Genomic DNA, 57,671 nt, shown 5'->3' with positions numbered 1-57,671 from the left:
TGGTCCTCCATCAGCTTCACCAGCGTGTCGATGGCTTCTTTACCGAAGTCGCGTCCCGAGTCCTCCGGAGAGAGGGCGTACGCCTCGTCGATGAACAGCACTCCGCCGCGCGCCTTGTCGAAGGCCTCCTGGGTGCGGATCGCGGTGGAGCCGATGTGCTCGCCGACCAGGTCGACCCGGGACACCTCGACGAGGTGCCCCTTCTCCAGGACCCCGAGCGAGGCGAGGATCTCGCCGTAGAGCCGGGCGACCGTCGTCTTGCCGGTGCCGGGGGAGCCGGTGAAGACCAGGTGCCGTTTGACGGAGGCCGCCTTGAGGCCGGCCTGCTGGCGGCGCCGGCCCACCTCGATCATGTCGGTGAGGGCGCGCACCTCGCGCTTGACGCTGTCCAGGCCGACCAGCGCGTCGAGTTCACCGAGGACGTCCTTGGACGAGCGGGACTCCTTCTCCGGGTCCGTCGCGGGGATCAGCGGGTCCTGCTCGGCCGTGCGCTGGGGCGGGATCGCGCCCAGCACGCTGGTCGACTGGCTCGCCGTCTCCACGGCCGTCTCATGGGCGGTGGGCGGCTTCAGGCCGCTCTCGTCGCTGGTGCAGTCCTCGACGACGGGTCCCGTGCCGGGTCCCGCGTCCGGACCCGCGTCCGCGAACTCGTAACCGCCGCGCGCGCACCGCTCCGTACGGCACTTCTTGAGCGTCGTACGACAGCCGTCGATCACATGGAAGCCGTAGCCGCCGCTGCCCGTCACGCGGCAGCCCTGGAAGGTGCCCCGGCCGCCCGCGGAGACGTAGAAGCCCGCCTCGGCGGGGGAGTCGACCGTGCAGCGCTCGATGCTGGGGTCGGCGCCCTTGGTGACGATCACGCCGGTCTGGGTGGCATCCACGGTGCAGTTGTTGAGGGTGCCGCCGCTGCCGTGGTCGCGGAACCACGCGCCCGTGGCCGCGTCCCGGATCCGGCAGTCGTCGAGCTGCGCGGTCGCGCCGTCGCTCACCGACACGGCTGTGTTGCGGACCTGGGAGATGTCGCTGTCGACGACGTCCGCGCGCGAACCGCGGTCGAGCACGAACAGCGCGTCCGGTACGTCGTGCACCCGGCAGGAGTCGAGGACGACGGTCGCGCCGTCGCTGACCCACACCGCCGGATAGTCGCCCGTGCTGTCGAAGATCTCGCACTGGTTGGCGTCCACGCGGGTGCCCGGGTCCCACACCGACAGGCCGTTGCGCCCGAACTGACGCACCGTCGTCCGGGTCAGCGTCAGCACCGAACGGGAACGCAGGTCGACCGCGTTCTCCGGGATGTCGTGGATGCGGCAGTCGGCCAGGGTCAGCACCGCGTCGGTGTCGAGCGTGACGCCGTCCGCGGCCGTACGGTGCACATCGCAGTCGGTGAGGTGCGCGGTGGCCCGGCCGGTGATCTGGACGCCGCTGCCCCGCGTCTCGTAGACCTCACAACCCACCGCCTCCAGCGCGGAGTTCTCGCCCGTCGCGGACAGACCCACCCCCGACGCGTGGTGGATACGGCAGCGCTCCAGACGCGGGTGACCGCCGCCGCGGACCGCTACGCCCGCCTGACCGGCCGAGACGACCTCGCACTCCTCGAACACCCCGCCACCGCCGTCGAGTACGGCGATCCCGATGCCGGCCGGGTTGTCGACGGTGCAGCGCCGCACGGTGGGGCGGGCGCCGCCGCGGACCTCGATGCCGGACGCGGAGCGGGTGACGATCCGAAGGTCCGTCAACTCCGGTGCGCCTTCCTCGACAAGGAGGGCGGGCGCGGCCGAGTCCTGGCCTTCGACATGCAGGTCCTGGACGATCGCCGAGGCGCGGACGGTCAACGGCACGCCGTCCAGGGGCGCGATGCGCACAGAGCCGGGCGAACCCTCCGGGCCGCGCAGGGTCACCGACCGCTGCACGACGAGGTTCTCCCGGTAGGTGCCGGGAGCGACGGTGAGGACGTCTCCCTCGGCCGCGGCCTCCAGGGCGGCGGCGAGCGACGCGTACTCACCTGTGCGGCGCCGCCACCGCGATGTACCGGTGTGCGTCACCTGGACCGTGCCCTGTGCCATGGCGCTGCTGTGCCCCCACCTCGTGGTACGCGGGTTGATGCCGAAGCCTTCGCCGGTCCACCGTAGCGTGCGTGCGGGCGGTGGGTTGACCAGAGTTGGAAGGCTGTCAGCTGCCGGTGCCGGTCCGGCCCCAGTCCGGGCCCGCCCGCTCCCATGCCCGGTCCCAACGGGCGTACCTGCGACGGACCATGCGCCACAGCACGAACCGTCTGCCGCTGTCGACGAGCCCGGCGGTCAGCAGCGCCGCGCCGAGCCCGGCGAGCACGGCGTGCGTCGTCGCCGTGGCCGAGTCCAGCGGGCGGGCCACTATGTGTCCGCGCTGGTCCGTCCAGAGCCTGAAGTGGTCGCCCGCGTGCGGGGTGTTGAGGCTCGCCATCACCGTGCCGTGCTGGGCGGTGCCGTCCGGGGCGGTCCAGTCGGCCAGGACCTTGCTGCGGATGTCCCGCGCGGTGGCCGAGTCGGGGTCGGGGTCGATCTCGGCCCCCTTCAGCTTCTTGACCACCGTGGCCGTCACGACGTGCCGGTCCGCGCGCTGCTCCCGGACCGACCGCTGCAGGGTGTCCTGCGCGACCGCGCCGACGAGCGAACCGATCACGGGTGCGGCGACCAGCACCAGCAGCAGGACCACGAGGGCCAGCCAGGCCTCGACCAGATCGGTCGCGCGACGCAGCGGATTGTGCCGCCAACGCCACACACCCCTGATTGCTCCCACCGTCCCGCACCCCCTTCCCGCTCCGTGATAACCCCAGGCGTGGCCGTTCACCCAAGAGCCCCGGCAAAGAGAGAGCGAAATCACCTCTCACCGGGCCTCTCATGAACTTCTCACGGGATCTCAACGACCGGGCCCACGGGGAGGGTTCCCGCCTCACGCGCTCTTCGGCGGAACCTCGCGCGCTCTCGGGCACGACTCCGCCTACGCGAGAATCCGGACCGGATCACCGACGCGGATCGTGCCGGTCGAACGGGGCACCAGGTTCTGCCCGAAGACGAGCTTGCCGCCGATACGGCGGTGCCGGGCCAGCGTGCGCAACGGCTCCTTGCCGCGCTCGGCGGTGCCCTGGTCGGTGGTGGTCACGACGCAGCGCCCGCACTTCTTCGCGACCCGGAAGGCGACCTCGCCGATCACGACGTCCGACCAGTCGTCCTCGGCCCAGGCAGCGGTGCCCGCGACGACCACATTGGGCCGGAACCGGTTCATCGGAAGCGGCCCCTCGGCCGCGTGGTCCCCCTGCGCGATAAGGGAGTTGAGGGCATCGAGGGACGCCTCGGAGGTCAGCAGCAGCGGATAGCCGTCGGCGAAACTGACCGTCTCACCGGGAAGCGCGTAGTCCGGGTCGACCGACCTGCGCGTGGCGGGGTCGTCCATGTGGACGAGACGTACGCCGAGGCCCAGATAGTCGCTGCACCAGGTGTGCGCGGCGTCCCGCGCGGGCACCGCGTCGACCTTGGTGCCGAAGACCTCCATCGCCACGGTGGTGACCGGCTCCGGAACGGCCACGGTCAGCGGGTCACGGCCGGGCGCGGACAGACGAACACCGCCGCCGGGCAGAAGCTCGGCGGCGGCCAGTGCGAGACGCGGGTGCTCGCGTTGCGTGACGACCTTTCCCCCGTCGTCGATCAGCACCCAGCGTCGGTCACCGGCCAGCCCCCAAGGCTCCACGAGAGCCTCCCGGGGCGAGAAACCCCGGAGTGCCTTGACCGGATGAACGTGGATCGCCCGCAGCTCCGCATTCCCCATCGCTCCATCGTGCCAGTCGGCACCGACAACGCAGGGTGCGGATCAGTAACCGCCGCGGTACTGCTGCTGGTTGTTGTACGGGTCCTGCTGGTACGGCGCAGGGGCGGGTCGGGGCGCCGCCGGACGCATCGCCTCGTAGCCGGCCGGAGCCGCCATCGGACGCGGCTGCTGTTGCTGCTGCCCGGGGTAGCCGCGCGGCGGGGCCTGCTGCGGGATGTACGCGGCGGGCGCCTGCTGCAGCGGGGCGGGCTGCTGAGCCTGCGGATAGCCGTAGTTCTGCGAGGGACCCGCCGGGAGGGCGGGCAGTGCCGACGGCAGCGCCGGCAGGTTGCTCCCCGGCATGTCGTAGGCGGCGGGGACCCGGATCGGAGCGATCTGCGGGGTCCCCCGCTCGGCCACGAGGGAGTCGTAGATCGGAGTGTCCGGGAAGGAGGCGGAGTAGTAGCCGCCGCCATAAGTGGAGCGGGGGGAGGTCATGGCACATAAGTTAAGCCCACGATGTGCTGGTTGGGGAGACCGATTAGAGGGTTGTTTTCCGTGTCGGCAGTGGCATGGGATCCCCAATGCGAGCGAACTTGGCAAAAAAGGGCATCGACCCGTGTTCGGATCGGGTAAAAGCCAAGTTCCTGGCGGGTTACCAGCGGGTTGGCCGACGGTGTAACCGCGCCCCCTCATGGGCGTTCGCCGCCCCGGGGAATAGGTTGTGGGTAGACACCCGATGGGCTGCCGGGGCGTGTCCTGGCACGGTGACACGTGAGGGGGCAGACATGTCGATGCCTAAGGGATCGAATGTTCCGGTGCCGACGACGGCACTGCGCGTCGAACTGGGCTGGCGGCCCGGAGCCGGCGTCCCGGACGCGGACGCCTCGGCCCTGCTGCTGGTCGACGGGAAGGTCCGTTCCGACGGCGACTTCGTGTTCTACAACCAGCCGACGCACTCCTCCGGCGCGGTCCGCCACGAGGGCAAGGGCAACGCCGGCGGGAAGGTGACCGACAGCCTGCTCGTCGACCTCGCGCGCGTGGAGCCCACCGTCGACCGCATCGTCCTCGCCGCCTCCGCCGACGGCGGGACGTTCGGCCGGGTCCCCGACCTGTACATCGAGGTCCAGGACGCCGGACAGAACACCGCGGTCGCCCGCTTCGACAGCACGGGCGCGACGGTCGAGACCGCCTTCGTGCTCGGCGAGTTCTACCGCCGCCAGGGCGCCTGGAAGTTCCGGGCCGTCGGCCAGGGCTACGACAGCGGACTCGTAGGCCTGGCGACCGACTTCGGCATCACCGTGGACGAGCCGCAGCAGGCGGCACCGACCGCGACCATGCCAGCGCCCTCCGGGCCGCCCGTGAGCCTGCCGCCACCGGTCCAGCCGCCCGTGACCATGCCCCCTCCGGTCGCGCCCCCGGTGAGCCCGCCCCCGCCCCCCTCGGCGGCCCCCGTGCGGCTCTCCAAGGTCACGCTCACCAAGGCGGCCCCCTCGGTCTCCCTGACCAAGCAGGGCGGCACCTCGGGCGCCATGCGCGTGAACCTCAACTGGGAGGTGCGCAAGCAGTTCTCCGGCTGGGGCAGCAAGCGCGGCCGGGCGGTCGCGATGCACGCGGACCTCGACCTCGACCTGTGCGCCCTGTACGAACTCGCCGACGGCCGCAAGGGCGTCGTCCAGGCCCTCGGCAACGCGTACGGCTCACTGCAGCGGCCCCCGTACATCCACCTCGACGGCGACGACCGCACCGGCGCCTCGGCGAGCGGCGAGAACCTCACCGTCAACCTGGACCACATCAAGGACTTCCGGCGCATCCTGGTCTTCGTGACCATCTACGAGGGCGCCCGTTCCTTCGCCGACCTGCACGCCACGGTCACCCTCCAGCCGCAGCACGGCGCCGCGATCGACTTCTCGCTCGACGAGTGCACGGTGCCCTCCACGGTGTGCGCACTCGCCCTGATCACCAACACCGGGGGAGATCTCGTCGTCCAGCGCGAGGTCCGCTACCTCGTCCCCGACCGTGGGGTCAGCCCGCAGCGAACCGTGGACCGCGTCTACGGGTGGGGCATGAACTGGACCCCAGGTCGCAAGTGAGCGCTCAGCTCTCGTCGCCGACGACGGCGTCGGGACGCGCGTAGGTGCGGCCCTTCCAGGCCGCACCGCGTCCCCTGTAGTGCTGCACCGCGGAATCGACGGTCATCAAGAGGTACAGAAACGCGGTGAACGGCAGCAGGGGAGCGAGCCACAGCGGCTGTCCGTAGTAGCGGAGCATCGGGAGGTACGTCCCCGTCATCACCAGCCACGCGAGACCGCCGAGGACCGCGGTCGCCGTACTCCCCACGGCCAGACCGGTGAACAGGGCCACCGGCGGCACGAGATACACCAGCGCCAGGCCCAGGACGGTACCCAGGAGGAGCAGCGGGTTGTGCCGCAGTTGCGCGTACGCGCTGCGCGAGACCATCCGCCACAGGTCGTGCAGTCGCGGATAGGGGCGCACGCTGTCCACCCGCTCGGCGAGCCCCAGCCAGATGTGACCGCCGCCGCCCCTGACGGCCCGCGCGAGCGCCACGTCGTCGATCACCGCGTGCCGGATGGCGTCCGGGATCCGCGCCCGCTCGGCGGCGTCGGTGCGCAGCAGGACACAACCGCCCGCCGCGGCCGCGGTCCGCGCTGAGCGCTTGCCGATCCGGCGGAACGGATACAGCTGCGCGAAGAAGTAGACGAACGCCGGCACCACGAGCCGCTCCCACAGGCTCTCCACGCGCAGCCTGGCCATCAGGGACACGGCGTCGAAGCCGCCGGTGCGGGCCGCCGCCACCAACTCCCGCAGGCTGTCCGGGGCATGGGCGATGTCCGCGTCCGTCAGCAGCAGGTACTCGGGCTCACGCGCGCGTGCCAGACCGATGCCGTGCCGTACGGCCCACAACTTGCCCGTCCAGCCCGCGGGCGGTTCGCCGGGGGAGTCCACGGTCAGCGGCAGCCCGCCGTGCCGGGACGCCAGCTCGCGGGCCAGTTCCCCGGTGCCGTCCGAACTGCCATCGTCGACAAGGAAGATCTCCGCCCGCCCGGGATAGTCCTGGGCGAGGAGCGAGGGCAGACTCTCGGGGAGTACGGCGGCCTCGTCGCGGGCCGGGACGACCACGCAGACCTGCGGCCAGGCGTCGGGGTCGGTACGGGCCGGGAGTCTGATGTCCGTGCGCCAGAAGAAGCCCTGACAGAACAGCAGCCACAGCCAGGCGGCGAGTGATCCGGCGGCGATCCACACGATGGCGCTCACGGGCGCAGTCTGCCCCACGGGAGCGGGTCCACAGAGGCCATCGTCTATCGTGGCCGGGTGAAGATCGCGCTGATTGACTCCGGAATCGGCCTTCTGGCGGCCACCGCGGCGGTACGGCGGGTGCGCCCCGACGCGGATCTTGTGCTCTCCCTGGACCCCGAGGGCATGCCCTACGGACCGCGGACCCCCGAAGACGTCGCCCAGCGCGCGCTGGCCATCGCCGAGGCCGCCGCCGCGCACCGGCCCGACGCCCTGATCATCGGCTGCAACACCGCGACCGTGCACGCTCTGACGGTCCTGCGCGAGCGCCTGGAGCCCGGTATCCCGGTCATCGGCACGGTCCCGGCGATCAAGCCGGCCGCGGCCGGCGGCACCCCCTTCGCGATCTGGGCGACTCCTGCCACCACCGGCAGCCCCTACCAGCACGGCCTCATCAAGGACTTCGCTCACGGTGTCCCGGTCACCGAGATCCCGTGCTGGGGACTGGCCGAAGCCGTGGAACACGGGGACGAGCCGGCCATCGACGCCGCCGTCGCCGCTGCCGCCGAGCTGACCCCCGACGATGTAACGACCGTCGTCCTGGGCTGCACCCATTACGAGTTGGTGGCCGAACGCATCCGCGCCGCAGTGCAGCGCCCCGACCGCCCGCCGCTCGTCCTGCACGGCTCCGCCGACGCGGTGGCCGCCCAGGCACTGCGCCGGATCGGTGAAAGACCCGCCCCCGAGGCGCTGCCCGACGGCACCGTGACGGTGCTCCTGAACGGCCGTGAGGGCGCGCTGCCCGCCGCCGCGTCGGTCTACACCGAGGGCCGACTCCTGCGGGCCGTCACGCCCGCCCACTGAGCGCCGGCGACGGAGCGGACGCTGTGCGTCCACCGTGGCGCCCCACAAAACGGTCACCCTCCGCAACGCCGTACCCGCGCAGCGAAAGCTGAGTAGTCTCGTAGGCATGAGGGACCACCCCCGCGACGAAACCTTCCCGCAGACCGAGATCTGGACCGGACGCGCCACGAACCGGTTCCAGTGGCTGCTGGCGCTCGCCGGTGCCGCCTGCATGGCGCTCGGCATCGAGCTGGCCGTGGACTCCACCTGGACGTCCGGCATCGCCCCGCTCGTCATGTCCGTCGTCGGGTGCATCGCGGCCGGACTGCTCATGCTGTTCGGCACGCTCGCCTTCGTGCACGTCGGCCTGAAGGTGGACACGGAGTGCCTCGAAGTGCGCTGCGGCCACATCGGTCTGCCGCGCCGCCGCATCCCCCTCGCGAGCGTCGCGGGCGCCGAGTTCGCCCCGCACGTCACCCCGCGCCAGTGGGGCGGCTGGGGCTACCGCTGGCGGCCCGAGAAGGGCACCGCCGTCGTCGTACGGCGTGGTGAGGGCATCGTCCTGCGGCTGTGGGACGGGCACACGTTCACGATCACCGTCGACAACGCCGAGGCGGCCGTACGGATCATCACGGACCGGCTGGCGCCGCCCAAGTCCGGCGCGGTGCTCTGACCCGTTCCTTGCCCGTCACGGGGCCAGCCGGTCGCCACGCGCGTGTACGTCCGGCGCGATGCGTGAGGCGTCGTCGGCGATCGGGTGGGCCGTGGCCAGCCCGGCCAGGAAACCCGCGCCGACCGACACCGAGGTGAAGCTCAGCGCGTCGCCGACCGAGGCGACGAGCGCGAGTCCCGTCAGCGCGGCGGCCGCGGTGAGCGCGATCGGGGTGGGGCGGCTAGTGCGCCACAGCGAGTGGAGGACCCAGCCGTAGGCCGCCGCCAGCAGGAGCACGCCGACGATTCCCTGCTCGGCCGCCAGCTGAAGCGGCGCGGAGTGCGGTTTGCCGTCCGGCAGCAGGGCCTCGGCCGCCGCGCTGCTCAGCTCTCCGAAGCGTCCGGGGCCCACCCCGAGGGCGGAGTCCTGGTGTGCCATGTGCAGGGCGTCCTGCCACAGTTGGACCCGGTGCGGGGTGAGCTGGCCCTCCAGGGACTCGGTCAGCCCCTCCGGGAGGACGTTTCCGGCGACGGCCCAGGTCACGCCGGTAGCCAGCGCCGTGGCCAGCCCCAGGCCGGCGATACCGAGACCGCGGAGCCGCATCCGGCCGGCGGCGAGCGAGCTCAGCAGTACCGCCGTGCACAGGGCGAGTCCCGTGACCGAGCCCAGGACGGCCGCGGTGAGCGTGATCCCGGCCGCCAGCAGCCACAGCGCGAGCCGCAGCGCCGGAGCCGAGGCGGCCCACGCGGAACAGCACGCGGCACCCACGGCCAGGGTCAGCAGGGCCGCGGTCGCACCGGCGTGGCCGAGCGGGACGGCGAACTGGGGGCCCGGGGCGAGATGCGGTTCGGCCAGCGCCAGACCGAGCCCGGCCAGTGCCCCCACACAGGGCGCGGCGACCGGCACCAGCGCCCCGGAGATCCGCCCCGAGGCGTAACCGGCGGCGACCGCGAGGACCGCGAGCAGCACTCCCTCGGGCCGTCCGTCGTGCATGGCGGCGGTGATCAGCGCCCACGCGGCACACGATCCGAGCACCACGATGCCCGCCGCGTCCGAAACGTTTCGTCTCTCACTGTCGGCGTCCGGACCGGTCGCCGACGCCATCCCCGTGGAACCCACCCCGCCGCCCCCTGAACCGGGCCGCCCCCGACCCGTGACCGGCCCCGGCCGTCCTGGCCTGGACCGACCGCACGACAGGGGCTCCGGCACACCGTAACGGCTGATGACCGATTTGTGGACGAGTTGCGCAGGAACGATGCGGCTGCGGTCCTGCTCAGTGCCCTGTGCTGCCGTCCGGACCGTGCTGTCGGCGCCGAGGTCGACCGCCGTACACTCCCGGAGTGACCGTCACCGCAACTTCCGTGGACGAGTCGGACCAGCTGAAGCCGCAGGCCGCGCCCGCATCGCGCCTCGCCCGCCTCGTCCGTCTGGTCCCGGCCGCCGTAGCCGCGCTCTCCGGAGTGCTGCTCTACGTCAGTTTTCCGCCGCGCACCCTGTGGTGGCTGGCGCTGCCAGCGTTCGCCTGTTTCGGGTGGGTGCTGCGTGGCCGCAGCTGGAAGGCGGGCCTCGGGCTCGGCTACCTCTTCGGCCTCGGATTCCTGCTGCCGCTGCTCGTGTGGACCGGCGTGGAGGTCGGCCCGGGGCCCTGGATCGCCCTGGTCGTGGTCGAGGCGATCTTCGTCGCGCTGGTCGGCGCGGCCATCACCGCGGTGTCGAAGCTCCCTGCCTGGCCGCTGTGGGCGGCGGCGCTGTGGATCGCCGGTGAGGCGGTACGCGCGCGTGTCCCCTTCCACGGCTTCCCCTGGGGCAAGATCGCGTTCGGCCAGGCGGACGGCGTCTTCCTGCCGCTCGCCGCGGTGGGCGGCACCCCGGTCCTCGGCTTCGCGGTCGTCCTGTGCGGCTTCGGCCTCTACGAGATCGTGCGCCTGGTCCTGGAGAGCCGCAGTACCCGTGTCGTACGGCGGTCCGCCGCGGCCGTGGCGCTGCTGAGCGTGGCCGTACCGGTGGTGGGCGCGGTGGCCGCGCGGTCCCTGGTCAGCGACAAGGCCGAGGACGGCACCACGACGGTCGCGGTCATCCAGGGCAACGTCCCGCGCGCGGGACTGGAGTTCAACGCCCAGCGGCGGGCGGTACTCGACTACCACGTCAAGGAGACCTTGCGGCTGGCCGCGCGGGTCAAGGCGGGCAAGGTCGCGAAGCCCGACGTGGTCCTGTGGCCGGAGAACTCCTCCGACGTCGATCCCTTCGCCGACGCCCAGGCGTACGCCGACATCGACGCGGCGGCCAAGGCGATCGGCGCTCCCATCTCGGTCGGCGGTGTCGTCGAACGGGGCGGCAAGCTCTACAACGAGCAGATCCTCTGGGACCCGGTGAAGGGCCCCACCGACACCTACGACAAGCGGCAGATCCAGCCCTTCGGCGAGTACCTCCCGATGCGCTCGCTGCTCGGGGCGATCAACAAGAACTGGACCAGCATGGTCCGCCAGGACTTCAGCCGGGGCACCAAGCCGGGCGTGTTCACCATGAACGGCGCCAAGATCGGCCTGGTCACCTGCTACGAGGCCGCCTTCGACTGGGCCGTGCGCTCCGAGGTCACCGACGGCGCCCAACTGATCTCCGTGCCCAGCAACAACGCGACCTTCGACCGCAGCGAGATGACCTACCAGCAGCTCGCCATGTCCCGGGTCCGCGCGGTCGAACACAGCCGGACCGTCACCGTCCCGGTGACCAGCGGCGTCAGCGCGATCATCATGCCGGACGGGAAGATCACCCAGAAGACCGGCATGTTCGTGCCCGACTCCCTGGTCCAGAAGGTGCCGTTGCGCTCCTCTGAGACGCCGGCCACGAAGCTCGGCATCCTGCCCGAGATGGCCCTGGTGCTCGTCGCGGCGGCCGGCCTCGGCTGGGCGATCGGCGCGGGTGTGCGCCGACGGCGCGCGGGGTCCGTGTAGTCGTACGACCGTTGTACGCCCGCCGCGCGCACGGCAGTTCGTGGAGTAGCCATGCACCGTCCCGTTAGGGTCGGCGCATGGCTACTCCTGATTTCATCCGTACGATCCGGGCCTCCGCGGGGCATCAACTGCTCTGGCTTCCCGGGGTCAGCGCCGTTGTCTTCGACGATGCGGGGAGGGTGCTGCTGGGGCAGCGGGCGGACAACCACGAATGGGCGGTGATCGCGGGGATCCCGGAGCCCGGTGAACAACCTGCGGACTGCGCGGTGCGCGAGGTGTTCGAGGAGACGGCCGTGGAGTGCGTGCCGGAACGGGTCGTCCTGGTCAAGGCCGGGGGGCCGATCAGCTATCCCAACGGTGACGCCTGCCAGTTCATGGACATCACCTTCCGGTGTCGGGCCGTCGGAGGCGAGGCGGCCGTGAATGACGACGAGTCGTTGCAGGTCGGCTGGTTCGAGGTGGATGCGCTGCCCACGATGAGCGAACACCAGCTGTTCCGGATCAAGCAAGCCATGTCCGACGCACCCACATGGTTTGACACCACGAGTTCCGACTGAAGTATGTGCTCAACCCATATGTGGTGAGGCGGGGGCGCTGTCTAGGCTCGCCACATGACCGTGCCCAGCGCCCTCCAGGGGCCCCACGCCGCTCCTCTCCTCGACCTGGGCGGCCGTACCGCCCTCGTCACCGGTGCCGCCGGCGGTATCGGCCGTGCCTGCACATTGCGGCTGGCGGCCGCCGGGGCCAAGGTCAGAGCGGTCGACCTGGACGCCCCGGGACTGGCGGCGCTCGCCGACCGGGCGCAGGACCTCGCGGGCACCGTCGAGCCGCAGGTGCTCGACCTCACCGACCTGGACGCCGCCGAGCACGCCGCCGCCGGCACGGACATCCTGGTCAACAACGCCGGGCTGCAACTGGTGCGCCCCATCGAGGAGTTCCCGCCCGACGTCTTCCACACGGTGCTCACCGTGATGCTGGAGGCGCCCTTCCGGCTCATCCGCGGCGCCCTGCCCCACATGTACGGGCAGGGCTGGGGACGGATCGTCAATGTGTCCTCCGTCCATGGGCTGCGTGCCTCCGCCTTCAAGTCCGCCTATGTGGCCGCCAAACACGGTCTGGAGGGACTCTCCAAGACCGCCGCCCTCGAAGGCGCACCCCATGGCGTCACCTCGAACTGTGTGAACCCCGCCTATGTGCGCACCCCCTTGGTCGAGCGACAGCTCACCGACCAGGCACAGGCGCACGGCATCCCCGAGGAGCGTGTGCTGACCGAGGTGCTCCTGCAGGACAGCGCGGTCAAACGGCTCATCGAACCGGAGGAGGTCGCCGAGGCCGTGGCCTATCTGTGCGGCCCGCACGCGTCCTTCGTCACCGGCACCTCGCTGGTGCTGGACGGCGGATGGACCGCGCACTGAAGCACCTGGTGTGCGGGCGATTCGCGAGTTATCCACAGGCCTGACCGGCCGGCCCGGCGATGGGGAATCCTGTGAGCATGTCCAGCGATCAGATGCAGTCCGCCGAGCGTTCCGCCGCCGTCACCGGTGCCGCAGCGCAACAGAGCAGTGCCGAGGCACCGTTCCTCGAACTGCTGGCCCGGGGCGCCTCAGCCGACGCCTACGAGCAGCCGGTGCTGCTAGCCCGCGCCGACGGAAGACCGGCCGAGGCGATCGCAGGGCTCGAACACGCCAAGGTGCTCGCGCTGCGCGTACGTGCGGAGCTGGAGGGACGCCGACGGCGCGAGGCCGAGCTGTCCGCGCTCTTCGAGACGGCCCACGACCTCGCCGGACTGCGCGACCTGGACGCCGTACTGCAGGCGATCGTCCAGCGCGCCAGGTCGCTGCTCGGCACCGACATCGCCTACCTCAGCCTCAACGACCCGGCCAGGGGCGACACTTACATGCGGGTGACCGAGGGGTCGGTCGCGGCCCGCTTCCAGCAGTTGCGGCTGGGCATGGGGGAGGGGCTCGGCGGACTCGTGGCCCAGACGGCACGGCCGTATGTCACCGACGACTACTTCAAGGACGATCGCTTTCAGCACACCCTCACCATCGACTCCGGGGTACGGGACGAAGGGCTGGTGGCGATCCTCGGGGTGCCGTTGATGCTCGGGCACCGGGTGATCGGGGTGCTGTTCGCGGCGGACCGGCGGGCGCGGGTCTTCGAGCGGGAGCAGATCGCGCTGCTCGGCTCCTTCGCCGCGCTCGCCGCGGCCGCCATCGACACCGCGAACCTGCTCACCGAGACCCGCGCGGCCCTCGCGGGGCTGGAGCGCGCCAACGAGATCATCCAGGACCGCAGTGGAGTCATCGAGCGTGCGTCGGACATCCACGACCGGCTCGCCGAACTCGTCCTGCGCGGCGGTGGAGTACATGACGTCGCCGCCGCGGTCTCCCAAGTCCTCGACGGAGTCGTCGAGTTCACCGAGATCGACGCCGCGCCCGCGAAGGCGTTGGAAGCGTCCCGCGTCGAAGGGCACGCGGTGCGGCACCGGGACGACTGGATCGCCGGCGTGGCCGCGGGCGGCGAACTGCTCGGTGCGCTCGTGCTGCGCGGACACCCCGGCCTCGACCCCGTCGACCAGCGCACCCTGGAGCGCGCCGCCATGGTCACCTCTCTGCTGCTGCTCGCCCGACGGTCCGCCGCCGAGGCCGAACAGCGCGTGCGCGGCGAGCTGTTGGACGACCTGCTCGACGCCCGCGACCGCGACCCGCGCCTGCTGCGGGAGCGTGCGTCCAGGCTGGACGCCGACCTGGACGCCACCCATGTCGTCCTCGCCGCCCGGCTCGACGGCACCGCAGCCGACGCCGACCAGGCGGCCGCCGCCCGCCGACGCCTGTGGTCCGCCGCCTCCCACCTCGCCGGAACCCGGCACGGCCTGGCCGCCGCCCGCGACGGCGGCACGGTTCTGCTGCTGCCCCTGGACCCCGGCGACACCGCCACGGACCTGGCCCGGCGCACCGCCACCCAACTGGGATCGGCGGTCCATGAAGCGGTCACCGTCGGCGCCTCCGCACCCGTCGAGAAACCCGCCGCCCGGCCCGATGCCGTGGTCGCCGCCTACGAGGAAGGGCGCCGCTGCCTCGACGCCCTGCGGCTGTTGGGCCGTACCGGAGACGGTGCCGCCACCGAGGACTTCGGCTTCCTCGGACTGCTCCTCGCCGGGGACCGGGACATCGGAGGCTTCGTCGAGCGGACCATCGGGCAGCTCGTGCGGTACGACGAACGGCGCGGTACGGATCTGTTGCGCACGCTGGACGCCTACTTCGCGTGTGCCATGAGCCCGGCTCGGACGAAGGACGACCTGCACGTCCACGTCAACACCGTCGCCCAACGGCTGGAGCGGGTGGGCCGGCTGCTCGGTGCGGACTGGCAGGAACCGGGGCGCGTTCTGGAGATCCAACTCGCCCTGAGACTCAGGCGGTTGGCGGGGCCGGTGCAGCCGTGACCCTCGTAGGCGCGGGGCGTACGAGGGTCGGTGCGGCGCATGGTGATCAGGCGGTGCGGGCGTCTGCGGCGTCCGTCGCACTCGCTGTGCCTGTCGCAGGAGCGGTCGCGGGCCGGTCGCCGGTGGTGGACTCGATCTCGGTCAGATCGCGGTGCCGGGTCTCCTTGGCCACGCCCACCGCGATCAGGGTCAGGACCACCGCCGCGATCACATACAGGGCGATCGGGGTCGAGCTGTCGTAGTCGGCGAGCAGCGCGGTGGCGATCAGCGGGGCCGGGGCACCCGCCGCGACCGAGGCGAACTGGGCGCCGATGGAAGCGCCGGAGTAGCGCATCCGGGTCGCGAACATCTCGGCGAAGAAGGCGGCCTGGGGTGCGTACATCGCGCCGTGCAGGACCAGGCCGACGGTCACGGCGAGGACCAGGTTGCCGAAGCCGCCGGTGTCGATCAGCGAGAAGAACGGGAACATCCACAGCCCGATCCCCACCGCACCCAGCAGATACACGGGTCGGCGTCCGATCCGGTCCGACAGCGCGCCCCAGGCCGGGATGACGGCGAAGTGCACGGCGGAGGCGATGAGTACGGAGTTCAGTGCCGTCTGCCGGGAGACACCGGCCGAGGTGGTGGCGTAGACGAGGATGAAGGCGGTGATCACGTAGTAGCTGATGTTCTCCGCCATGCGGGCGCCCATCGCGACGAGGATGTCGCGCCAGTGGTGGCGCAGTACGGAGAAGAGCGGGAGTTGCTCGGGGGCGGTACTGCGGGACGTTGCCCGGGCGGCGGCTTTGCGTGCCTCCGCCTGGGCCAACGCCTCCTGGAACACAGGGGATTCATCGACAGACAGACGAATCCACAAACCGACGGCGACCAGGACACCGGAGAGCAGGAACGGGATGCGCCAGCCCCAGCTGCCGAAGGCCTCGTCCGACAGGACGGCGGTGAGCAGGGACAGCACTCCCGTCGCGAGCAACTGCCCCGCGGGCGCGCCTGTTTGGGGCCACGACGCCCAGAAGCCGCGGCGGCGTGCGTCCCCGTGCTCCGAGACGAGCAGGACGGCTCCGCCCCACTCGCCGCCGAGGGCGAAGCCCTGCACCAGACGCAGCGCGGTGAGCAGGACCGGCGCCGCCGCTCCCACGGTCGCGTGGGTCGGCAGCAGCCCGATCGCGAAGGTCGCCCCGCCCATCAGCAGCAGGCTCAGCACCAGCAGCTTCTTGCGGCCGAGCCGGTCGCCGTAGTGCCCGAAGACGAGGGCGCCGAGCGGGCGGGCCGCGAAACCCACGGCGTAGGTCAGGAAGGAGAGCAGGGTGCCGACGAGCGGGTCGGAGTCCGGGAAGAACAGCTTGTTGAAGACGAGCGCGGCCGCGGAGCCGTAGAGGAAGAAGTCGTACCACTCGATGGTGGTGCCGATGAGGCTGGCGGCGACGATTCGTTTGAGGTTGGCGGGGGGTGGGGGAGCGGTGGGTGCTGAGGCCATGTGCGCCACTTCCTTGTGTGCCGTGGGGACGGGTACGTGATGGCACACGGTAGGAAGGGGCACGTCAGTGGCACATGTGGTGGGACACCATAGTTCTGGGCGGTGAAGTGCGTGCGGCGACTATGAGTTGAGGGCGTCAGGGCAGGATCGAGTCGATGTATCCACCGTCGACGCGCAGGGCTCCGCCGGTGGTGGCCGAGGCCTGGTCGGAGCTGAGGTAGACCACCATGTGGGCGATCTCCTCGGGCTCGATCAGCCGTTGCAGGAGGGACTGCGGCCGGTGCTTGCGCATGAACTCGCGCTGGGCCTCCTCCCAGGGCAGGTCGCGGTCGACGAGCTCGTAGACGAAGTCCTCGACGCCGCCGGTGTGGGTCGGGCCGGCGATGACCGAGTTGACCGTCACCCCCGTGCCCGCCGCCTGCTTCGCGAAGCCGCGGCCGACGGCGAGGAGCGCGGTCTTGGACATGCCGTAGTGGATCATCTCGGCCGGGATGACGACCGCCGAGTCGCTGGCGATGTTCAGGATCCGGCCCCAGCCGCGCTCCGTCATGGCCGGCAGGTACAGACGGGTCAGCCGTACCGCGGCCAGCACGTTCACCTCGAAGTAGCGCCGCCACTCCTCGTCGCTGATCTCCAGCGGGTCGGCGGAGCCGAAGATGCCCAGGTTGTTGACCAGGATGTCCACCTCCGGCAGCGCCTCCAGGACGCGCTGTGCGCCTTCCTCGTTCGCCACGTCGGCGGCCACCGGAACGAAGTCCCCGTCGGGTACCTCTGTCGCCAGCCGCGCAACCCCCTCCGCGACCCGCTGTTCGTTCCGGCCGTTCACCCCCACACGGGCGCCGGAGCGCGCGAGTCCGGCGGCGATCGCGGCGCCGATGCCCTGCGTCGAGCCCGTCACCAGGGCGGTGCGTCCCGTCAGATCGATCTGCATGTCGAACCAGTCCCCTTGTGCGTCTGTCCGTTCTGCCTGTCGGTACGTCTGCCGTCAGCCTGGCGGCAGGGCGTTCGGCCCGCCACCTCGGCCGACACCCGAGCCTCCAGATAGGGCGAGTCCCTAGACGTGCATGTCGACGACCACCCACGAAGCGTGGTGCATCCAGTGGGCGATGGCGGCCAGGTGCGCGGGGTGGTTGAAATACCGCTGGAAGGCGGCGGTGTCGTCGAAGAGGCTGTTCAGGGCGAAGTCGTAGGAGGCGGGCGTCTCGTCGAAGACATGCCACCCGACTTCCCACTGCCGGATCTCCGGGATCTCCCGGTCGAGGTTCTTCACGAGCTCGAATCCCTCCGTCACCGCGGGAGAAACGCGCGTGAGACCGTCATTGAGCTTGAAGAGGACGATGTTCCGGATCATTTCCGCTCCTGGTGCCCCGTCGAAGGCGGTGAACGTAGACGGCTACGGGGCGTCCGACTACTTGGTTCACGACGCTTGGTTCACGAGACAGGGGTGCTGACTGGTTCACGACACAGGGACGTCGACCGGTTCACGGCAAAGGACGTCGGACAGGTCACTTGCGACGCGCCGACAGACCCTACGGGGCTTTCGGCCGGCCACGGCAGGATGGCGGTCATGCGCTTTCGACTGCTCGGCCGCCTGGAGCTGGAGACCGCCAACGGCGCGGTCGTCCCTCCCGGCGCCGTGTCCCGGGCGATCGTGGGACGGCTGCTGCTCGCCCACGGGGCGGTCGTGCAGCGCGACACCCTCGTCGAAGAGCTGTGGGAGGACCGCGGGACCAAGAACCCGGTCGGCGCGCTCCAGGTCCAGATGGCGAAGCTGCGTACCGCTTTCGCGGCGCGGGGCGAGGAGGCTCGGCTGCTGTTCGGTCACGGCGGCTACCGGATCGTCCTGGGACCGGAGGACGAGGTCGATGTGCCCGCCTTCGAGACCGCGGTCCGGGAAGGCCGTGATCACCTGGCGGCGGCGGAGTACGAGAAGGCCGAGAGCGAGCTGCGGCTGGGGCTGTCGATGTGGCGTGGCCGCGCCCTGGACGGCCTGGAGGGGCGGGGCTTCGACACCGAGCGGACCCGCCTCGAGGATCTGCGGCTGGGCGCTCTGGAGGACGCCGCCACCGCCGGCCTCGAACTCGGTCGGGCGAAGGAGCTGATCCCCGAGCTGCAGGCCCTGCTGACCCTCGCACCGCTCCGCGAGCGGGCCCGGGCCCGTCTCATGCTCGCGCTCTACCGCTGCGGGCGGTTCGCCGAAGCCCTGGACGTCTACGACACGGGGCGCCGGCTCCTGAAGAGCGAGCTCGGCGCCGCTCCCTCACAGGAACTGCGCTCCTTGCACGCCGCGATACTCCGCCATGATCCGTCCCTTCAGGGGCACGATCTGTCTCTGGGGGCGCACGATTCGTTCCTCCAGGGGCACGACCTGGCTCTACGAGGGCACGGTCCGTCCCTCCAAGGGCACGACCTTTCCCGGCAAGGGCACGGTCCGTCTCTCCAGAGGCACGGCCGGTCTCTCCAAGAGTCGGTCTCCCTGTCCGACCGGCCGGCTTCGCCGCGTACGGAGGTCCGGTCGGCTTCGCCGTATACGGAGGTCCGGCCGGCATCCGGCGAAGGCAATCTGAACGGATCGCTCGGACCGTTCGTCGGCAGGCGCAAGGAGCTGAACGCGCTGTGCGAGGTCGTCGACCGCGAGCGGCTGGTGACCGTGCTGGGACCCGGAGGCGTCGGCAAGACCCGCCTGGCACTGGAGGTGTGCGCGCTGGTCCAGCCGTCCCGAGGCAACGTCTGGTGGGTCGATCTGGCCCCGGCCGACGACGCGAACGTGCTCGCGGTGGTCGCCTCCGCGCTCGGCCTCTCCGACACCTCCGTCCGGCCGGACCAGCCCCCGCACGACTATGTGCACCGGCTCACCTCGTTCCTCGCCGGACGGCGGGCGGTCCTCGTGCTCGACAACTGTGAGCACCTGCTCGACACGGTCGCCCCGCTCGTGGCGGTCCTGCTCGGCCGGTGCCCCGCGCTGGCCGTCCTGGCGACCACCGAGCGCCGCTCGCCGTCGCGGGCGAGACGCTGTACCCCCTGGCGCCGATGCCCGACGGCGAAGCAGCCGAACTGTTCAGCGCCCGCGCCGTCATGATCGACCCGGACTTCACCGCGGACGAGCCGGCGCTGGAGGACATCCGCTCGCTGTGCCGCAGGCTGGACGGACTGCCCCTCGCGGTCGAACTCGCCGCCGCGCACGTGCGGTTGCTGCCGGTGCGCGAGATCGAACTCCGCCTCGACAACCGCTTCGCCCTGCTGGCCAAGGGGAAGCGGACCGCTCCCGCCCGGCACCGCACCCTGCGCGCCGTCCTCGACTGGAGCTACGCACTCCTGGACACCACCGAGCAGCGGGTGTTGACGGAACTCGCCCTGTATGTCGGCGGCTGTTCCGTCGAGTTCGCGGAGACGGCGATCCTCCCTCCCGAGGCGGACTGCCCCGGGGTGGACCGCCACGATATCCTCCAAGTGCTGGCCCAACTCGTCGACAAATCCCTCCTGTTCACCGTCTCGACGCCCGACGGAAGCCGGCTGCGGATGCTGGAGACGGTCCGCGAGTACGCGCTGGACCGGCTCCGGACCGAAGGCAGGGCCGCCGAGGCGGAGGAACGCTTCATGGCCTGGGCGTCGCGTTTCGTGCACGAGTGCACCGACGTCAACACACCTGGCGAACACGGGGAGTTGATCAGACGGCACACGGCGGAATCCGCCAACATCAGGGCCGCCTCGGATCTGATGATGGCCCGGTCGCGAACAGCTCAGGCCCTGTCCCTGGAAGCGCGGCGGGGCAGCTACTGGATCATCAGCGGCCGTGAGGAAGAAGGCATCGACCGCCTCCAACGCGCCTTGCTCTCCTACGACGCGGGGGACGGGAAAGAGCCCACCGAAGACGACGAGCGGGCACTCTTCTACGCCCTCGCATGGCTCGTCTGGCTCAACCACGTCGTCGGCCGCTACGCGGAGGGCGACTACTTCATCGACCGGTTCAAGACGGCCTGGCGCCAGGCGAAGAACCCCCAACTCGCTGTCCTGGGGCCCTGTTACGAGCCGCTCCACGCCATGCTGACCGGGCGGGACGATGTGGCGGAACTCTTCGTACGGGCCGAACAGGGCGTCGCGGGCACCGAGTTCCACTGGGACCGGGCGATCCTCCTGACGAACTGGACGACGTACTGCCTCCAGATCGGCGACATCGACGGCGCCCGCGGCCACGGCGAGGCCGCCGCCGCGGCGGCACGCGCCTCCGGCGACGACTTCGCCAGGGCATGCACCCTCACGCTCTGGGGCGACGCCGAGGAGAGCGCCGGCCTCCGCGACCGCGCCCGCGCGCACTGGACCGAGGCGGCGCGCATCCTGCGTTTCATCGGCGCGCGCGGTCAGTACGCGTACGCCGCGCTCAGGATCGTGTGCCTGGACATGGCGCAGGGAGCGGTCGAGGCGGCCGAGAACCGGCTCTCGGAGCTGATCCGGCTCGCGGACGACCTGAGCGCGGACGACCTCCGGGCAGCGGCCGCCATCCTGCGCGGAACACTGGCGTTCTACGGCGGCCGCTTCTCGGACGCGCGGACGATCTTCGCCGGCGTCTGGGACAGCCCTACGGCGCCGCTCGACCGCAGGGCCATGTCCGCGGTCGGCCTGGTGGCGGTGGCGACGTTCGGCCCACCCACCCCCTCGGCGTCCGACGACGCGCGGATGTGGATGGACCGCGCCGGCCAGGCCCTCGACCGGGTGCGCGAGCCGCTCGCCCGCCGCGCGGTGGGCGCCCTGCTGGACAAGCTGGACGCCTACTTCAAATCCGGTCCGAGCGGAGCGATCGGGGCCAACCATGTGCAGGCATGGCTCTCCGACAACCCTTCCCTGCTTGCGGGTTTCACCGGAGTGCTGAACGGTCCGGGCCGGCATCGGTGACCAGTAGGACAGTGAGCCGGAGTCCTTTTTCTGCCTCCGTGTAGTTTCCCTTTGCTGACATCTTCCGACCGTGGCAGATGTGATTCCCGGTAATTCGGAGGCCAGGACCAGCCTCCGAATTGCCGGGACGATTTCGATCCCGGCCACCGGTCCCGGCAACCGACCCGGGCAACGAGTGAACCGGGTCCCGGAGCGGCTCGTAGACCGCAATGCGAGGAGCCCTCCGAGGAGTCCGGCGAAGGGCTCCTCCGAGGGCGGTCCGCCCCCGCACGCCTTGCCAAGGCTCCGTGATCGGTTCGTTTCCGCACCCACGAGTGAACCTCCTTGGCACGTACGCCGTTTGTCGTTTAGCGAGTACAACGCCCCCGCACCTGGCAGCTGTTGTCGGAGCGACTCGAAGCGCGCTTCTGGGGCCCGATGAATGGATGGACTTGAACAAGCAGACCAAGAGATCTCCCGGCCGGCGAGGCCTGCTACGAGGCGCCACGGTGGCGTGTTGCGCGATGGCCCTGTCCGCCGCGGGAGCGACGGCGGCGAGCGCCTCGACGCCCACCGCGCGCACCACGCACACCGTGAACTACGTTGCGCTGGGCGACTCCTACGCCTCCGGACCCGGCATACCGACCCAGGTCGACGCCACCTGCGCGCGATCCGACCAGAACTACCCGTCCCTCCTCGCGGCGGCGAGGAACTGGCAGGTGACCGACGTCAGTTGCTCCGGCGCCACGACGACGGCCCTGGCCGGACCGCAGGGCACGCAACCGCCGCAGCTCGACGCACTCGGCACGGACACGGACGTGGTCACCCTCACCATCGGAGGCAACGACCTCGGCTTCTCCAACAACCTGGCCACCTGCGCCGGACTGACGTCCAAGGACCCGACGGGCAGTCCCTGCCAGACCTTCTTCACGAGCGACGGCACCGACCGGCTGGCACAGCGCGTCGACGACATCGCCCCCAGGATCGCCGCCGCACTGGACGCCGTCCGGGAACGGGCCCCGCACGCCAAGGTCCTGATGGTCGGCTATCCCGACCTGTTCCCGGACGACGGCGTCGGCTGCACCAGCTCCGCCGTACCGCTCGCCGCCGGTGACTTCGCCTATCTCCGCGACACCGAGAAGAAGCTCAACGCGATGATCGCGGCCCAGGCGTCGGCGCACGGCGCGGGGTACGTCGACACCTACACCCCGACGGTGGGACACGACATGTGCAAGCCGGCCGGCGAGCGCTGGATCGAACCCCTGGTCGCCACGGCCCCGGCCGCGCCCGCGCACCCCAACGCCCTGGGTCAGCAGGCCGTGGCAGCCGCGGTGGAGGATGCCCTCCACTGCGGCGCGCACCGCCGCTGATCCGACGTGAGCGGAACGGGGGCACCGGCCGCCCGGGGGAGCGTCGGTGTCCCCGTTCCCTTTCCACGACGGCTGAAGGGCCCTTTCGGGGGTACCCGGTTTTCCGCGGCACCCAGAGGTGCCGCTCCCCGGAAGAAAGAGAAGCCCGTGTACATAGGTCTGGGTACTGTCGTCGTCATTATCGTCATCGTCGCCGTCGTCATGATGCTGCGCCGCGGCTGACCTGGGATCCCCGGGCGGGCAGGGCCACGAGCGGTGCCCGATAGACTCCGTGCGTGGCAACAGCGGTGGAAGGGTACGAGTTCGGGCTGCTGGGGCCACTGAGCGGTCGCCATGGCGAGCGGGTGCTGGATCTCGGCAGCCCCCTGCAGCGTGCGGTCCTGGTCCGGCTGCTGCTCGGCGAAGGCCGCCAGTGCGGCCTCGACCACCTCATCGACGCCCTGTGGGAAGAGCCGCCCGGCAACGCGGTGCGCTCCGTGCAGACGTACGTCTATCGCATCCGCCTCTCCCTGGGTGAGGAACGTTCCCGACTGGAAACCACGCAGGGCGGATACCAGCTCGCCATACCGGAACAGGCCGTCGACGCCCTGCGCTTCGAGCGACTCGTCCGCGACGGCGAGGAACTGCGCGCCGCCCGGCAGACCGGCCCCGCCCTGCGCGCGTTCGACACCGCGCTGGCGCTCTGGTCGGGTGAGCCGCTGTCCGGTGTACCCGGCCCCTACGCCCGGCGACACCGCCGACGCTTCGTGGATCTTCGGCTGAACGCCCTGGTGGCGCGGCTGAGTTGCGCCGACGAACTGGGCGAGCACGCCCGCGTCGCGACGGAACTGACCTCGCTGATCGCCGACCATCCGCTGCGGGAGGACCTGTACGCCCTGCGCATGCGCGCGCTGTACCACGCCGGGCGGACGGCCGAGGCCCTGGCGGTCTACTTGGCGGCCCGCGAGACCATGGTGGCCGAACTGGGCATGGACCCGGGCCCGGAGCTGCGCGAACTACAGTCCCGCATCCTCACCGGCGCCGAGCCCGACCCCGCAGAGTCCCGCCCCGCGGGACAACTCGCCGGTGCCGCGCCGTCGTTGGGCGCCACTGTCCCGACCGGTCCTACGGCGTCCGCAGCCGCCGTAAGCGATAGCGCGACCCTGTCCGGCGGCGCGGGACAACCCGTCGCATCAGGCGCCGCCCCCGAAACCGACCGGTCCGCGACCACACGGATCGAGGAGGTCCCGTCCGCCGCCCGCCCGCAGCAACTCCCGTCGGCGCCGGGCGACTTCGTCGATCGGGAGCGGCTCCGGCTCGCGTTGCGGCCCAGCGGGGAAGCGGTCGCGCTCGCGGTGCTCAGCGGGATCGGCGGCGTCGGGAAGACCGCGCTCGCGCTGCGCATCGCCCACGGCCTGCGCGGCGGCTATCCGGACGGGCAGCTCTATGTGGACCTGCGGGGCGACGGCGGCCAACCCACCGATCCCGCCGACGTGTTGGTCGACTTCCTCCTCGCGCTCGGCATGCCCGCCGCCGAGATCCCCGCGACGCCCACCGCCCGCGCCGGCGCCTGTCGCACCCTGACCGCCGACCGCCGGATCCTGGTGCTCCTGGACAACGCCTACGACACCGCCCAGGTGACACCGCTGCTCCCGGGCACCCCCGGCAACTCCGCGCTGATCACGACCCGGCGCCGGTCGCTCGTACCGCCGGGTGCGACGCGGTTCGAGGTGCCGGTGCCCGATCAGCAGGAGGCGGTGGCCATGCTGGGCCGCTTCACCGGCGACGCCGAGATCGCCGCCGACCCGGAACTCGCCCTCGAACTGGTCAGCGCCTGCGGGCAGTTGCCGTTGGCGCTGCGCATCATCGGGGCCCGTACGGCGGCCCGTCCCGGACGCGGACTCGGTGCGCAGTTGCTGCGGCTGCGCGCCGAGGAGCACCAGCTCGACGAGTTGCGGGCCGGGGGCATGTCGGTGGAGGCCACCTTCCAGGTCGGCTACCGGGCGCTCGCCCCCGACCGGGCCCGGGCGATGCGCCTGTGCGCGCTGCTCGACGCCGCCGACTTCCCGGTCGCGGTCGCGGCGGTCCTGCTCGACCAGCCTGAACAGGAGACCGAGGAGCAACTGGAGCAGCTGCTGGAGGCCGGTCTGCTGGAGCCGCATTCGGCCGACCGCTACCGATTCCACGATCTGGTACGGGCGTTCGCCGCCCGGCGTGCCGACCGCGAGGATCCCGTCGCCGAGCGCGAGGCGGCGCTGGTGCGGCTGACGACGTTCCTCCAGGCCACCCTGTTCCAGGCCATGAACGCGACCGAGAAGGCCGGCTCGCTCGCCATCCACCTCTTCTCCGTGCCACTGACCGGACCGCGGTTCGCCGACGCCGAGGAGGCGCGTGGCTGGCTGCTGGCCGAGCACACGCTGCTGGTCTCGGTGTTCTCCCGGGTGCTGCGCGACATCCCGGACGCCGTGCGGAGCGTCGTCGCCGCGCTGTCGGTGATCGCGTCGAGCGGGCTGTTCGCCGGACCCGCGCATCAGCGGGAACTGGAACGCGTCACGGACCACGCGGTCACGGCGGCCGACCTGGGCGAGGACCCGGCGCTGCGGGCGCAGACCCGGCACATCCGGGCCTGGCTCGCCTTCATCCGCGGCGATATGACAGCGGCGGAAACCGATCTGCGCGAGGCGATCCGGCGTGCCCGCGCCGTCGACGACCGGGTGACGCTCTTCATGTCCACTCGGCTCCTGTCGGTCGTACTGGCCGACCGGGGGCGGCCCGCGGAGGCCGTCGGGTTCTTCGCCGAGTCGGAGGCCGTCGCCGGCGCGGAGGACGATCCCAACAGCCCGGCCTACTTCCTCCAGGAGGTGGCCCGCCTGTTCACCGCGCTGAGCTCGGACCGGGCCGAGGTGAACATCGCCGCGGCCCAGCATGTGTACGAGGTGAGCGACAGCCTGCGACGGGAAGCCGCGCAGCGCTGAGCCTGTTCACATGCCGTCGACCGAATGTCGATCCGTGTCCGGAACGGTGATCCGAGAACGCACCGCAGCCGTAGGGAATCCGTACGACTTCCCGCTGCCTCGGTATCTCCTCGAACAGGTGACCAACAAGTGACAGACACGCTCAAGATCGGTCTGGGCGCTCCCCAGTACGGATCGTTCACCGCCCCTTCCACGATTTCCGGGTTCGCCACCGCGGTCGAAGCGATCGGCTACGACAGCCTGTGGGTGGGCGACCGGGCCCTCGTACCGACAGCGCCCCGCGACCCCTATCCCGGCGGCGGCCCCGTACCGGAGGAGTACCGCACCTTCCTGGACCCCATCGCCACCCTGTCCTTCCTGGCCCACGCCACCCGGCGGATGCGCCTGGGGACCAGCACGCTGAACGCGCCCTTCTACTCCCCGCTCCTGCTGGCCCGGTCACTGACATCCGTCGACATCCTCAGCGAGGGGCGGCTCGACATCGGGTTCGGACTCGGCTGGTCGTCCGACGAGTACGAGGCCATCGATGTGCCGTGGCGGGGGCGCGGGGCACGGATGGAGGAGATCCTGGACGTCCTCGATCACGTCTGGTCCGGTTCGGCGGCCGAGCACAAGGGCGCTCTGTGGACGATCCCGAGCGCGTACATCGGGACGCTCCCCGTGCAACGCCCCCGCCCGCCGGTGCTCCTGGGCGGCTTCACCCCGGCCACCCTGGAACGCATCGGCCGGCGCGCGGACGGCTGGGCCGGGGTGGCGCTGCCGGTGCCCCAACTCGCCTACGTCATCAGTCAGATCAGGCAGCTCGCGGAGGCGGCCGGACGTGACCCCGACGCCCTGCGCACCGTGGTCCGGGTGGACCCCGCGGTGACGGCCGAGGACGCACCGAGCGACGCCGTGCCGCACCGGGGAACGGTCGTACAGGTATCGGACTACCTGCTCGCCGCGCACGCGGCCGGGGCCGACGAGGTGCTCATCGACCTCCAGCAGACCGCGCGGAACGCGGAAGAGCTGACGGACCTGGCACACCGTTTCCACGACCAGCTGAGCAAGGGCTAGGGAGCACCATGTCTGAGGTAGTCACCTTGAAGCCGGACGTCCACGACATGGTGGTCGTGCACCGCACGTTCCGCCAATCATGCGCGGAACTACCGGAGTTGGTACGCGGACTGCGGCCCGGCGACACCGCGCGGACCGAACTGGTCGTCGAAGCGGTGCAGTTCATGCTCATGGGACTGGAAGCCCACCACGTCAGCGAGGACGAGCTCCTCTGGCCCCGGCTCGCGGCACGGACCGCCGGGCAGGCCGAGACGATCGCGCGCATGGAGCAACAGCACCACCGGCTGGAGGAGTTGGTCACACAGGTGACCGGCGCGCTGGACCAACTGGCCGCCGATCCCCGGCAGCCCCTCTGCGAGCAGGTCGCGGACCGACTCACCGAACTGGGCGCGGTGTTGACCGCGCACATGGACGAGGAGGAGAACACCATCCTGCCGCTGGCCGCCGAACATCTGACCGTCGCCGAATGGGAGGAACTCGGCGAGATCGGCCTGGCGAAGATCGAGAAGAAGCATCTGCTGCGTGCCTTCAGCGCGTTGATGGCAGTGGCGACCCCCGAGGAGCAGCAAACACTCCTCACCAAGGCACCCCTGCCCGCCCGCGTCCTGTGGCGCCTGACCGGACGCCGCTCGCACACCCGCCGGGAGGCCCGCCTGCGCGGGGCGTGAGCCTACGGCGTGGCCGTGGCGGGACTCGTGCTGCCGGGCGGATCCGTCGGTGAGGTGTCCGCCGAGCTGTGGTCGGGGGAGAACCAGGCCAACCCGACCAGCAGCGCCCCGAGGAAGATCAGCACGGCGGCGACCGTGCCCACCGCCTTCGACCGGCCTGCGGCGACGGCGCGGCCTCCCGTCCGTTGCCGACGCCGGGTCCGGTGGGCCGGAGCGGTGCTGCCGACGGTGGCGGAGGAAGGGAAGGCGTACGTGGTCACGGAGCCAGGGCCGGAGCTGGGGGCAGGGCTGGGAGCCGCGCTCGTCCGGGGCTTCGCGGCTGCGTCCCAGGCGGCGGTCACCCGTGGCTCCGGCTCGGGGCGCGGCGCGGCTGCCGGCAGGGGCTCGGGACGCCCTCTCCAGGCGCCGGAGGCGAACCACTCGGCCACCTGGTGCGCCGTAGGACGGTCCTCGGGGCGCTTGGCGAGGAGACTGAGTAAATAGTTCTCGAAGGCGGGCGGCAGTCCGACGCCGAGTTCGCGTGGTGGTACGGGGGCCGTGTCGAGGTGGTGGTGGAGGACGGCGATGGGGCTGCTGGCCCTGAACGGGGGCTGTCCGGTGAGGAGTTGGTAGAGGACGCAGCCCAGCGAGTAGACGTCGGACGGCGGTCCCGCAGGCTGGCCGAGGGCGCGTTCGGGGGCGATGTACAGGCTGGTTCCGACGATCTGGCCGGTCGCGGTGAGCGCGCCACTGGGATCGTTCATGAACTGCGCGATGCCGAAGTCGCCTATCTTCACCGACCTGTCGGCGTCGAGGAGGAGGTTGCCGGGCTTGATGTCCCGGTGCACGATGCCCTGTTGGTGTGCGGCGGCGAGTCCGGCGGCCGACTGGGCGGCGATACGGGCGACCTCCTCGGCCGGCAGGGAGCCCGCCTGGGTGAGCACGTAGGCGAGGCTGTCGCCCTGGACCAGTTCCATCACCAGGAACAGCCGGCCCTCCTGCTCGCCGAAGTCGAGGACGCCGACCACATGGGGGTGGCTGAGCCGGCCCGCGGTCTGGGCCTCCAGGCGGAAGCGGGCGGTGGCGGTGGGCTCGGAGTTCTGTGAGTGCAGGAGCTTGACGGCCACCGGTCTGCTGACCATCTCGTCGTACGCCTGCCAGACCTCGCCCATCGCGCCGCGCCCGATGGTCGTGTTCAGCCGGTACCGGCCCGCTATCAGCACCTGTTGCTTCATCCTCACGCAATGAGACGGATCGACCGCTGCAGGCCATCTCCCTTTGAGGGAACGGGTGTTGGTGGGGTGGTGCAGCTGCCCCAGCCTACTGGCGCGCAGGCCCTCCCCGACCGCGATCCGGCACATGCTCCGCGGCGGCGGGCGTCCTGGAGCCGCGCTGGTAAAATGGGAGCACGCTTCGACGCCGCCGGGGCCCGTACCGAGGGGTACGGGCCCCGGTGCCGTTGCGGGCACAGGACTGAGGAAGGTTCCCCATGAACGCGAAGTCGCCGGCCGCTTCTTTCGACCAGCTCGGGCTGCCGCCCGAGCTGGTCGAGACGATGACCGGCCTCGGGGTGACGGAGCCCTTCCCGGTCCAGGCGGCGACCCTGCCCGACGCGCTGGCCGGGCGCGATGTGCTCGGCCGGGCGCGCACCGGCTCCGGCAAGACGCTCGCTTTCGGGCTGGCACTGCTGGTACGGCTCGCCGGCCGGCGGGCGGAGTCGAAGCGGCCGCTCGCCCTGGTCCTGGTGCCGACCCGGGAGCTCGCCCAGCAGGTCAGCGACGCGCTGGAGCCGTACGCGCGGACGATGGGCGTACGGCTGGCGACGGTGGTCGGCGGGCTGTCGATCAACCGGCAGCAGGCGCAGCTGCGGACCGGCGTCGAGGTGCTCGTCGCGACGCCGGGGCGGCTGACCGACCTGGTGTCCCGCCGGGACTGCGTCCTGAACCACGTGCGGATCACCGTGCTGGACGAGGCGGACCAGATGTGCGACCTGGGGTTCCTGCCGCAGGTCTCGGAGCTCCTGGGGCAGATCCCCACCGACGGACAGCGGCTGCTGTTCTCGGCCACGCTCGACCGCGACGTCGACCAGCTGGTCAAGGACCACCTGCACGACCCGGTGCACGCGTCGGTCGACCGGGCCTCGGGCTCGGTCACGACGATGGAACACCACGTGCTGAACATCCACGCCGCCGACAAGTACGCGACGGCCACCGAGATCGCCGCGCGCGACGGCCGGGTGCTGATGTTCCTCGACACCAAGGCCGGTGTCGACCAGTTCACCCGGCACCTGCGGGCCAGCGGCGTCCGCGCGTCCGCCCTGCACAGTGGCAAGTCGCAGCCCCAACGCACGCACACGCTCGGCCAGTTCAAGGACGGCGAGATCACCGTCCTGGTGGCCACGAACGTCGCCGCCAGGGGCATCCACATCGACGCCCTCGACCTCGTCGTCAACGTCGACCCGCCGGCCGACGCCAAGGACTACCTGCACCGCAGCGGGCGTACGGCACGCGCCGGCGAGTCCGGGAGCGTGGTCACCCTGGTCACTCCCAACCAGCGGCGCGACGTGAACCGGATGATGTCCGACGCCGGTATCCGCCCGATCATCACCCAGGTCCGCTCGGGCGAGGAGAAGCTGACCGCCATCACCGGCGCCAAACGCCCGCCGACCGAGACGAAGACCAGCACCGGCAACGCTCCCTTCCGCGGCATGGGCACCCGCCCGGGCCGCGCGGGGAAGGAGACCCGGAAGACCGCCGAGGCCCGCAAGGCGGCGGAGGCCCGCGCGGCGGCGAGAGTCCGCAAGAGCCGTTGACCCGTGGGGAGTTCGCTCCTACTGGACTAAGACTCCTCCCTTACTGGACTACGACTCCGCCGCGGAAGCGTCACGTGCGGCGGCAGCGTCGTGTGCGGCTGCATCGCCATCCGAAGTGGCCCGCCCGCGCAGTGTGACGAGCGCCAGCAGCGCCGAGCACAGTGCCGCCGTACCGCAGACCACGAAGCCGATCGAGTAGCCGTGGCCGAGGGCGTCCATGGCGAGCGGATGCAGGTCGGCGAGCTTCGGCGAGGCCTCCGAGGCGCCGTTCACCGCGAGCGGACCGCCTTCTTCGAGTACGGCCGTGCCCGCGCCCTTCAGGGCCTGGGGCAGGGCGGAGTCGTGCAGGGAGTCGGAGAAACTGGTGGCCGCGCGGCTGAGGGCGACGGCGCCGATGACGGCCGGGCCGAGGGTGAAGCCGAAGTCGCGGAGCAGGTTGGTGGTGGCGCTCGCCATGCCGGCCAGGTGGGTCGGCACGGTGTTGACGGCCGTCGCCGTGATCGAGGTGACGGTGACCGAGAAGCCCAGGCCGACCAGACCGAGCGGCACGATCAGCGAGGTGAAGGCGGTGTCGGTGATCGGCAGCGTGGCCGCCAAGTAGTCGCCCGCCGCGATCAACAGCAGCCCCGAGCCCAGGAGTAGACCCGGTGCGACCGTGCGCAGCAGCCGTTCCGTCACCGGCAGCATGGCCAGCGTGATGCCGTTGAGCAGGACGAAGGCGAGGCCCGTCCGCATCGGGGCCTGGTCCTGCACCGGGCCGAGCCGGATGCTGACGGAGTAGGCGGTGCCCAGGAAGGCGAACATGCCCACCACGGCCACGACTGAGGCCACCGCAAAGGCGCGGTTGCCGAACAGATCCAGGCGCAGGAGTGGGGACTTGGCGCGCTTCTCGGCCAGGACGAAGCCGGCGAGGAACACGGCCGCCAGGACGAAGGCGATGACGATCGAGGGCGAGGCCCAGCCGTCCGTAGGGCCCTGGATGATGGCGTAGAGGAGGGCGAACAGGCCCAGGCCGATGGTCACTTGGCCCGCTATGTCGAGTGAACGGCCCTCCGGCGCGCTGGAGTTGACCACGAACAGGGCGCTGACCGCGACGCTCGCCACGGCGACGGCGGTGACCACGACGAAGGACCAGCGCCACGAACCGTAGGTGGCGGTGACGCCGCCGAGCAGCGGGGCGAGGAATCCGCCGGTGGAGAGCAGGGCCGCCCACATCGCGATGACCCGGGCGCGCTGTGCGGGTGAGGTGGTGCCGGCGGCCAGGATGGCCAGCGAGGTCGGGAACAGGGCGGCGGCGCCGAGGCCCGCCAGCGCCTGCCCGGCCCAGAGCTGGTGGACGCCGGAGGCGGTGGCGCTGGTCAACTCGCCGACCGCCAGCAGCGCGGCGCCGCCGACCAGCAGCCGCTTGCGGCCGAAGAGGTCGCCGAGCAGGCCGAAGGTCAGCTCCAGGACGGCGACCGGGAGCAGGAACGCGTCGGAGATCCAGGTGAGTTGGGAGCCCACCGGGTGCAGGTCGGACTGGAACAGCCCGTTCAGCGTGGCCGGTATCGCCAGGCCGATCTGGGCCAGACAGACGGCGAGAAGACCGGCGACCAGGGTGCCGGTCGTGAGGCCGGGGCCGGTGGCTGTTCTGGTGGAGGGTTCGGTCGTCATTGACACGGAGGGCTCCTGGGACGCGCGGGCTGGGGACGGGGAGAGGGCCGGTGGAATTGGGGCGAGAAACGGTTCGGGATCAGCGGGTGCCGGTCAGGCGGCTCGGCCGGTAGTCGGTGAAGGCGGCGCCGTCGAGGCCCAACTCGTCGGCGCTGCGCTGGAGTTGAGCGGCGGTGGCGGAGTCGCCCCAGTGCCGGGTGTCCAACCGGTGTTCCACGGCGTGCAGACCGGCGACCACTTCGGCGGTGGTGAAGTTGCAGTGGCTCTGGCGGGCCACGTAGGCCTGGCGCAGGAGTTGGGCGTCCCCGGCCGCGCGCACCCGCCCGGCGAACGCCGACTCCTGTTCCACAGGCACCAGTTGGTCGGCGGTGGTGTGGAGGTCCAGGAGCGGAACGGCCAGTGCCTGTCCGGCGGTCGAGGTTCGCTCCAGACGGGCTACGGCGGCCGGGTCGGCGGTGATGTCCGCGCCCCGGGTGAGCAGGTTCAGGTCGGTACGGAGGTTGAGGCCCGCGTCGCGGTAGAGCGCCTCGACCTGCTTGACGTGGGCGGACTTGTGCAGCAGCCCGGCGTAGTCGACGCCCTTGTTCCAGGACGTGTTGCCGCCGGCCGACTGCTCCACCGACCAGCGTGCCGGGATGATGAAACTGAGCAGGCCCTGCGCCAGCCATGCGTACTGCTGCTGCTCCTGGGCCGCGAAGTCGCCGCGGGCGGGCGGGAGTTGGCCCGGGGCCCAGTCGGCCAGATTGAGGTAGGCGGCGGCCAGGGCGATCCGGGCCCGGCCCGCCGGAGTCAGCTGCGCCGTCTGCACGGCCGTCGTGAGCCGGGCGGCGAGAGCCGCGCCGTCGGCCTGGTTGTCGAGGTTCACCAGGGTATCGGCGTCGGCGGGGTCGAAGAACGTGGCCAGGGTGTACTCGGCGTCCAACTGGTAGTTGCCCAGATCGACACCGCCCGCGACCAGGCCGCACAGGCCGAGCGCGCCGTCGACGCGGCCGGCGCCGTCGCGGGCGATCCGCGCGTTGACGAGGCCGCCCATGGACTGACCCACCGAGATGACCCGGGTGGGTGTGCCGACCTGCCGACGGAAGGCGGTGAGCGCGGCGAACTGGTCCCGCTCGGCCGAATCGAGCGCCCACATCGAGCCGTTCGGGTCGTAGGAGGAGCCGACGAGGGCGTAACCGGCGTTCAGCAGGGCCTGGCTCGCGGCGGGGGACGGGGCGTCGGCGGCGGTGGTCGGGCCGTAGCCGTGGCTGAACAGCAGCAGGGTGCCGTTCCACTGCTCGGGTGTGTCCGCGATCCAGGTCGCGCCGTCGGTCAGTGTGCCGGTGTAGTGGCCGGCGGTGGTGGCGTGGGCGCCGGCCGCAGGGCCGATCAGGGCGGTCGCGAGGGCGGTCGCGCAGGCGGCGGCGAGGGTCGAGAGACGAGGTCGGGACATGGCGGCGGCTCCGCGAGTCGAATGGGGACCGAGTGGGGGAGCGTGCTGGACGTGCGAGTCGGAGGTGCGTGCCGGGCGGGCGATCTGGTCGTGCGAGTTGGAAGAGCGGTGCGAATGTAGGGCTCTTTTTTCATGGCCGTCAAGAGAGTGACCAATATTGAGGCAGACGGGTCCGCGCGGGGACGTGCGGAGTCCGTGTGGGGACGTGCGAGGGCCTGGCGCGGACGCGAGCGGGTCCGTGCCGGTGGATCAGTCCAGCGTCAAGGTGTCCAGCAGACGTGCGGCCGCGCGCGCCGCCGGGCGCTCCCAGCGGCTGGCCAGGCCGCGGAACACGGTCTCCGCCTGCGCGGCGGGCCAGTCTCCGGGGAGGTGCTCGGCGGGCAGATGCGGGTCCCGTCGTACGAGATCCAACCAGTCGGTGTGCAGCAGGAGTTGACCCGCGAGGTCGTCGCCGGAGGTCGCCGCGGGCAGGGGGTCGGTGCGGTCCCAGCGGTCCAGGAACGCGCGGTACCGGGCGCCGATGGCCGGCACGTCGAAGGCCTGCTCCAGCACCTCGCGGACGTCGGTCGGCGACTCCACCTCCGCGCGGAACACCCGCAGATACGGCTCCAGGCCGAGCCCGGCCACCATCTCGCGGACGTCGACCGGCGCCGGCGCCACCCACAGGCCGTTCTGCAGCAGGCCGAAGCCCGCCCAGATCAGACGGGAGCGCAGGTCGTGCCGTTCACGGCTCCACGCCTCGGGCAGCGAGAAGCCCACCATCGTCCAACGTCCGTCCCAGTTCCGGTTCACCGCGCCGGTCTGCCAGATACGGTCCTTGCCGTCCGTCAGCACCTGCACGGCGTGCGGCGTCAGTGCGAAGTACGTCTTCCGGCCCTGGCGGCGGCGCTCCAGCAGATCGCGTTTGACCATCCGGTTCAGGGTGGTCCGTACCGCTTCCTCGGTGCTCCCCACTCGCCCGAGAGCGGTGATCACACTGCCCGACGACACAGCGACCGGCCGCCCCAGCACGTGAACGCCGAAGAAGGTCAGCATCAGGGACTGGGTGCGCGGCTCGGGCCCGCTCTCGGCGGCGGTTCCGGGGGCGACGTCAACACTGGTCACGGGCACAGCGTAGGCCCGGGGCGGGCGTGAGGAGCCGCTGTTCCGTGAACTGTGTCGTTTCTTTAACGGCAATCTGTGATTAGCCGAAGGTTGGGGACGGGGAAGCAACCGAGTCAGAAGGCGAACGCCTCGGTCAGGCGCAGGCTGTACCCGTCCTCTTCCATCAGGACGACCGTGACGCCGAACGGGGACGGATGGTCCAGTTCGAGGGGAGTGAAGGCGTAGTCGACCGCGGCCTGGACGGGCGGCAGCAGCTTGCCGTCGGGCTGGGGAGCCGGGGACGGCTGCCAGCGCGGTTCGGCCGAGGCCGGGTCCTCGGTGTACGGGAACTGGTGGAGCGTGTGGCCGTCCTTCGTGGCGTGCACCATGTTGAGGCAAGGGGACGGGTCGTCGGCGGGGAGTTCGCAGGTGGTGGCCACGTCCTGGGTCTCCCAGGCGAGCACGATCTCGTCCGCGTTCGCCGCCGCGGCGATGTTCGACAGCGACGCGATCGCCGTGAGCGCGTCCTCGCCGGACTTGACCGGGCGCAGCCAGATCAGGCCGACCAACTCGCCGCGCACCAGCGGCATGATGACCGGGCGGGGCACGGCGCCCTCGCTGAGACCCGCGACGTACGCGTTCTTCATCGACTCCGTCAACGCGTCGAACGTACGCGTGTCCATGAACTCCCCATCCGCAGCGGCTGTGTGGCGTTCATTCTGCCCCGGTCGCGGAGTGCGCGAGGTCGCTCCTGGGAGTGAAAGAAGACCCCGGCTGGACGGGGGAGACCAGCCGGGGCCGTACAGGGTGGCGTGCGGAGGGCGGTCGCCTCTCGGCGAGGGGCTCCATGGGGCTTCAGCCGGACGATCGTCCCCATGGGCTATAGGTGAGGCCCGGGGACACTGTCCCCTCCGCAGCCACGTACACATGAACGGGCGACCCGGCCCAGTTGTTCCCGCTCATGTCCCTTCGGGGACTGTGAGCTGCGGAACACTCCATGCGGGACGCCTTCCCCCGCGCGGAACCCCCCTTACGCAGAGCCTCAGTTGAGGTACTCCGCGATCAGGGCCGCGAACTCGTCGGGCGTGGCGAGGCGGATACCGAGGGTCTCGGCCTTGGCTCGCTTCGATCCCGCGTTCTCGCCGGCCACGACCAGGGTGGTCTTCTTGGAGACGCTGGAGGAGGAACGGCCACCGGCGCGCTCGACGAGCTCGTTCATCTGGTTGCGGCTGAGTTTCTCCAGGGGGCCGGTCATCGCGCCGGTGACGACCACCGTCATCCCGGCCAGCGGCCCGTCGTCGGCCGTAGCCTCGGCTTCCGTACCGTCGGCAGCGGCGTCGTCCGTCACGGGCGCGGGCGGGGTCGCACCCGGCTCGGTCATGTTGACCCCGGCGGCGGCGAGCTTGTCGATCAGCGGGGCGAGTTCGACCAGTTCGGCGACGATCGAGGGGGCCTTCTCGGTGCCGATGCCGTCGACCCGCTGCATCGATTCCGCGTCGGCGGCACGGATCTCGTCCATGGTCGCGAAGTAGCGGGCGATACGGCGGGACATGGAGCGACCGGTGCCGCGCACCCCGAGCGCGCACAACACCCGTGACAACGGCTGCCTTTTGGCCGTGTCGATCGCGGCGAGGAGGTTGTCGGTGCTGGTCTCGCCCATCCGCTCCAGGTCCAGGAGCTGCTCGCGGGTGAGGGCGAACAGGTCGGCGAGATCGGCGACCAGACCGGCGTCGACGAGCTGGACGACGCGGGTGTGGCCCAGGCCCTCGATGTCGAGCTGGTCGCGGCCCGTGGCGTAGGACAGGGCGGCGACCAGGTGGCAGTTGCGGCCCTGTTCGCAGCGCCAGCGCAGTTCGCTGGTGTCGATGCCGGAACCGCAGCGCGGGCACACCTCGGGGAACACGATGGGCTGTTCCTCGCCGGTGCGCAGATGCGCGACCGGGGCCTCGATGCGGGGGATCACGTCGCCCGCGCGGTGCACCATGACATGGTCGCCCAGGCGCAGATCGCGGCGAGTGATGTCGCCCGGGTTGTGGAGCGTGGCGTAGGTGATGGTGGCGCCGTCGATCTCGACCGGCTCCAGGACCGCGCGCGGGGCGATGATGCCGGTGCGGCCCACGTTCCACTCCACCTCCAGCAGCCGGGTGATCTTCTCCACGGCGGGCAGCTTGTAGGCGATCGCCCAGCGCGGGGCCCGCGTCCCCGACCCGGCGGCCCGCTGGTCGGCGGCCAGGTCGGCCTTGATGACGATCCCGTCGATCCCGAACGGCAGTTGGGCCCGCAGCGCGGCGATCTCCTGCACCCGGGCCAGCACCTCCTCGACAGTGTCCGTGGTGATGCCGGGCACGGCGGTGGTGGCCGTGGTGTTGAACCCGTAGGCCGCGGCCTGGGTCATCAGCTCGCTGTGCGCGAGCTCGGGCAGCCGTGCCGCGAGCTCGGCCTCGGTCTCCGGGAGGGGCAGCAGGCCGTAGCCGAAGAACGTCATCGGCACCGTGTAGGCGCGCTCCTTGGCGCGCAGGGTGCCCGCGGAGGCGCCGCGCGGGTTGGCGAAGGGCTGGCCGCCGTGTGCGGTGCGGACCTCGTTGCCGTGCTCGAACTGGGCGGTGGTCATGAGGACTTCGCCCCGCACCTCGACGGTGACCGGCTCGGCCAGCTCCTGCGGCAGGCCCTCGATGGTGCCGATCGCGTGGGAGACGTCCTCCCCGGCCGTGCCGTCGCCCCGGGTGATGAGCCGGGTCAGGCGTCCGCGCGTGTAGCGGGCGGCGATCGCCAGGCCGTCCAGCTTCGGCTCCACGCTGAACCGCGTGACCTCGTGGTCGATTCTTCGGGCCACCGACGCGGTCCAGGTGGTGAACTCCTCCGGAGAGAACACGTTGTCCAGGCTCAGCATCGCCACCGTGTGCGGGACATCGCCCTCGACCGCGCCGCCGGCCACCTTCCCGGTCGGGGAGTCGGGCAGCACCCGGTCGGGATTCTCGGCCTCCCACGCGGCGATACCGCGCACCAGCCGGTCGTAGGAGTCGTCGTCCAGCGCGGAGGTACCGGCGGCGTAATAGGCGGCCGACGCCTTCACCGCGTCCTCGACCGCCTGCGCGTAGGCGGCGGCATCCACGATCACAGCTGCAGGAGTTGTCATGACTCCCATCCTGCCTCCCACCACTGACAATGCCCCGGGCCGAACGCGGCGCGGCCTCCTCGCCCGCCCTCGGAGGGGTGGGCGAGGAGGCCTTCGTGCGGGTGCTCAGCCGAGCCCGCGGCTGTACCCCCAGGCGGTCGTGTTCAGGGTGTCCTCGAAACCGGTGAACGGCTCCTGCGGGGTGTACGAGTCGGTGGTGAAGTCGACGTCCACGTCGTCCGCCGTACCGCCGATCCCGTCCGCCCCGATGCCGAGCATCTGGGCGATGTTGCCGCCCTGGTCCATCAGGTTCGCGGTGTCGTCGAACTGGTCGGTGTGCCAGTTGCCCGAGTAGTGCCCGATCTCGTGCGTGATGATGTTGCCGAGCCCCCGGCCGATGAAGCCGATCTTGTCGCTCTGCGGTCCCAGGTACGAGTTGAGTGAGTTCGGGTTCGGCGCCGCCGCGCTCAGCAGGTCGAGCAGGACGAGCGCGGTGTCCTCGTGGCCGTAGTTGCCGGGGTCGATCGAGGACGAGATGCCGATGGTCGGGATGCCGGACTCGGCGATGGTGCCGCCGACGACGACTCTGCTGACGTCGGGCCGGCCGAACGAGTCAGGATTGTCACGGCTGTTGAGGACTCTGACGGCGAAGTGCGGGTCGGTGCCCTTCTTGGCCAGGTCGGTGGCGATGTTCTCCTTCACCGAGGCTACGACGGCGTCGATGACCTTGTTCTCGTCGGCTGGGCCGAGCCCCCAGCCGGGCAGGAACGCCGACAGCGGTGACAGGTCGTGCTGCGCCCCGCCGGAGCCGAAGATCGACGTGTTGACACGAGCGCCGTCGAAGTCGAGGAACAGCGTCTGGACCGTGCCCTTGCGCTCCACCTCGGTGCCCGGGCGATAGGCCTCCAGCTCGGCACGGTAGGCGCCGACGCCGTTGCTCACGGCCAGGTAGTACCGGCCGGCGCGTGGCGCCACGAGGTCGACCGTGGCGTTGCCCCCGCCGGGCAGCGGCGACGCCGAGGCGTAACTCCCGCTCGCGTCAAGGGTGGAGCCCATCAGCTCCGTGCCGACGGCGTCGTAGAAGGACAGGTGGTGTCCGCTGCCGGTGACCGTGGCCCCGACGACGTCACCGGCCTTCAGATCGACGCCGTAGACGTCCTGGTCCCCGCCCTGCTGGGTGGAGAGCTTGAGGCTGTACGCGCCCTCGGAGCCCGCACCGGTGCCACTGGCGGGGTCGTTCGGGTCGGTGGGCGAGCCGATGTTCGGGCCGGACCCGGCCACCATCAGGTAGTAGTCCCCGGTGGTGGGCAGCGCCAGGCTCACGGAAACGTTTCCACTCGACGGGTCGTCGGCCCAGAACACCGTGCCGCCGTTCGCGTCGTAGAGCCGCGCGATCGCGTTGAAGTCGCCCTGGGCGACCACGTCGATGGTGAGGGGCACACCGCTCGGCACTCCGGAGACCTTGTAGAAGTCGAAGTCCCCGTGACCGTCACCGGCGCTGCCGTGCGGTCCGTCGCCGATGACCCCGGTCGTCCTGACGGCCTGCCGTGCGCCGGACACGCCGGTGTCGAAGGCCAGCGGGATGGACCCGTTGTCCTCCGAACCGGCGGGCAGCGTAGGGATGTTGGGGTCGTCGGCGAGATCCCCGGCGATGGCGACCGCGGAGTTCTGCCGGGCGCCGGTGCCGAAACCGGCGATGCGTTCGGCAGTCGGCACGGTGTCGTTGGCGCCGAGGGTGCCGACGGCTTCCTTCTCGGTGTACGGCGTCGCGGCGGCGAGTCCGGCCAAGTTCCGCTGTGCGGCCCGGAGTTTGCCGCGGGCCCCTCGATCCACGTCGGCCTGAAGGAAGTTGACCTTCCCCCGGGCCCCAGTCGGCAGTAGGGCCAGCGACGGATCGAAGTTCAGCCCGCCCGGGCTTGCCGCGCCTCTCTGCGCCAACTGGAGCCCGTCGGTGATCTGTTGGGCGATCCGGTCGGGTCGGTTCTGTTCGGTGCGCTGATCCGCGTGTGCCGGGGATCCGGCTACGGACAGGGCCGTGCTGAGTAGTGTGACGGTCAGGACGCTGACTAAGCGGTGGCGGTGAGCGCGTGCGCGCATACGGTCTCCCCTCCGCGGGACCGCGCTCGGCGGCCCGGCGGTCCTGTGTGAGCGCTCTGGTCAGGAGCGCTCTGGGCGGGGCCTGATCGGATGGGGTGCCGGTGTTGACGCCGGTGCCGGTGTGACGGCGGCGCCCATGATCAGGCCGTCCGGCAATGTGGTCTAGTCCAGCAGGAGGGCATGGGCATGTCAATAGGTCCTTGTGGGGGCCTGTAGAGCCTCGCGCTCCGGTCGTAGAGCCATGCTTCGGTGTTCGGTGGGGCGGGCTCCGGCCTCGGAGATCGCGCCCACCGCCTCACACGGCGGGGCGCCCTTCCGTAGCCCCGACGGGAAACCGTTCGCCGCCCCTGTCAGTCCTCCGGCTCGGAAGCGCGTTGCAGATCGGCCCGTCCCTCGGCGGCCCGGATGAACCGGGTCATCCCGAACTGGCTTGTTCCGGGGGCGTCTTGGGGGTTGCCGGCCGCGGATTCCGTGGAGCGGGACGTGGTCGGCAGAACGTAGGGGCGGCGGAGCACCTCGTCGAGGATGATCACGGTCTCGGTCGCGCGGACCGCCGGGATGGTGGACAGCCGGTCGGTGACCAGGCGGTGGACGGCGGTGACGTCGGCCACCCGGATCTGGATCATGGCGTCGTGCTCGCCGGTGGTGACGGCGCAGTACTCCACCTCCGGCATCTGGGCGAGCGCCGTGCGGAACTGCTTCCACAGCTCCTGGCGGACCGTGACGAAGATCAGGGCGCAGATCTCCAGACCGACCCGGTTGTGATCGACGCGAGCACTGAAGCCGTTGATCACGCCGTCGGCGCGGAGCGCTTCGAGACGGGCGTAGGCGTTCGCGCGGGAGACGCCGACACGTTCCGCGAGCGCCGCGACGGAGATGCGGCCCTGGGTGCGCAGCACGTCGAGAATCTTGAAATGCACCGAATCCAGGGCAAGACCGATGCCGATCCGTCCAGAGCGGCGCTCGCCCGAGGTCTCCGGGGTCGACAGATCTTCCATGTTCGCGCCCATCCGTTGCATTTCGTCTCGCGTTGGTCCAGTGCACCGAGAGTCCTGGTTAGTTTCAGCCAACCCTAACGGCGAATCGTCCAGGTCCCCTCTCGGCATCCGCCCACACCCGTACGGCCTTCTTCCGCTCCGCCACGCTCCGCCCTGCTCACGGAGGCACGCATGCCCAGATTCACTGCCGGGTCGTACCCGGTGGCACTCCCTCTCGTCGCGGTCGCGGCGCTCGCCCTGAGCGCCTGCTCCGGCGGTACGAGCGCCTCCGGATCCTCGGCCGGCAAGACCCTGGTCGTCGACACGTCGTTCAATCTGAAGACCGCCGACCCGGGCCGTGAGTTCGAGCCGACCGGGCAGATCGTGGACAAGGCGCTGTACGAGACGCTGCTCTCCTTCAAGGGCTCCGACGTCACCAAGCCGGTGCCGGGCCTCGCCTCCTCGTACGAGCATTCCGCGGACGGCAAGACGCTTACCCTGCACCTGCGCGCGGGCGCGAAGTTCGCGGACGGCAGCGCGGTCACCGCCGACGATGTCGTCTTCTCGCTGAACCGGGTGATCGCGCTCAAGGGCAACCCGTCGTTCCTGCTCGACGGCGTCACGGTCACCAAGACGGACGCCTCCACCGTCACCCTGACCTCGAAGAAGGCGAACCCGGCGCTGCCCTTCATCCTCCCCAACCCCGCGCTCGGCATCCTCAGCGCGAAGACGGTCCAGGCCCACGGCGGCTCGGCGACCTCGACGGACGGGGCGGAGAAGTACCTCAACACCGCGTCGGCCGGCTCCGGCCCGTACACGCTCACCTCGTTCAACACGAACACCCAGGTCGTCCTGACCAAGAACCCCAAGTACACCGGCTCGGACAAGCCGACCTACGACAAGATCGTCCTGCGCAACGTCCAGGCCCCCACCCAGAAGCTGAACGTCCAGCGCGGCGACAGTCAGATCGCCCTCGACCTCACCTCCGATCAGGTCAGCGGCCTCGGCGGCGGACTCAAGGTGGACAGCGGGGCGTCGTCGGACGTGATCTTCCTGCTGCTCAACCGGAACACCAAGGTCAGCAGTACGACGGCCAACGCGAAGTTCGCGGAGGCGGTGCGCAAGGGCATCGACTACAAGAGCCTGCTGTCACTCGCCGGTACCGGCTCCGTCCAGCCCGCCGGGATCATCCCGTCGACCTTCCTCGGCGCGCTGCCCGCCTCCGAGGCCACCGGCCGCGACCTCGCCGGAGCGAAGGCCGCGCTCCAGGCGAGCGGTATCGCCAAGCCGTCTGTCACCCTCGGCTACGCCAGTGACCTGACTGTCGACGGACTGTCCCTCCAGACGCTCGCCGAACGGGTCCAGGCCCAGCTGAAGGAGGTCGGCATCACCGTCACGCTCGCCCCCGCGCCGACCACCACGGAACTCGACAACTACCGCAACGGCAAAGAGCAGTTGGGCCTCTGGTACTGGGGCCCGGACTACCCGGACCCCAGCGACTACCTGACCTTCCTGCCCGGCAATCTCGTCGGTCTGCGCGCGGGCTGGAAGGCCGGCGCCGACCCCACCCTCACCGCGCTCGGCGACAAGGCGGCGACGACGATCGGCGACGACACCCGCAAGACGCTGTACGAGCAGATCCAGACGAAGATGAACACCGACGGCCCGTTCATCCCGCTGATGCAGCCCAGCCGGAACACCGTCTCCGCCGCGTCCGTGACCGGCGTCGCCTACAACCCCGTATGGACGATCGATGTCGCCGCGCTGGGCACCAAGTAAGGGAACGGGCGGGAAGGGCGCGGGCGTTGAGGGCGGCGAGGGTGCGGGCAGCGGCGACGGCGACCGTCTCGTCACCGCCCGCCCCCTCCCCGGCCGCCGTCGTCTCCTCGCCCGTCACCCCCTCGCCCGTTTCCTCCTCCGCCGTACCGCCACCGCGATCCTGCTCGCCCTCGGCGTGACCCTGGTGACGTTCGTCCTCACCAACCTGGTCCCGGGCGACCCGGCGGCGGCGAACCTCGGTCAGCGGGCGATCGGCGACCCGGCGATCGTCGCCCAGTTCCGCCACCACTACGGCCTCGACAAGCCGCTGCCGGTCCAGTACGTCACCTACCTCGGCAACCTCCTCCACGGCGACCTCGGCGAGTCCCAGCAGAGCCACCAGTCGGTCCTCACCGACCTGTCCACGGCCGTCCCCGCCACCTTGGAACTCGCCGGCGCCGCGATCGTGGTCTCCCTGATCGTGGGCGTGGCGTTCGGCGTCGTGGCGGCGCTGCACCGGGACCGCCTCACCGACCAACTTCTGCGCGTCATCAGCCTGTTGGGCGTCTCGGTACCCACCTTCTGGCTGGCGCTGCTCGCCTTCTACATCTTCTTCTACCGCCTCGGCTGGGCCCCGGGCAGTGGCCGCCTCGACCCCGGCATGACTGCCCCGCCCCACGTCACGGGCCTGTACACGGTCGACGCGGCACTCGCCGGCCAGTGGCCGGTGTTCTGGAGCGCGGTGGGCCATCTCGCCCTCCCCGCACTGGTGTTGACGGCCTACACGGTCGGACTCCTCACCCGCTTCACCCGCTCCGCCGTCCTGGAGGTCCTCAACCAGGACTACGTCCGCGCGGCCCGAGCCAAGGGCCTGCCCGCCCGCACGGTCCTCTTCCAGTACGTCCTCCGGGCAGCCCTCGTCCCCGTCATCACGGTCGCCGGACTGGCCTTCGGCGCCCTCCTCTCGGGCACCGTCCTGGTCGAGTCGATCTTCGCCTGGCCAGGCCTCGGCGCCTACGCCTACCGCAGCGCGACCACCCTCGACCTCCCGGCGGTCATGGGCGTCGGCCTGGTCGTCGGCCTCGTCTACCTGACCGTCAACCTCGCCGTGGACGTCCTGTACGGCGTGATCGACCCGAGGGTGAGGGTCCAGTGAAGTTCAGTCTCCTACGACGGCTGCCGCCCGCCTGGCGTAGACCGCTCGCGGTGACGGGCGGTCTGGTCGCGCTGATCTGGCTGGTGATCGTGGTCGCCGCCCCGCTGCTCGCCCCGCACGACCCCCTCGCCCAGAACCTGCCCCGGCTGACCGGCCCCGGCGCCGGACACTGGTTCGGCACCGACGAGTTGGGCCGGGATGTGCTCAGCCGGGTGCTGTACGGCGCCCGGGTCTCCATCCCGCTGGCGCTCCTGCTGGTGGCCATGTCGCTGCTGGTCGGCGGGGTGCTCGGGGCCTGCGCCGGGTTCTTCGGACGCTGGGTGGACGAGACCGTGATGCGGATCGCGGACCTGGTGTTCGCCTTCCCGACCGTCATCCTGGCGATGGTGGTCGCCGCCGCGCTCGGCGCCAGTCTGCAGAACGCGGTACTGGCCGTCCTGGTCGTGTCCTGGCCGTCGTACGCCCGCGTCACCCGGGGTCTGGTGATGGGCCTCAGGAACCGTGAATTCGTGCTCAGCGGACGGCTGTTGGGCTTCTCCGCCTGGCGGTCGCTGCGCGTGGACATCCTGCCCAACGTCCTCGGGCCGCTGCTCGTCCTGGCCACCCTCGACATCGGCACCGCGACGCTGCTGCTGTCCGGGCTGTCCTTCCTCGGGCTCGGTGCCAAGCCGCCGACCGCCGAGTGGGGCGCGATGGTGGCGGACGGTACGCAGCAGTTCGACAAGTGGTGGATCGGGGTCTTCCCGGGCCTGGCCATCCTCACCGTCGTCCTCGCCTTCAACTTCCTCGGCGACACCCTCCGGGACGCCCTCGACCCGGGCACCGCCCGCACGATCGGCGCGGAGAAGGAGCGTGTGGGATGACCGACGGCGACACCGTGGACGTACTGAGGATCAGCGGCCTCACCCTCGACCTGGGCGGCGCCCGCATCCTCGGCGGCGTCGACCTCGCGCTCCAGCCCGGCCGTATCCACGGGCTCGCGGGGGAGAGCGGTTCGGGCAAGACCATGACCGGTCTCGCCACCCTCGGCCTGCTGCCGCCGGGCGCCCGCACCGGCGGCCGGATCGAGCTGGAGGGCACCGACCTGCTGACCCTGACGCCCCGTCAACTCGCGGTGCTGCGTGGGCGATCGGTGAGCATGGTGTTCCAGGACCCGTCCACCAGCCTGCACCCCATGCTCAGCATCGGACACCAGCTCACCGACCATCTGCGCCACCACCTGAAGCTGAACCGGAAGGCGGCCAAGGAAAGGGCGGTCGATCTGCTGACCCAGGTCCGCATCCCCAACCCCCGTGAGGCGCTGGGCCGTTACCCGCACCAGTTCTCCGGCGGCATGCGCCAGCGCATCGCCATCGCCATCGCGCTGGCCTGCGAGCCGAAGGTCCTGATCGCCGACGAACCGACCACCGCCCTCGACGTGACCGTCCAGGCAGGTGTGTTGCGGCTGCTGCGCGGCCTCTGTGACGACCTCGGTCTCGCCGTCCTCCTCGTCACCCACGACCTGGGCGTGATGTCCGCGATCGCCGACGAGGTGAGCGTGATGCGCCACGGCCTGGTCGTCGAGACGGGTCCACGGGGCCGGGTCCTTACCGAGCCGCAGCACGAGTACACCCGTCAGCTCCTGGACGCGCTCCCCGGAAGGAGCACCGTATGACCCCCGACCCGACGGCCCCCCTCCTCTCGGTCGACGACCTCGTCGTCCAGTACCACCGGCCGGGCGCACCGCCCACCCGCGCCGTCGCCGGGGTCAGCCTCCAGGTACGGGCCGGCGAAGTCGTGGGCCTGGTGGGCGAGTCGGGCTGCGGCAAGTCGACACTGGCCCGCGCGGTCTGCGGCCTCACCGCATTGGCGGAGGGCCGGATCACCTACGACGGCACGCCGGTACGGCCGTTGCGGGTGCGCCGCCGCGAACTTGCCCTGACCGGCATCCAGATGGTCTTCCAGGATCCGTACGGCTCCCTCAATCCCCGGCGCCGGGTGGGTTCGCAGATCGCCGACGGCATCCGTACGGCGGCAGGGCGAGGCGAGTCGGCGGCCGAACTCACCACCCCGGAGGACCTGTTGACCCGGGTCGGGCTGCCGGCGAGTGCCGCCGAGCGCTATCCGCAGGAGTTCTCCGGCGGCCAACGCCAGCGCATCGCCATCGCCCGCGCACTCGGCGCCCGCCCCCGTCTCCTCGTCGGCGACGAACCGATCTCCGCGCTCGACGCCTCCGCGCAGCTCCAAGTAGCCACGCTGATGCGATCGTTGGCCGTCGAGTCGGGCGCCGGGCTGCTGTTCATCAGCCACGACCTGTCCGTCGTACGGCTGATCGCGGACCGGATCGCCGTGATGTACCTCGGCCGGATCGTGGAGACCGGCCCCACCGCCGAGGTCTGGGCCGACCCGCGCCACCCCTACACCCGGGCACTGCTGGCCGCCGTACCGAAACCCGACGGGGCGGGGGTGCTGCCCGCCGAACTCCCCGGCGACGTACCCGATCCCGCCGACCCGCCGAGCGGCTGCCGCTTCCACCCGCGCTGTCCCCAGGCCTTCGACGGCTGCGACCGCGAGGAGCCGCAGTTGATCGCCGGGGGCGTGGCCTGCCGGCTGTACGCCGCCTGAGCGGGGCCGGACGGTCCACCGGGGAACAGCGCCCCCACCCGCACACCACTTCACGGAGAGCCGATGCCCGACGCCCCGATGCCTCAAGACGCCCACCCCGCCGAACCGCTCGCGGACCTGTACCCGGCCGACCGCCTCCACCGCGCCCGGCAGGCCACGGCCCGAGCCGGTCTCGACGCCCTGCTGATCTCGCCCGGCGCCGACCTGCGCTACCTGACCGGCTACGACGCCCTGCCGCTGGAGCGGCTCACCTGCCTGGTCCTGCCGACCGACAGCGACCCTTTCCTCCTCGTCCCGGCCCTGGAGGAACTCGCCGCCCGGGCGTCCCCGGCCGGAGACCTCGGCATCGAGATCACCGGTTGGGACGAGACCGACGACCCCTACGCCCTCGTCGCGGCCCGGCTGCCCGCCCACACCGCCCGCGTCGGCGTCGACAACCGCATGTGGGCGGAGAAGACCATCGCCTTCCGCACCCAACTCCCGGACGTCCGCCAGGAGTTGGCCGGAGAGGTGCTGAACGGGCTGCGGATGCGCAAGACCCCGCAGGAAGCGTCCGCCCTGCGCCGGGCCGGTGCGGCCATCGACCGGGTGCACGGCCGTTTGGGGGAGTGGCTGCGGGCCGGCCGTACCGAACGCGAGGTCGGCCGGGACATCGCGGACGCGATCATCGCCGAGGGGCACGTCCGGGTCGACTTCGTCATCGTCGGCTCCGGCCCGAACAGCGCCAGCCCGCACCACGAACTCTCCGACCGCACGATCCGCCCCGGCGACCCGGTGGTGGTCGACATCGGCGGTACGACCCCGGACGGCTACTGCTCCGACTCCACCCGGGTGTACACGGTGGGCGAGCCGCCCGCCGACTTCCGCAGGCTGTACGACGTGCTGCTGAGCGCCCAACGCGCCCAGACGGACGCCGTACGGCCGGGTATCACCGCCGGTCAACTCGACGCCGTCGGCCGGGACTTCATCACCGACGCCGGATACGGGCCGCACTTCATCCACCGCACCGGACACGGCATCGGCCTGGAGACCCACGAGGAGCCCTACATCGTGACCGGCAACCCGCTCCCGCTCGCACCGGGCATGGCCTTCTCCGTAGAACCCGGCATCTACCTGCCCGGCCGGTACGGAGCGCGGATCGAGGACATCGTGATCTGCACCGAGGAGGGCGGCGAGCGCCTCAACCGCACACCCCGGGACCTCGTCGTCCTCCCTTGATCCGGCACGAACACCCCACCCAAGGAACCTCTATGACCGCTCCACCGCCCCGTTCCGTCCCTCCCGCAGCCGACCACGGCGCCCGACCGGGTGGCGCTCCCGCCGACCTGGCCGAGGTGTGGACGGTGATCACGGGCATGTATGACGGCTACACCGCGGGTGACCGTGCGCGCATCGACGCCTTCCTCGATCCGGAGGCCACCATCTGGGACTCGGCGACCCCCGAACTCATCTGCGGCAGAACGGAGTTGAACCGCGTCCGGGACGCCCGCCCCACCTCCGACGACGGCCCGGCCGAGACCGGCCTCACGGCGTACGGCCAAGTCGTCGACGTCTTCGGGGACCTGGCCGTGGCCCGCTACTGGCTGCGGGTCGAATTCCGTGCGGCTCCACCGGAGTTGGCCCGCAACACCGCGGTCCTGCGACGCGCCCGTCCCGATGGCCACTGGCTCCTCGTGCACCTGCACGAAGACCTCCAGAGCGCTCCGGAACAGCGCGTCCGGTGAGTCCCGGGCAGTTGTTCCCTCTACTATGTCGGGGTCCGGTCCGGACGTGTCGTCCCAGGGCTGGTGTCGCACCCCCGCTGGGCAACGGGGTTGGAGCACAGCCGAGTTGACCTCACGGTGGATCCGGTGACTGTCGGTTCCACGCAAGGAGGACATGTCCCGTGCTTTCGCTCGATGACTCCGACCCATCCCACATAGGTCGCTACCGTCTGGTCGGCAGACTCGGCGAGGGCGGGATGGGGAGGGTGTACCTCGCGCGTTCGCCGGGTGGCCGTCCCGCCGCCGTCAAGGTGATCAACGACCACCTCCGCCATGACGAACACGCCCTCAGCCGGTTCCGCCGCGAGGTGGAGACCTTGGGCACGGTCCGCAGCGCGTACACCGCGTCGCTCATCGACGCGGAGCTGGACACGCCGCCGTACTGGCTGGCCACCGAGTACGTACCGGGGCCCACGCTGCACGCCGCGGTCGCGACCAACGGACCGCTCCCCGCCGACCTGGCCCGGGTCATGCTGGCCGCCCTCGCCGAGGGGCTGGAGGCCATCCACGTCCGGGGCGTGTGGCATCGGGACCTCAAGCCGCACAACGTCATCCTCTCCGCCACCGGCCCCCAGTTGATCGACTTCGGCATCGCCAGGACCACCGGTACGTCCAACCTGACGCAGGTCGGCGGTGCGCTCGGCAGTCCCGGGTTCATCGCGCCGGAGACGATCATGGGCGGCGAGACCGGTCCGGGCGCGGACGTGTTCGCCCTCGGGGCCACGCTGGCGTTCGCCGTCACCGGCCGCCCGCCGTACGGGGACGGGCCGTTCGCGGCCGTGTCCTACCGGTCGGTGCACGGCGAGATCGACCTGCGGGGTGTGGACGCGGAGGTCGCCGAGCTGATCGCGGCCTGCGCGCTGACCGACCCCGCCCTGCGCCCCACTCCGCAGCGCATCGTCGAACTCTGCCGGTCCGAGGTCGATCTGGTCCACCACCCCGCCTACCAACGGGCCCTGGCCGTCGGCTCGTTGGCGGATCGTGAACGCGCCGCGACCGTCGCCGACCAAGGGGGCGGTGTGTCGGCCGGCGCCTCGGACGCGGCGACGGCCGTCGCCCCGCAGGCGGCTGCGAGCGTCCAAGGCACCCATTCCGCCACCCTCCTCGCGCCGAACCCGGGCCACGACAACCCGACGCGGCTCCACGCGGCGGACACGTACGGCGCCCATCCGGCGGGAACCGGTCCGACCCCGCACACGGACGGTGGAGGCACCCGAAGGGGGCGCGGGCGTCGCGTGCTGTGGGCCGCCATCGGCACGGCCGCGCTGGTCGTCGTCGCGGGCTCGGGGCTGCTCCTGCTCCACACCCTCGACGACAAGGACAACGACAAGAACTCGGCTTCCACACACGGCACGCCGTCCGCGAGCGCCGGTCGCGCCGCGCAGGTGTCGGCCACCCCGTCCACGAGTGGGGCGACGGCGTCTCCCTCTGCTTCTCCTTCGCCGTCGGCCTCAGGCACCGGCTCCGGCCACTTGGCCGACGCCGTGGTGGTGAAGGCCCCCTTCACGTTCGAGGCCGGAACGGTCGTGCAGACCGTACGGTCGAAACTGATCATGCAGCCGGACGGCAACCTGGTGCTCTACGACGCGTCCGGAACGGCCCACTGGGCGAGCCAGACCCAAGGCACGGGAAACACCGCCGAGTTCCAGGAGGACGGCAACCTCGTGGTCTACAACTCCCAGCACCAGGCGCTGTGGGCCAGCACAACGCAAGGTGCCGACGGGGCGACCCTCAAGGTGCTGGAGACCGGCAACATGGTCATCGCGACCGACACCGGAGTGGTCTGGCAGACCAATACCGCCTACTGAGGGCTGTCCAGTAGATCTCAAGGGGGTGAGCGACACCTCTGGCCACGGGAGGCTCACGAGGTTTCGGACGGCCTCCCGCTACTGCGGTGCGATGGCTTTGAGCCAGTCCTCGACGGCGACGACATCCGCCCACCGGGGGAACAGTTTCTCGGTGAGGAACTGGTGCACCTCGGGGTCGGTGTCGAGGCAGGCGTCCGCCAGGACGGCGAGGCCGAAGTCCAGGTCGATGGCGTGCCACAGGGTGGACAGCACCACGGCGCTGGTGGCGATGCCGGTGAGAACGAGGCTGTCGATATCGCGAGCCCTGAGCACCAGGTCGAGGTCGCTGCCCGAGAACGCGCTCCCCCGCCTCTTGGTGACCACGACGTCGCCTTGCTGGGGCGCGATGTCGTGATGGATCTCGGTGCCAGGAGCCCCCTCGGTGAACAGGCCGGCCCGCACGACGTCTGTCATCGCCTTGTTGCGGGGGCTGACTTCCGGATCGCCCGGCCGTAGCGCGATCATGACGTAGATCACCGGGATACCGGCAGCCCGGGCACCGTCGATCGCCCTGCGCAGACGCGGCACATAGCCGGAACCGTCGTCGGCCATGGCCACGATGTCCCGTTGGACGTCCATCACCAGAAGTGCGCTGTTCGCCATGCTTGTCGTTCCTCCGATACGGCCTGACGGTCTCAGCGGACCCGCGCCACCGCCGCATAGATCCCGCTGCCCTCCGGAGCGTCCTCCGACGTCGGCGGATTCCACTCCGTCGCCGTCACCAGGCCCGGCGCCACCAGGTCGAGGCCGTCGAAGAAGCGGGCCACCTCGGGGCGGGTGCGGAAGCCGAGTGTGATGCCGCCCTTGGCGTACTCGGCGGTGACCTGGGCGGCGAGCTCGGGGTAGAGGTCGGATGCCGCGTGGGACAGGACCAGGTAGCTGCCGGACGGCAGGGTGGCGACGAGGTTGCGGACGATGCCGTGGGCGTCCTGCTCGTCCGGGATGAAGTGCATCAGCGCGATCAGCGAGAGGGCGATCGGGCGGGTGAAGTCCAGGACGTGGCGGGCGTGTTCGACGATGTGCTCGGGCTCGCGCACATCGGCCTGGATGTAGTCGGTGACCCCGTCGGTGTGGCTGACCAGCAGTGCCTCGGCGTGACGCAGGACGATCGGGTCGTTGTCGGTGTAGACGACCTTCGCCGTCGGCACCGTCTGCTGGACGATCTGGTGCAGGTTGGGCGCGGTGGGGATGCCCGTGCCGATGTCCAGGAACTGGTCGATGCCCTCGCCGGCGAGCCAGGTCGCCGCGCGGTGCATGAACCCGCGGTTCTGCCGGGCCGCGTCCTTCGCCTCGGGCGGCAGTTTCTCGCCCACGGCCTCGTCGACCGGGTAGTTGTCCTTGCCGCCGAGCAGCCAGTCGTAGACCCGCGCGGGATGTGCTTTGCCGGTGTCGATTCGCGCTGCCTGCTGGGGGTCGGTCGTCATGGCAACTCCATCGCGGCGGGCGGCACGGGGATCGGGCCGAACTCTCGATCATCGTACTCGGGCCGGTCATGTGGCTTGCGGGGGAGGGGAGTTGGGTCCGTCGTGCCCCTCAACTCGCCGTAGGTCCGTGCAGGCCGTCGAAGAGGATGGTCGTCAGGGCGTCGGCCAGCGTCGCCACGGTCAGGTCGCGGTCCGGGCGGTACCACTCCACGAGGGAGTTGACGGTGCCGAACAGCAGCCGGCTGGCGAGATGCGGGTCGATGTCCGCCCGTATGCCGCCCTCGGCCGCCGCCCGGGTCATCAACTCGGCCACCCGGTGGTCGAATTCACGACGCCGGGCGAGCGCCCGCTGCTCGACCTCGCTGTTGCCGTGCAGCCGCAACAGCAAGGTGACGTACGGCAGTTCGGCGGCGAGCACCTCGACACTGCGGTGGACGATACGTTTCATCCGGGTGGTCGCCGTGCTCTCCGGCGACCCGCCCTCCGGGTCCTGGGCGGCCTGCTTCTCCTCCTCGTCGAGTACGGCGAAGAGGGCGTCCAGGGCGCGGTTGACCGCCAGTTCGAGGAGTTCCTCCTTGCCGGACACGTGGTGGTAGATGCTCGACTTGCTGAGGCCCAGGCGCCTGGCCAGTTCCTCCATGCCGGTGCCGTCGTAGCCGCGTTCGTTGAAGACCACGACGGCGATCTCCAGCAGCGAGTCGCGGTCGTAGGCGGGACGGCCGCGGCGGTCGGCCGGGTTCTGCACAGGTGTCCTGGTCACCGGTCCATTGTGACAAGGCCGGCGGTCACGCCGGACGGAACCGCCTCGGAGGTCACTGCTCCCGCAGATCCTTCACCCGGCGGATCTTGCCCACCGAGCGCTCCAGGGTCTCCGGATCGACGATCTCCACCGCGACGGTCACGCCCACGCCGTCCTTGACGCCCTTGCCGATCGCCGCCGCGGCTGCATCCCGCTGCTCGGGAGTGGCACCGGGGCGGGCCTCGGCGCGGACCGTCATGTGGTCCATGCGGCCGCGCCGGCTGAGCTGGATCGTGAAGTGCGGGGCGACGGCGGGGGTGCGCAGCAGGATCTCCTCGATCTGGCTGGGGAAGACGTTCACCCCGCGCAGGATGATCATGTCGTCGCAGCGGCCGGTGATCTTCTCGATGCGCCGGAAGGCGGGGCGGGCCGTGCCGGGGAGGAGCCGGGTCAGATCGCGGGTGCGGTAACGGATGATCGGCAGCGCCTCCTTGGTGAGGGAGGTGAAGGTCAGCTCGCCGCTGTCGCCGTCGGGCAGCACCTCGTCGGTGATCGGGTCGACGACCTCCGGGTAGAAGTGGTCCTCCCACACGTGCAGGCCGTCCTTGGTCTCCACGCACTCCTGCGCGACACCCGGGCCGATCACCTCCGACAGGCCGTAGATGTCGACCGCGTGGATGTCCATGCGCTCCTCGATCTCGCGGCGCATCTCCTCCGTCCACGGCTCGGCACCGAAGATGCCCACCTTGAGCGAGCTGGTGCGCGGGTCGACGCCCTGGCGCTCGAACTCGTCGAGGAGCGTGAGCATGTAGGACGGGGTGACCATGATGATCTCGGGCTTGAAGTCCTGGATGATCTGCACCTGGCGTGCGGTCATGCCACCGGAGGCGGGAATCACCGTGCAGCCCGCGCGCTCGGCGCCGTAGTGCGCGCCCAGACCACCGGTGAACAACCCATAGCCGTACGACACATGGATCTTGTGGCCGGGCCGGCCGCCGGCCGCGCGGATCGAGCGGGCCACCACGTCGGCCCACATGGAAATGTCGTTCTCTGTGTAGCCGACGACCGTGGGGCGGCCGGTGGTGCCACTGGAGGCGTGGATACGGCGGACCTGGTCCATGGGGACGGCGAACATGCCGAAGGGGTACGTGTCGCGCAGGTCGGCCTTGGTGGTGAAGGGGAACCGGGCCAGGTCCTCGAGGGTGCGGCAGTCGTCGGGTTTGACGCCGGCTTCGTCGAACTTCCTGCGGTACAGCTCCACGTTGTCGTAGGCGTGCCTCAACGTGGCCTGGAGCAGGCCGAGTTGGTGCTCGCGCAGCTCCTCGCGGCTCAGGCGTTCGGCGGCGTCCAGCAACCCGTCGGGGAGTGGTTCCCCCAGGCGCGTACTCACGGGTGCCGAAACCGGTGAGGCCGCAGGGGCTGTCAGGTCGCTGCTCATGGAGACTCCTTCGTCTTCGCGCTGTTGATCGTGCGGCTGCGGCCGCGGAACTCCGCGATCACCTGGTCGCCGCGCAGCACGCTCACGTCGTAGATGCCGCTGCGGCCGAACCGGGTGCGCTCCGTCGCCGTCGCCACCAGGACGTCGCCCTCGTACGCCGGGGCGACGAAGTCGATGTCGGCCGCTGCGGCCACGGTCACCGGGCCGTGGCTGTTGCAGGCACAGGCGAAGGCGGAGTCGGCGAACAGGAACAGATAGCCGCCGTGGGCGATCTTGTGTCCATTGACCATGGCCGGGGTCACGGTCATACGGAGCACGGCGGTCCCTGCGCCGTGCTCGACGAGCTCCATCCCGAGAGCCCGGGACGCCTCGTCCGCGGCGAACATCCTCGCCGTCGGACCGGAGGCCGTCTCGGCGGCCTGCGTCATTTTCCACCACCTTGTGGACCGACCGAACATTCGGTTAGCGTGCGTCACGGCCAAGTAATCCAGCAACACCACTGCCTGTCAAGAGGTGGAATGCATGCTTCAGACCAGCTCCGAGCTGCCCGACTTCTTCTCGCGCCATCGCGCCCTGCTGGAACAGGCGGTCGCCGCGACCGCCGCCCGCGACCACTGGACGCCGTACCCGGAGTCGCCCAGTAAGTCGGTCTACGGCGAGGACGCGGCCAAGAACGGCGAGGCCGCCTTCCAGGAGCAGCTCGGCGGGCATGTCGAGCTGGCGGGGCATCCCGGCGACGGGCGCGTGTCGGCCGCCGAGACCTCACCGTACGGCTTCGAGCTGGGCATCTCCTACCCCCGCGTCGCGCCGGACGAGGCGGTGGCCGCCGCCCTGGCCGCCACCGGGCCCTGGCGCGACGCGGGCCCCGACACCCGCGCCGGTGTGGCCGCCGAGATCCTGGCCCGGTTGAACGCGGCGAGCTTCGAGATCGCGCACGCCGTGCAGCACACCACCGGGCAGGCCTTCGTCATGGCGTTCCAGGCGGGCGGCCCGCACGCCCAGGACCGGGGTCTTGAGGCCGTCGCGTACGCGTGGGCCGAGCAGAAGCGGCACCCGGGCGCGGCCCGCTGGAGCAAGCCGCAGCGCAAGGGCGGCCCACAGGTCCTGGACAAGAAGTTCACTCCGGTCGGCCGCGGGGTCTCGCTGCTCATCGCCTGCAACACCTTCCCGACCTGGAACGGCTACCCGGGCCTGTTCGCCAGCCTGGTCACCGGCAACCCGGTCGTGGTCAAGCCGCACCCGGGCGCCGTCCTCCCCCTTGCGATCACCGTGCGGATCGCCCGCGAGGTACTGGCCGAGGCGGGCTTCGACCCGAACCTCGTGATCCTCGCCGCCGAGGAGCCCGGGGGCCGTAGCGCCGCCGTCCTCGCGCTGCACCCCGACGTCCGGATCGTCGACTTCACCGGCTCCACGGAGTTCGGCGACTGGCTGGAGGCCAACGCCCGCCAGGCCCTCGTGTACACGGAGAAGGCCGGTCTCAACACCGTTGTCCTGGACTCCACCGACGACTACCGCGGTCTGCTCGGCAACCTCGCCTTCTCGCTGGCCCTCTACAGCGGCCAGATGTGCACCACCCCGCAGAACCTCCTGATCCCGCGCGACGGCATCACCACCGACCAAGGCCCGCGCAGCGCCGACGAGTTCGCCGCCGACCTGGGCACGGCGCTCGACAAGGTGCTCGGCGACCCGGCCCGCGCGGCCGGCACCCTCGGCACGATCGTCAACGACGGCGTGCGGGACCGCTTGGAACAGGCCGCGTCGGTCGGTCGTACGGTGCGGGCGTCGGCGTCCGTCGAACACCCCGAGTACCCGAAGGCCGTCGTCCGTACGCCGCTGATCGCGCGCCTTGATGCCGAGGGTGACCGGGGGACATACACCCGGGAATGGTTCGGGCCGGTGTCGTTCGTCATCGGCACCGACTCCACCGAGCACAGTCTGCGGATCCTGCGTGAGACGGTGCGGGCGCACGGCGCGCTGACCGCCGCCGTCCACTCCACCAGTGAACCGGTGCTGGACGCGGCCGAGTTGGTCGCCCTGGACGCGGGCGTGCACCTCTCGGAGAACCTCACCGGCGGTGTCTTCGTCAACCAGTCCGCCGCGTTCAGCGACTTCCACGGCAGCGCCGCCAACCCGGCGGCCAGCGCCACCCTGTCCGACCCCGCGTTCGTCACCGGCCGCTTCGCGACCCTCCAGTCACGCCGGCCCGCCCCCGCCGAGGAGACCACCGATGCCTGAGCTGTCCTCCGACGAGGTCTATCTGATCGACGGGGCCCGCACCCCGCAGGGCCGCTACGGCGGCGCCCTCGCCTCCGTACGACCCGACGACCTCGCCGCCCTGGTCGTCGGCGAGGCGGTCCGGCGCGCCGGAATCCCGGCCGAGGAGGTCGACGAGGTGATCCTCGGCGCCGCCAACCAGGCCGGCGAGGACAACCGTGACGTGGCGCGGATGGCCGTACTGCTGGCCGGGCTGCCGCACACCGTGCCCGGCTACACCGTCAACCGGCTCTGCGCCTCGGGACTGACCGCCGTCGCCTCGGCCGCCCAGGCGATACGCGCCGGAGAGGCGGACCTCGTCGTCGCGGGCGGCGTGGAGTCCATGACCCGCGCCCCCTGGGTGATGGCCAAGCCGGGCACCCCGTGGGCCAAGCCGGGGGAGGTGCACGACACCTCGCTCGGCTGGCGCTTCACCAATCCGCGCTTCGCCGCCCAGCAGACCCTGACGATGGGCGAGACGGCCGAAGAGGTTGCCGAGCTGGACGGCATCACCCGTGCCGAGTCCGACGCGTTCGCGCTGCGCAGCCATCAACGGGCCGTCGCCGCCCAGGAGTCGGGCCGCTTCGACCGGGAGATCGTGCCGGTCTCGGTGAAGGACGGCGAGGTGACCCGTGACGAGGGCCCACGACCCGGAACCACGCTGGAGAAGCTCGGCTCGCTGCGCACCATCTTCCGCGAGGGCGGCATCGTCACCGCCGGTTCCTCCTCACCGCTGTCCGACGGCGCCGCCGCGCTGGTCGTCGCGAGCGGAGCGGCCGTCCGACGCCACGGACTCACGCCGAGGGCCCGCATCGTCACCTCCGCCTCGGCCGGGGTGCAGCCCGACATCATGGGTCTGGGCCCGGTACCCGCCACCGAGAAGGCCCTCGCCCGCGCCGGTTGGGGGACCGGCGACCTGGACGCGATCGAACTCAACGAGGCCTTCGCCGCGCAGGCCCTCGCCGTCACGCGCCGCCTCAAGCTGGACGAGGAGAAGGTCAACGCCGACGGTGGAGCGATCGCGCTGGGCCATCCTCTCGGGTGCTCCGGCGCCCGTATCCTGCTCACGCTGCTGGGCAGGTTGGAGCGCGAGAACGGCAGCCGGGGCCTGGCCACGCTGTGCGTCGGGGTCGGGCAGGGCGTCGCGATGCTCGTGGAGCGGGTATGAGCGCCTCCGACACCGACACCGACACCGGCACCGGCCTGAGCGCCTCCGACACCGGCGACTACGAGACCCTCCTCGTCGAGGACCGCGAGGACCGGCTCGTCGTCACCCTGCACCGCCCCGACGCGCGCAACGCCATCAGCGGGCTGATGATCCGCGAACTGCACGCCATCTGCGACCAGTTGGAGCAGGACCCCAGGTTCCTGCTGCTCACCGGTCACGGCGGGGTCTTCGCGGGCGGCGCCGACATCGCGGAGCTGCTCGCACGCGGCCGGGACGAAGCCCTCCAGGGCATCAACAGCCGGCTCTTCGAGCGGGTACGTCGGCTGCCGATGCCGACCCTCGCCGCGGTGGACGGCTGGGCGCTGGGCGGTGGTGCGGAACTGTCGTACGCCTGCGACCTGCGTATCGCCGGACCTGACGCCGTCTTCGGCAACCCGGAGCCAGGGCTCGGCATCCTCGCCGCGGCCGGTGCCTGCTGGCGGCTGCCCGAGCTGGTCGGCGAGTCCGTGGCCAAGCAGGTGCTGCTCGCCGGGCGGAACCTCGACGCGGCGGCAGCCCTGGCCGCCGGGCTGGTCATCGACGTCGTACCGGCGGAGAAGTTGCTGGACGAGGCGCACACGCTGCTCGATCGCATGGCCCGTTCGTCGGCCACGGCCCTTCGGCTCACCAAGCTCGTGGTCGACTCGCCCGGCGCCCACCCGGTCGCCGACGACCTCGCACAGGCCGTGCTCTTCGAGGGGCAGGACAAGAAGGACCGTATGACTCGCTTCTTGAACAAAAGAGGCTTGGAGCAGAGGAGCAGCCGATCATGAGCCCAACACCCCACTCCGCGCCCGCAGTTGTCGGTGTGATCGGCGGTGGCCGGATGGGCGCCGGGATCGCGCAGTCGTTCGCGGCCGCCGGTTCGTCCGTGACCGTCGTGGAGAGCGGCGAGGCCGCTTCGGCCGCCGCGCTGGACCGGGTCGCCACCGGCTTGAGGCGGGCCGCCGAGCGGGGTCTGCTCAGTGAAGCCGCCGAGCAGGTGCTCGCCCGCGTCACCGTGGCAGACTCGGTCGA

The 57,671-nt window shown here is 71.1% G+C and carries 48 protein-coding genes (2 of these 48 cut by a window edge); 26 read left to right on the top strand and 22 right to left on the bottom strand.

Annotated elements, in window-relative coordinates; genetic code table 11:
- The 4 genes from SPR02S_RS16560 to SPR02S_RS16545 form a co-directional block, all read right to left on the bottom strand.
- A protein-coding gene (locus tag SPR02S_RS16560) for a right-handed parallel beta-helix repeat-containing protein (protein ID WP_019058099.1) crosses the window boundary here: on the bottom strand, window positions 1-2,063 show its 5' portion. The gene continues 373 nt to the left of window position 1, outside the view; 2,063 of the gene's 2,436 nt are visible here — the first part of the coding sequence; the start codon lies at window positions 2,061-2,063; its stop codon lies beyond the left edge, outside the window.
- Between the two features lie 106 nt (window positions 2,064-2,169).
- Window positions 2,170-2,775, bottom strand: coding sequence for an Rv1733c family protein (locus SPR02S_RS16555; protein ID WP_026150605.1), 606 nt, complete (start codon window positions 2,773-2,775; stop codon window positions 2,170-2,172).
- Window positions 2,776-2,976: 201 nt separating this feature from the next.
- Complete coding sequence (locus SPR02S_RS16550) at window positions 2,977-3,801, bottom strand: MOSC domain-containing protein (RefSeq protein ID WP_019058097.1); 825 nt, start codon at window positions 3,799-3,801, stop codon at window positions 2,977-2,979.
- A gap of 42 nt (window positions 3,802-3,843) precedes the next feature.
- Window positions 3,844-4,278 carry a DUF6643 family protein gene (locus SPR02S_RS16545; protein ID WP_019058096.1) on the bottom strand — a complete coding sequence of 145 codons (435 nt, stop codon included), beginning with the start codon at window positions 4,276-4,278 and terminating at the stop codon, window positions 3,844-3,846.
- Between the two features lie 296 nt (window positions 4,279-4,574).
- Here SPR02S_RS16545 and SPR02S_RS16540 point away from each other — a divergent pair, with 296 nt between their 5' ends.
- Complete coding sequence (locus SPR02S_RS16540) at window positions 4,575-5,873, top strand: TerD family protein (protein WP_026150604.1); 1,299 nt, start codon at window positions 4,575-4,577, stop codon at window positions 5,871-5,873.
- 4 nt (window positions 5,874-5,877) lie between these two features.
- Here the strand turns inward: SPR02S_RS16540 and SPR02S_RS16535 are convergent, their stop codons facing one another.
- Window positions 5,878-7,044, bottom strand: coding sequence for a glycosyltransferase (locus tag SPR02S_RS16535; protein WP_026150603.1), 1,167 nt, complete (start codon window positions 7,042-7,044; stop codon window positions 5,878-5,880).
- Between the two features lie 69 nt (window positions 7,045-7,113).
- On the opposite strand from SPR02S_RS16535, the gene SPR02S_RS16530 reads away from it, so the two are divergent.
- Window positions 7,114-7,899 carry a glutamate racemase gene (locus tag SPR02S_RS16530; RefSeq protein ID WP_019058093.1) on the top strand — a complete coding sequence of 262 codons (786 nt, stop codon included), beginning with the start codon at window positions 7,114-7,116 and terminating at the stop codon, window positions 7,897-7,899.
- A 106-nt stretch (window positions 7,900-8,005) separates the two neighbouring features.
- Entirely contained in the window at window positions 8,006-8,551 is a 546-nt protein-coding gene (locus SPR02S_RS16525; RefSeq protein WP_019058092.1) for a hypothetical protein, read from the top strand.
- A gap of 15 nt (window positions 8,552-8,566) precedes the next feature.
- On the opposite strand, the gene SPR02S_RS16520 is transcribed toward SPR02S_RS16525, so the two are convergent.
- Window positions 8,567-9,634, bottom strand: a complete 1,068-nt coding sequence (locus SPR02S_RS16520) for an O-antigen ligase family protein (protein ID WP_019058091.1) — start codon at window positions 9,632-9,634, stop codon at window positions 8,567-8,569.
- A 236-nt stretch (window positions 9,635-9,870) separates the two neighbouring features.
- On the opposite strand from SPR02S_RS16520, the gene lnt reads away from it, so the two are divergent.
- The 4 genes from lnt (at window position 9,871) to SPR02S_RS16500 (ending at window position 14,926) form a co-directional block, all read left to right on the top strand.
- The gene (lnt, locus tag SPR02S_RS16515) at window positions 9,871-11,481 is read left to right on the top strand and encodes an apolipoprotein N-acyltransferase (RefSeq protein ID WP_026150601.1); all 1,611 of its coding nucleotides are present in this window, start codon (window positions 9,871-9,873) and stop codon (window positions 11,479-11,481) included.
- 77 nt (window positions 11,482-11,558) lie between these two features.
- The gene (locus tag SPR02S_RS16510; RefSeq protein WP_026150600.1) at window positions 11,559-12,038 is read left to right on the top strand and encodes an NUDIX hydrolase; all 480 of its coding nucleotides are present in this window, start codon (window positions 11,559-11,561) and stop codon (window positions 12,036-12,038) included.
- Window positions 12,039-12,092: 54 nt separating this feature from the next.
- Entirely contained in the window at window positions 12,093-12,896 is an 804-nt protein-coding gene (locus SPR02S_RS16505; protein WP_019058088.1) for a 3-hydroxybutyrate dehydrogenase, read from the top strand.
- Window positions 12,897-12,973: 77 nt separating this feature from the next.
- Window positions 12,974-14,926, top strand: coding sequence for a helix-turn-helix domain-containing protein (locus tag SPR02S_RS16500; protein WP_019058087.1), 1,953 nt, complete (start codon window positions 12,974-12,976; stop codon window positions 14,924-14,926).
- 46 nt (window positions 14,927-14,972) lie between these two features.
- Here SPR02S_RS16500 and SPR02S_RS16495 read toward each other — a convergent pair whose 3' ends face one another.
- The 3 genes from SPR02S_RS16495 to SPR02S_RS16485 form a co-directional block, all read right to left on the bottom strand.
- Window positions 14,973-16,400, bottom strand: coding sequence for an MFS transporter (locus SPR02S_RS16495; protein ID WP_019058086.1), 1,428 nt, complete (start codon window positions 16,398-16,400; stop codon window positions 14,973-14,975).
- Window positions 16,401-16,536: 136 nt separating this feature from the next.
- A complete protein-coding gene (locus tag SPR02S_RS16490; protein ID WP_019058085.1) occupies window positions 16,537-17,331 on the bottom strand; it encodes an SDR family NAD(P)-dependent oxidoreductase in 795 nt (264 codons plus the stop codon).
- 123 nt (window positions 17,332-17,454) lie between these two features.
- The gene (locus SPR02S_RS16485; RefSeq protein WP_019058084.1) at window positions 17,455-17,751 is read right to left on the bottom strand and encodes a Dabb family protein; all 297 of its coding nucleotides are present in this window, start codon (window positions 17,749-17,751) and stop codon (window positions 17,455-17,457) included.
- A gap of 216 nt (window positions 17,752-17,967) precedes the next feature.
- On the opposite strand from SPR02S_RS16485, the gene SPR02S_RS64870 reads away from it, so the two are divergent.
- From SPR02S_RS64870 to SPR02S_RS16460, 6 genes are all read left to right on the top strand, one after another.
- Window positions 17,968-19,479: an AfsR/SARP family transcriptional regulator gene (locus SPR02S_RS64870; RefSeq protein WP_063746258.1), complete on the top strand. Its 1,512-nt coding sequence runs from the start codon at window positions 17,968-17,970 to the stop codon at window positions 19,477-19,479.
- A complete protein-coding gene (locus SPR02S_RS64865; protein WP_019058083.1) occupies window positions 19,431-21,290 on the top strand; it encodes an ATP-binding protein in 1,860 nt (619 codons plus the stop codon). The genes SPR02S_RS64870 and SPR02S_RS64865 overlap by 49 nt, the downstream gene beginning before the upstream one ends.
- Before the next feature lie 503 nt (window positions 21,291-21,793).
- Window positions 21,794-22,639: an SGNH/GDSL hydrolase family protein gene (locus tag SPR02S_RS16475; RefSeq protein ID WP_019058082.1), complete on the top strand. Its 846-nt coding sequence runs from the start codon at window positions 21,794-21,796 to the stop codon at window positions 22,637-22,639.
- Between the two features lie 275 nt (window positions 22,640-22,914).
- Window positions 22,915-25,593: an AfsR/SARP family transcriptional regulator gene (locus SPR02S_RS16470; RefSeq protein ID WP_245607568.1), complete on the top strand. Its 2,679-nt coding sequence runs from the start codon at window positions 22,915-22,917 to the stop codon at window positions 25,591-25,593.
- A gap of 129 nt (window positions 25,594-25,722) precedes the next feature.
- Window positions 25,723-26,649 carry a TIGR03619 family F420-dependent LLM class oxidoreductase gene (locus SPR02S_RS16465; protein WP_019058079.1) on the top strand — a complete coding sequence of 309 codons (927 nt, stop codon included), beginning with the start codon at window positions 25,723-25,725 and terminating at the stop codon, window positions 26,647-26,649.
- Window positions 26,650-26,657: 8 nt separating this feature from the next.
- Window positions 26,658-27,317: a hemerythrin domain-containing protein gene (locus SPR02S_RS16460; RefSeq protein WP_019058078.1), complete on the top strand. Its 660-nt coding sequence runs from the start codon at window positions 26,658-26,660 to the stop codon at window positions 27,315-27,317.
- A gap of 2 nt (window positions 27,318-27,319) precedes the next feature.
- Here the strand turns inward: SPR02S_RS16460 and SPR02S_RS16455 are convergent, their stop codons facing one another.
- Window positions 27,320-28,519, bottom strand: a complete 1,200-nt coding sequence (locus tag SPR02S_RS16455; RefSeq protein ID WP_019058077.1) for a serine/threonine-protein kinase — start codon at window positions 28,517-28,519, stop codon at window positions 27,320-27,322.
- Between the two features lie 266 nt (window positions 28,520-28,785).
- Here SPR02S_RS16455 and SPR02S_RS16450 point away from each other — a divergent pair, with 266 nt between their 5' ends.
- Window positions 28,786-30,108, top strand: coding sequence for a DEAD/DEAH box helicase (locus tag SPR02S_RS16450; RefSeq protein WP_019058076.1), 1,323 nt, complete (start codon window positions 28,786-28,788; stop codon window positions 30,106-30,108).
- A gap of 48 nt (window positions 30,109-30,156) precedes the next feature.
- On the opposite strand, the gene SPR02S_RS55805 is transcribed toward SPR02S_RS16450, so the two are convergent.
- The 7 genes from SPR02S_RS55805 to SPR02S_RS55800 all read right to left on the bottom strand — a co-directional run bounded on the left by SPR02S_RS55805 (window position 30,157) and on the right by SPR02S_RS55800 (window position 40,486).
- Window positions 30,157-31,761, bottom strand: coding sequence for an MFS transporter (locus tag SPR02S_RS55805; protein ID WP_019058075.1), 1,605 nt, complete (start codon window positions 31,759-31,761; stop codon window positions 30,157-30,159).
- A gap of 79 nt (window positions 31,762-31,840) precedes the next feature.
- Window positions 31,841-33,193, bottom strand: a complete 1,353-nt coding sequence (locus SPR02S_RS16440) for an alpha/beta fold hydrolase (protein ID WP_019058074.1) — start codon at window positions 33,191-33,193, stop codon at window positions 31,841-31,843.
- 249 nt (window positions 33,194-33,442) lie between these two features.
- Complete coding sequence (locus SPR02S_RS16435; RefSeq protein WP_019058073.1) at window positions 33,443-34,303, bottom strand: PaaX family transcriptional regulator; 861 nt, start codon at window positions 34,301-34,303, stop codon at window positions 33,443-33,445.
- Window positions 34,304-34,410: 107 nt separating this feature from the next.
- Window positions 34,411-34,959, bottom strand: a complete 549-nt coding sequence (locus SPR02S_RS16430; RefSeq protein WP_019058072.1) for a hypothetical protein — start codon at window positions 34,957-34,959, stop codon at window positions 34,411-34,413.
- Window positions 34,960-35,318: 359 nt separating this feature from the next.
- Window positions 35,319-37,421, bottom strand: coding sequence for an NAD-dependent DNA ligase LigA (ligA, locus tag SPR02S_RS16425; RefSeq protein WP_078622913.1), 2,103 nt, complete (start codon window positions 37,419-37,421; stop codon window positions 35,319-35,321).
- Between the two features lie 96 nt (window positions 37,422-37,517).
- The gene (locus SPR02S_RS16420; protein ID WP_019058070.1) at window positions 37,518-39,488 is read right to left on the bottom strand and encodes a PPC domain-containing protein; all 1,971 of its coding nucleotides are present in this window, start codon (window positions 39,486-39,488) and stop codon (window positions 37,518-37,520) included.
- 350 nt (window positions 39,489-39,838) lie between these two features.
- The gene (locus SPR02S_RS55800) at window positions 39,839-40,486 is read right to left on the bottom strand and encodes an Lrp/AsnC family transcriptional regulator (protein WP_052346995.1); all 648 of its coding nucleotides are present in this window, start codon (window positions 40,484-40,486) and stop codon (window positions 39,839-39,841) included.
- Window positions 40,487-40,657: 171 nt separating this feature from the next.
- Here SPR02S_RS55800 and SPR02S_RS16410 point away from each other — a divergent pair, with 171 nt between their 5' ends.
- From SPR02S_RS16410 to SPR02S_RS55795, 8 genes are all read left to right on the top strand, one after another.
- Window positions 40,658-42,244 (top strand): ABC transporter substrate-binding protein, encoded by a 1,587-nt coding sequence (locus SPR02S_RS16410; protein ID WP_019058068.1) that lies wholly within the window; start codon window positions 40,658-40,660, stop codon window positions 42,242-42,244.
- Window positions 42,219-43,379 (top strand): ABC transporter permease, encoded by a 1,161-nt coding sequence (locus SPR02S_RS16405; RefSeq protein WP_019058067.1) that lies wholly within the window; start codon window positions 42,219-42,221, stop codon window positions 43,377-43,379. The genes SPR02S_RS16410 and SPR02S_RS16405 overlap by 26 nt, the downstream gene beginning before the upstream one ends.
- Entirely contained in the window at window positions 43,376-44,242 is an 867-nt protein-coding gene (locus SPR02S_RS16400; RefSeq protein WP_019058066.1) for an ABC transporter permease, read from the top strand. The genes SPR02S_RS16405 and SPR02S_RS16400 overlap by 4 nt, the downstream gene beginning before the upstream one ends.
- Window positions 44,239-45,033 (top strand): ABC transporter ATP-binding protein, encoded by a 795-nt coding sequence (locus SPR02S_RS16395; protein WP_019058065.1) that lies wholly within the window; start codon window positions 44,239-44,241, stop codon window positions 45,031-45,033. The genes SPR02S_RS16400 and SPR02S_RS16395 overlap by 4 nt, the downstream gene beginning before the upstream one ends.
- On the top strand, window positions 45,030-45,983 hold the full coding sequence (locus SPR02S_RS16390; RefSeq protein ID WP_019058064.1) for an oligopeptide/dipeptide ABC transporter ATP-binding protein: 954 nt from the start codon (window positions 45,030-45,032) through the stop codon (window positions 45,981-45,983). Before SPR02S_RS16395 ends, SPR02S_RS16390 begins: the two co-directional genes overlap by 4 nt.
- 63 nt (window positions 45,984-46,046) lie before the next feature.
- The gene (locus SPR02S_RS16385; protein WP_019058063.1) at window positions 46,047-47,201 is read left to right on the top strand and encodes a M24 family metallopeptidase; all 1,155 of its coding nucleotides are present in this window, start codon (window positions 46,047-46,049) and stop codon (window positions 47,199-47,201) included.
- Window positions 47,202-47,233: 32 nt separating this feature from the next.
- Window positions 47,234-47,707, top strand: a complete 474-nt coding sequence (locus tag SPR02S_RS16380) for a Cif family virulence factor (protein WP_019058062.1) — start codon at window positions 47,234-47,236, stop codon at window positions 47,705-47,707.
- Between the two features lie 161 nt (window positions 47,708-47,868).
- Window positions 47,869-49,554 carry a protein kinase domain-containing protein gene (locus tag SPR02S_RS55795; protein WP_063746257.1) on the top strand — a complete coding sequence of 562 codons (1,686 nt, stop codon included), beginning with the start codon at window positions 47,869-47,871 and terminating at the stop codon, window positions 49,552-49,554.
- 78 nt (window positions 49,555-49,632) lie between these two features.
- Here the strand turns inward: SPR02S_RS55795 and SPR02S_RS16370 are convergent, their stop codons facing one another.
- The 5 genes from SPR02S_RS16370 to paaI form a co-directional block, all read right to left on the bottom strand.
- Complete coding sequence (locus SPR02S_RS16370; protein WP_019058061.1) at window positions 49,633-50,196, bottom strand: cysteine hydrolase family protein; 564 nt, start codon at window positions 50,194-50,196, stop codon at window positions 49,633-49,635.
- 32 nt (window positions 50,197-50,228) lie between these two features.
- Window positions 50,229-51,017, bottom strand: coding sequence for an SAM-dependent methyltransferase (locus SPR02S_RS16365; RefSeq protein ID WP_019058060.1), 789 nt, complete (start codon window positions 51,015-51,017; stop codon window positions 50,229-50,231).
- 109 nt (window positions 51,018-51,126) lie between these two features.
- Window positions 51,127-51,777 carry a TetR/AcrR family transcriptional regulator gene (locus SPR02S_RS16360; RefSeq protein ID WP_245607567.1) on the bottom strand — a complete coding sequence of 217 codons (651 nt, stop codon included), beginning with the start codon at window positions 51,775-51,777 and terminating at the stop codon, window positions 51,127-51,129.
- 52 nt (window positions 51,778-51,829) lie between these two features.
- On the bottom strand, window positions 51,830-53,194 hold the full coding sequence (paaK, locus tag SPR02S_RS16355) for a phenylacetate--CoA ligase PaaK (protein ID WP_019058058.1): 1,365 nt from the start codon (window positions 53,192-53,194) through the stop codon (window positions 51,830-51,832).
- The gene (paaI, locus tag SPR02S_RS16350) at window positions 53,191-53,622 is read right to left on the bottom strand and encodes a hydroxyphenylacetyl-CoA thioesterase PaaI (RefSeq protein ID WP_019058057.1); all 432 of its coding nucleotides are present in this window, start codon (window positions 53,620-53,622) and stop codon (window positions 53,191-53,193) included. The genes paaK and paaI overlap by 4 nt, the downstream gene beginning before the upstream one ends.
- A 94-nt stretch (window positions 53,623-53,716) precedes the next feature.
- On the opposite strand from paaI, the gene paaN reads away from it, so the two are divergent.
- The 4 genes in view from paaN to SPR02S_RS16330 are tightly spaced (each overlapping or abutting the next) and all read left to right on the top strand, a layout consistent with a single transcriptional unit that may run on beyond the window.
- Complete coding sequence (gene paaN, locus SPR02S_RS16345) at window positions 53,717-55,429, top strand: phenylacetic acid degradation protein PaaN (RefSeq protein ID WP_019058056.1); 1,713 nt, start codon at window positions 53,717-53,719, stop codon at window positions 55,427-55,429.
- Window positions 55,422-56,615, top strand: coding sequence for a thiolase family protein (locus SPR02S_RS16340; RefSeq protein ID WP_019058055.1), 1,194 nt, complete (start codon window positions 55,422-55,424; stop codon window positions 56,613-56,615). Before paaN ends, SPR02S_RS16340 begins: the two co-directional genes overlap by 8 nt.
- The gene (locus SPR02S_RS16335; protein WP_019058054.1) at window positions 56,612-57,427 is read left to right on the top strand and encodes an enoyl-CoA hydratase/isomerase family protein; all 816 of its coding nucleotides are present in this window, start codon (window positions 56,612-56,614) and stop codon (window positions 57,425-57,427) included. The genes SPR02S_RS16340 and SPR02S_RS16335 overlap by 4 nt, the downstream gene beginning before the upstream one ends.
- A protein-coding gene (locus SPR02S_RS16330) for a 3-hydroxyacyl-CoA dehydrogenase family protein (RefSeq protein ID WP_026150596.1) crosses the window boundary here: on the top strand, window positions 57,424-57,671 show its 5' portion. 619 nt of this gene lie beyond the right edge of the window; 248 of the gene's 867 nt are visible here — the first part of the coding sequence; the start codon lies at window positions 57,424-57,426; the stop codon falls past the right edge of the window. Before SPR02S_RS16335 ends, SPR02S_RS16330 begins: the two co-directional genes overlap by 4 nt.

Origin of the sequence: Streptomyces prunicolor NBRC 13075 (genome assembly GCF_000367365.1) — a bacterium.
GTDB lineage: Bacteria > Actinomycetota > Actinomycetes > Streptomycetales > Streptomycetaceae > Streptomyces > Streptomyces prunicolor.
This window is presented reverse-complemented; position numbering and strand designations above follow the sequence as displayed.

Coding starts and splice junctions, on each gene's coding strand:
- SPR02S_RS16430 (WP_019058072.1), bottom strand. CDS start 34,959: ATGGACACGCGTACGTTCGACGCGTTGACGGAGTCGATGAAGAACGCG.
- SPR02S_RS16545 (WP_019058096.1), bottom strand. CDS start 4,278: ATGACCTCCCCCCGCTCCACTTATGGCGGCGGCTACTACTCCGCCTCC.
- SPR02S_RS16450 (WP_019058076.1), top strand. CDS start 28,786: ATGAACGCGAAGTCGCCGGCCGCTTCTTTCGACCAGCTCGGGCTGCCG.
- SPR02S_RS16520 (WP_019058091.1), bottom strand. CDS start 9,634: ATGGCGTCGGCGACCGGTCCGGACGCCGACAGTGAGAGACGAAACGTT.
- SPR02S_RS16390 (WP_019058064.1), top strand. CDS start 45,030: ATGACCCCCGACCCGACGGCCCCCCTCCTCTCGGTCGACGACCTCGTC.
- paaK (WP_019058058.1), bottom strand. CDS start 53,194: ATGAGCAGCGACCTGACAGCCCCTGCGGCCTCACCGGTTTCGGCACCC.
- SPR02S_RS16370 (WP_019058061.1), bottom strand. CDS start 50,196: ATGGCGAACAGCGCACTTCTGGTGATGGACGTCCAACGGGACATCGTG.
- SPR02S_RS16490 (WP_019058085.1), bottom strand. CDS start 17,331: ATGCAGATCGATCTGACGGGACGCACCGCCCTGGTGACGGGCTCGACG.
- SPR02S_RS16440 (WP_019058074.1), bottom strand. CDS start 33,193: ATGTCCCGACCTCGTCTCTCGACCCTCGCCGCCGCCTGCGCGACCGCC.
- SPR02S_RS64865 (WP_019058083.1), top strand. CDS start 19,431: ATGCCCGACGGCGAAGCAGCCGAACTGTTCAGCGCCCGCGCCGTCATG.
- ligA (WP_078622913.1), bottom strand. CDS start 37,421: ATGGGAGTCATGACAACTCCTGCAGCTGTGATCGTGGATGCCGCCGCC.
- paaN (WP_019058056.1), top strand. CDS start 53,717: ATGCTTCAGACCAGCTCCGAGCTGCCCGACTTCTTCTCGCGCCATCGC.
- SPR02S_RS16525 (WP_019058092.1), top strand. CDS start 8,006: ATGAGGGACCACCCCCGCGACGAAACCTTCCCGCAGACCGAGATCTGG.
- SPR02S_RS16540 (WP_026150604.1), top strand. CDS start 4,575: ATGCCTAAGGGATCGAATGTTCCGGTGCCGACGACGGCACTGCGCGTC.
- SPR02S_RS16510 (WP_026150600.1), top strand. CDS start 11,559: ATGGCTACTCCTGATTTCATCCGTACGATCCGGGCCTCCGCGGGGCAT.
- SPR02S_RS16505 (WP_019058088.1), top strand. CDS start 12,093: ATGACCGTGCCCAGCGCCCTCCAGGGGCCCCACGCCGCTCCTCTCCTC.
- SPR02S_RS16475 (WP_019058082.1), top strand. CDS start 21,794: ATGGCCCTGTCCGCCGCGGGAGCGACGGCGGCGAGCGCCTCGACGCCC.
- SPR02S_RS16460 (WP_019058078.1), top strand. CDS start 26,658: ATGTCTGAGGTAGTCACCTTGAAGCCGGACGTCCACGACATGGTGGTC.
- SPR02S_RS16405 (WP_019058067.1), top strand. CDS start 42,219: ATGTCGCCGCGCTGGGCACCAAGTAAGGGAACGGGCGGGAAGGGCGCG.
- SPR02S_RS16395 (WP_019058065.1), top strand. CDS start 44,239: ATGACCGACGGCGACACCGTGGACGTACTGAGGATCAGCGGCCTCACC.
- SPR02S_RS16485 (WP_019058084.1), bottom strand. CDS start 17,751: ATGATCCGGAACATCGTCCTCTTCAAGCTCAATGACGGTCTCACGCGC.
- SPR02S_RS55805 (WP_019058075.1), bottom strand. CDS start 31,761: ATGACGACCGAACCCTCCACCAGAACAGCCACCGGCCCCGGCCTCACG.
- SPR02S_RS16495 (WP_019058086.1), bottom strand. CDS start 16,400: ATGGCCTCAGCACCCACCGCTCCCCCACCCCCCGCCAACCTCAAACGA.
- SPR02S_RS16410 (WP_019058068.1), top strand. CDS start 40,658: ATGCCCAGATTCACTGCCGGGTCGTACCCGGTGGCACTCCCTCTCGTC.
- SPR02S_RS16335 (WP_019058054.1), top strand. CDS start 56,612: ATGAGCGCCTCCGACACCGACACCGACACCGGCACCGGCCTGAGCGCC.
- SPR02S_RS16550 (WP_019058097.1), bottom strand. CDS start 3,801: ATGGGGAATGCGGAGCTGCGGGCGATCCACGTTCATCCGGTCAAGGCA.
- SPR02S_RS64870 (WP_063746258.1), top strand. CDS start 17,968: ATGCGCTTTCGACTGCTCGGCCGCCTGGAGCTGGAGACCGCCAACGGC.
- SPR02S_RS16500 (WP_019058087.1), top strand. CDS start 12,974: ATGTCCAGCGATCAGATGCAGTCCGCCGAGCGTTCCGCCGCCGTCACC.
- SPR02S_RS16420 (WP_019058070.1), bottom strand. CDS start 39,488: ATGCGCGCACGCGCTCACCGCCACCGCTTAGTCAGCGTCCTGACCGTC.
- SPR02S_RS55800 (WP_052346995.1), bottom strand. CDS start 40,486: ATGGAAGATCTGTCGACCCCGGAGACCTCGGGCGAGCGCCGCTCTGGA.
- paaI (WP_019058057.1), bottom strand. CDS start 53,622: ATGACGCAGGCCGCCGAGACGGCCTCCGGTCCGACGGCGAGGATGTTC.
- SPR02S_RS16380 (WP_019058062.1), top strand. CDS start 47,234: ATGACCGCTCCACCGCCCCGTTCCGTCCCTCCCGCAGCCGACCACGGC.
- SPR02S_RS16365 (WP_019058060.1), bottom strand. CDS start 51,017: ATGACGACCGACCCCCAGCAGGCAGCGCGAATCGACACCGGCAAAGCA.
- SPR02S_RS16340 (WP_019058055.1), top strand. CDS start 55,422: ATGCCTGAGCTGTCCTCCGACGAGGTCTATCTGATCGACGGGGCCCGC.
- SPR02S_RS16385 (WP_019058063.1), top strand. CDS start 46,047: ATGCCCGACGCCCCGATGCCTCAAGACGCCCACCCCGCCGAACCGCTC.